Here is a 46921-nt window from a genome sequence, read left to right as displayed (position 1 = left end):
CGGAGTTCCTGGTGCAGCAGGCGCTCGGCCGGCTGACCGAGGGCCGCACCACGATCGTCATCGCGCACCGGCTCTCGACCGTGATGAGCGCCGACCGCATCGTCGTGATCAAGGACGGCCAGGTCGATGAGGAGGGCGCCCCGGACAGCCTCCTCGCCAGGGACGGCCTCTTCCGAACCCTCTACGACCACCAGTTCGGACACGCGGAAGCCCGCTGACGGCGCGCGTCAGTCCCGGCCGATCACCGCCTCCTCGCGCGCGATCGACCAGTCGATGAGCCGCCGCCAGAGCGCCTCGACCAACTCCGGGTCGAGCCCTTCGGCCATCGCCCGCGCCTTGACCTTCGCCACCACGTCCTCGACCCGGTCGTCGATCCGCGCCGGCAGGCCGAGCGCGGGCTTCAGCTCCGAGGCGCGGTCGATATAGCCCGCGCGTTCGGTCAGGAGCGCCACGAGCGCGCCGTCGATCCGGTCGATCTCGGCCCGCACATCGGCCATGGTCGCGCAGTCCGCCGGTTTCATCGCGTTTCTCCGTCCAGTCCTCGGGCCACCTCATAGCCGCAGAGCGCGGGCACGACAATGCGGCCCGACGTCAGGTCGCCGGAACCGCGCTCGACCAAGCGAACCAGAGCGCGATTCCGGCCAGCGTCAGCGACAGCGCGCGGCGCACCATGCGGCTGCGCGCGGGATCGTCGAGCACCCGCCGCGCGAGCCCGGCCGCCGTCACGATCGCGGCGTGGATCGCGGTCGCGACCGCAACATAGGCCATCGACAGGGTGAGCGTCTCGACCAGCACCACGCCGGCGGGGTCGGCGAAGCCGGGCAGCACCGCGATGTAGAACACCGCCGCCTTGGGATTGAGCAGGTTGGTGATCAGCCCGCGGCGGAAATAGCGGCCGAGCGGCGCGCGGTCCGGCAGATGCGCGATCCCGTCGCCGGCATCGCGCCAGCCATCCCAGGCGAGCCAGAGGAGATAGAGCACCCCGCCCCAGCGCAAGGCCTGATAGGCCAACGGCGAGGCCGCGACCATCGTGGCAAGCCCCAGCGCCGCGGCGATGCCGACAATCCCGAGCCCGAGCGCCACCCCGGCGACCGCGGCATAGCCCGGCCGCCGCCCCTCGCCGGCCGCGACGATCGCGAGCCAGGCCATGTTCGGACCCGGCGTGAGCTCGATCACCGCCGAGGTCACGAGGAAGGCCGCGAAGGAGCCGGGCGCGAGACCGTCGATCATCGCCGCCCGCCCGTCAGATCCATTTCGCCAAGGGCGGCAGGCTCATCAGCACCGCGTTGGCATCGTGCCCGGTCTCGAGCCCGAACTTGGTGCCGCGGTCGTAGACGAGGTTGTACTCGGCATAGAGCCCGCGGTGGACGAGCTGGATGTCGCGCTCGACCTCGCCCCACGCCGTGGCACGGCGGCGCTCGACGAGAGGCACGAAGGCGGGCAGGAACGCCTGGCCGACGGCCTTGGTGAAGGCGAAGTCGGCGTCCCAGTCCCCGGTGTTGAGATCGTCGAAGAAGACGCCGCCGACGCCGCGGGCGCGGCCCCGGTGGGGGACAAAGAAGTACTCGTCCGCCCAGTCCTTGAACCGGGTGTAATAGCCCGGGTCATGGGCGTCGCAGGCGGCCTTCAAGGCCGCGTGGAAATGCGCCGTGTCCTCGGCATATTCGATGCAGGGGTTGAGATCGGCGCCGCCGCCGAACCACCACGCGTGCGGAGTCCAGAACATCCGCGTGTTCATGTGAACCGCCGGCACATGCGGGTTCTGCATATGCGCGACAAGGCTGATGCCCGAGGCCCAGAACCGCGGATCTTCCGCCATGCCGGGCACGCCGCGCGCGGCCATCGCGGCTTGCGCCTTGGCCCCGAGTTGCCCGTGCACCGTCGAGACGTTGACGCCGACCTTTTCGAAGACCCGCCCGCAGCGCATCACGCTCATCAACCCGCCGCCGGCATCCTCTCCGGCCGCACCCGCGCGGCGGGTCTCGCTGACCTCGAACCGGCCCGCGGGCGCTTCGCCCGGCCCGGCATCCTCGAGTGCCTCGAAGGCCGCGACGATCGCGTCGCGCAAGCTGCGGAACCAGGTCGCGGCCTCGGCCTTTCTCGTGTCGAAATCGCTGGTCATGCCGTGCCCTCCAAGCCGCCCCCGGCCTAGCAGGTCCGGCCCCGCCCCGCCAGTCCGACAAAAGCGCGCGCCCCGTGTCGCCCGAAATTGCCCTCTCCGGCAAAGCCGCTATGCTGGCCCGGCATGCACTCCCGGAGTCGCCCGATGGCCGTATCCGCCCGCCCCTCTCTCGCCTTCGCGTTGATCCTCGCGGCTGCATCCTGCGCCGATCCTGGCCCGCGCTGCACCGCCTCCGAACGGCGCGAGCTTGCCACCATCGACGGGCTCATCGCCGAGACGCGCGACGGGTTGCAGCGTGGCTACCGCGACGTGGCCGCGACCGGCGGCGCCAGCATGAACTTCTGCCTCGGCGGCGCCGGGTCGAATGTCGGGATGAGCTTCTGCACCGCGCCCGGCCCGCGCACCCGGCCGGTCCCGATCGACCGCGCATCCGAGGAACGCAAGCTCGCCGCCCTTCAGGCCCGCCGCGACGCGCTCGCCGCGCAGGTCGAGGCCAAGGCCGCCACCTGCCCAGCAATCTGAAAGACCCCAGCATGCGCGCCCGCCCCCTTCTCTGCCTCGCCCTCCTCCTCGCCGCCTGCGGCACGCCGCAGGAACGCTGCATCCAGAGCGCCACGCGCGAGATGCGCACCCTCGACCGTCTGATCGCCGAGACCGAGGCGACCCTCGCGCGCGGCTATGGCTACGAGACGCGCGAGGTCGTGCGCCACGTCTGGACGCGCTGCGACGACTTCATCCCGGGCTACGGCCCGCATCCCTACCGCCGAATGTGCTTCGAGCCGGTGTTCCACACCGTGAAGGAGCCGGTGGCCATCGACCCCGCGGCCGAGGCGCGCAAGCTCGACGGGCTCAAGACCCGGCGCGCGGAGCTTGCGGCCCGGGCCGCACCCGCGATCGAAGCCTGCAAGGTCGAGCATCCCGAATGAACCGCCGCATCGTGGCGGGCCGCCTGCCCCGCGCCGTCCTCGCCGCCGCGGCCGCGGCCACGCTCGCCGGGTGCGGCGCGGGTCGCGACCAATGCCTGCGCGCCGTGACCGAGGACATCCGCACGCTCGACCGCCTGATCGCCGAGACCGAGGCGGGCCGCGCCCGCGGCTACGGGACCGCGCGGCAGGAGCTTCCCTATCTCGAGCATTACCGCTGCCCCGGCTATCCGCGCGGCACCGGCCACGAGGCGCCGACCTGCCTCACCACCGAGACGATGACCATCGAGACACCGGTCGCGTTCGACCCCGCTGCCGAGGACCGCAAGCTCGCCGCGTTGAAGGCCCGGCGCGAGGCGCTGGTGCCGCGGGCGCTCGACCAGATCGCCGAGTGCAAGGCGCGCTACGGCGGGGCTTAGTAGGCGGGCGCCGGAACCGCGTCGATCAGGCTGCGGCCGCCGTCGACGGTCAGGATCTGCCCGGTGACGAAGCCCGCCCCGTCCGAGGCGAGGAACTGCACCACCTCGGCCAGCTCGGTCGGCGGCGCGATCCGGCCCATCGGCGTGCCCCTGGTGATCAGGCTGCGCCAGTCGGGGTTCTCCTTCAGGCTCGCCTGCAGGCTCGCCGTCATCACGCTGGCGAGCGCAACCCCGTTCACCCGGATCCGCTCGGGCGCGAGCGCCACGGCGAGCGAGCGCGTCGCCTGATCGAGTGCTGCGCCCGCGATCGAATAGGCCAGAAGCTCGGGCTGGGCGCGGCAGGCCGCAAGCGTCGAGATGTTGATGATCGAGCCGACCGGCCCCTCGGTCTGCTCGTCCTTCTTGGCTTGGGCGATCATCCGCTTCGCCGCCATCTGGCTCAGCCGGAGCGAGGTCATCAGGTTCTGCTTCAGCATCGCCTCGATGCTCGGATCGTCCGGATTGAGCGGGTCCGAGGGGACGATGCCGCGGCTCGCGTTCACCACGATGTCGATCCGCTCGAACGCGTCGACCGTGGCCGACAGGAGGTTGGCGAGCGTCAGCTTCTGGCTGAGATCGCCGCCGAAACAGCGCACCGCGCCCTCGGCGGCGGCCTCGGTGCCGACCTCCTCGGCAAGCTTGGCCTCGTCGCAGTCGGCGAACATCACCTTGGCGCCGCGATCGACGAAGTGGCGGCCGATGGCAAGGCCGATGCCTCTCGCGGCTCCGGTGACGATGGCGGTTTTGCCGGCGATGGACAGGGTCATGGGGGTTCCGGGGTTGATTCTGTTGGGGCAGGCTAGCGGAAGTCAGCGCCGCGGGCGAGCGGGCTCGCCCGGCCGCGCGGCGCGGAAGAGCTTGAAGCCGGTGTCGCCGCCGATCTCGGCCAGTTCGCGGAAGTGGCGCGTCAGGACCGCCTCGTAGGGCAGGTGCCGGTTGGCGACCATGTAGAGCGACCCGGAGGGGGCGAGCATCGCCGCCGCCGCCTCAATGAAGCCCTGGCCGAGCGCGGGCTCGGCGGCGCGCCCGGCATGGAAGGGCGGGTTCATCACCACCGCGTCGAGCTTCGCGGGCGGGCGGAAGCGGGTCGCGTCGGCCCAGTGGAAGCGCGCGCGCGGATCGTCGATATTGACCTCGGCGCAGGCAAGTGCGGCATGATCGGCCTCGACGAGGTGCAGCTCGCTCACCCCCGGCCGCGCGAGGATCTGCGCGGCGAGCCAGCCCCAGCCGGCCCCGAGATCGGCGACGCGGCCCTTCAGGCCCTGCGGCAGGGCCTCGGCCAGAAGCGCCGAACCGCGGTCGATCTTGTCGGCCGAGAACACGCCGGGCCGGGTCACGAAGCCGGGCGCGGGATGGATATCCGCCGCCGCCCAGCCGGCGAAAGCCTCCGGCCCCGGCGCGTCGAAGCGGAAGACCTTGCCATGTGCCTTGGCGAACGGGGCCGAGACCGCGACGCGGGCGCGGACCTCCTTCAGGATCGAGTCGATGCCGTCGGTCTTGGCGCCGTCGACCCAGACCGGCCCGCCCGGCACGACCCGCGCCGCCGCCTCGGCGACGAGCGCATGGGCCGCCCCCCGCGACCGCGGCAGAAAGACGATGGCGGCGGCAAAGCCCGAACCCGCCTCGGCAACCGCAGGCACGGTCCGGTAGCCGCGCGCGGCAAAGGTGTCGTGGTCGGGACGGAAGCCCTGCACGACGGTTGTGCGCTCCTTCGGCAGCGGCAGGTCGCCCGCCGCCGCGACCGGCCCCAAAGCGAGGATCTGCCCGGAGAGCGGCAGCGCGTCGGCGCCGTCAAGCGCGAGGGAAAGCCGGGGATGCGTCATGGAGCGGGCCGCGCCCTATTCCTTTTCCATCGTGCATTGCAGCGGATGCTGGTGGCGGCGCGAGAAATCCATCACCTGGGCGACCTTGGTCTCCGCCACCTCGAAGGAGAAGACCCCGACCACCGCGAGCCCCTTCTTGTGCACCGTCAGCATGATCTCGAAGGCCTGGCTGTGGCTCATGCCGAAATAGCGTTCCAGCACATGGACGACGAACTCCATCGGCGTGTAGTCGTCGTTGAGCAAAAGCACCTTGTAGAGCGGCGGCCGCTGCGTCTTCGGCCGCATCTTGGTGGCGACCGACGTCTCGTGGTCGTCGCCGCTCTTGCGGTCCGACATGATTATGGGGCGCAGGGGCAATGCCACACTCCTGAAGGGCCGCGATCGGGATTCGGCTGCGGTCGGCTCTGTCTCCTACTATAAACCCTCAGGCGCGCCAGAAAAGGCCGCCAAGCGCGGCGATTGATCCGCAGCCCCGAATCCGGGAGAACTGGGAGCGGGGGATAGCCATGCCGGACCTGACCACGATCGCCTTCGACGCCGACGACACGCTCTGGCACAACGAGCGGTTCTTCCGCATGACCCAGGACCATGTCGCGGGGCTTCTGGCCGATTATGCCGATCGCGACCATCTCGACGACCGCCTGCTCGCGGCCGAGCGCCGAAACCTCGGCCGCTACGGCTTCGGCATCAAGGGGTTCATGCTCTCGATGATCGAGACCGCGATCGAGGTGACCGAGGACCGCGTGCCGGCGCGCGTGATCCGCGAGATCATCGCCGCCGGTCAGGAGATGCTCGCCCATCCGATCGAGCTTCTGCCCCATGCCCGCGCGGCGGTCGAGGGGCTCGCGGTGGACTACCGGATCCTGCTCATCACCAAGGGCGACCTGCTCGACCAGGAGCGCAAGCTCGCCCAGTCCGGGCTTGGCGACCTCTTCGACGGGGTTGAGATCGTCTCGGACAAGACCGCCCCGGTCTATGCCGATATTTTCGCCCGCCATGGCCTCGTGGCCGAGGCCGCGATGATGGTCGGAAACTCGCTGAAATCGGACGTCCTGCCGATGCTCCGGATCGGCGGCTGGGGCGTGCATGTGCCGCATGAACTGACCTGGGCGCTCGAACACGAGGCAGCGCCCGAGGACCACGCGCGGTTCCACACCTTGCCCGACCTTGGCGGGCTCGACGCGCTCGTCGCACAGATCCACGCCGGGACGGAGAGCGGATCTGGTATGCCCGACACCGCGAACCGCTAGATCCGCGAAGGGCCATCCCCTCACCGCACACACCGAAAATAGCTGCAACCTGCAGGATATCAGGTGTTTCCGGTGGCCCGAGCCTATGTTATCGTGAACGAACATAATTGAAGCCCCGGCGCGAATGACCGGGGCGCGAGGCAGGATAAAGGTGAGGCAGGTGTTCGCTTGTCCGGGGCAGTGGGTTCATAACACCCGCATATTCGTGGCGTTCGCGCTGGCATGTTTTCTCGCGCCGGTTCTGGCGCTGGCTGCGCCCTACGCCGATTTCGTCATCGACGCCCGCACCGGCGAGGTGCTGCATCAGGACAATGCCGACACGCGGCTGCATCCGGCCTCGCTCACCAAGATGATGACGCTCTACATTGCCTTCGAGGCGATCGAGCGCGGCGAGATCTCGCTCGACAGCAAGGTCACCGTCTCCAAGCACGCCGCCTCGCAGCCACCCTCGCGGCTCGGCCTGCGCGCGGGCCAATCAATCGCGCTGCGCTACCTGATCCGGGCCGCCGCGATCAAGTCGGCCAACGACGCCGCGACCGCGATCGGCGAGGCGATCGAGGGGTCCGAGCCCGCCTTCGCCAAGCGGATGAACCGCACCGCCAAGGCGATGGGCATGAGCCGCACCAGCTTCGTCAACGCCAACGGCCTGACCGCGAAGGGCCATCTTTCGACCGCGCGCGACATGACGACGCTCGGGCGGCACCTGTTCTACGATTTCCCGCAGTACTACAACATCTTCTCGCGCACGACGGCCGATGCCGGCATCGCCCAGGTCGCCCATACCAACCGCCGCTTCCTGGCCGCCTACAAGGGCGCGGACGGGATCAAGACCGGCTACACCTCGGCCGCCGGCTTCAACCTCACCGCCTCCGCGCAGCGCGGCGACAAGCGCATCATCACCACCGTCTTCGGCGGCAAGTCGACGGCCTCGCGCAATGCCCGCGTGGCCGAACTGATGGACCTCGGCTTCGGCAAGGCGCCGAACCGGGTCGCGGTGCAGAAACCCGCACGCCCGGCCTATGTCGCCAGCGCCGACGAGCCGGCCGACGACGTCGCCCGCGTCGTCGCCGACGCGATTTCCGGCAGCCGCACGCTGCCCGCAGGCAAGACCCTGCGCCTGAACGTGGCGGTCGCACAGAGCCCGCGCCCGCTGCCAAGGCCGGTGCCCGGAGACACGGCGCCGGCCGACGAACTCCTCGTGGCGATGCAGGACACGATCAACGCGGTCCTCGCCGAGGCCCAGGGCGCGCCCGCCGCCCCCGCCGCGACGGTCGTTGCCGAGGCGGAACCCGAAGCCGCACCTGCCGAAGCCGCAGAGCCCGTTGTCGCAGCCGCCGAGTCCGAGGCGTTGCCCGCGTCCTCCTTCGTCCAGGAGACCGCGCCGCAACCCGAGACCGTGCTCGCCGCTGCCGCACCGCCTGCCGAGGCGCCGGCGACGGAACCCGAGGGCGTCGACCTTGCCGCGGTGACCGTACCCGAAACCGCGCCCAAACCGCGCCCGGCCGATCTGGTGGCCGAGGCCGCCGCGCCGGATGCCGCGCCGGCCACCGAAGCCGCCGAGCCCGCCGAAGTGGCCGAAGCCGCGCCGGCCGCCGAGCCGGCGCCCGAGCCGGTCGAAACCGTGATCGTGGCCGCCCCGGCGGCAGCGAAGCCCGAGGCGCCCGAACAGATCGTGCTCGCCGCTGTGACGCAGCCCGCAGAAGGCGCCGAGGAGCTCGAGGTCGTCACCCGCGTCTCCACCTCCGGCGGGCGGCAATGGGCGATCAACGTCGGCCATTTCTCCTCGCGCTACAACGCCGAGCGCCAGCTTCTCCAGACCGCGCTCGTCGAGATGACGACGCTCGACGAGGCGCTGCGCAAGGTGGTGTCTCGCAATGGCGGCTATGATGCGAATTTCGTCGGCATGACCGAGGAGATGGCCCAGCTCGCCTGCCGCCGCCTGCAGGCGCGGCAGACCGACTGCACCGTGGTCGGTCCCTGATCAGGGTTTCGGACGGTCGTCCCAGTCCTTCTTGAGGATGCGGTGGCTGTCGCCCTCGGGATCCTCGTATTGCCGGTGTTTCAGCGCCCAGAGGAACGCGACGAGCCCGAGCCCTCCGAGGAGGAGCGAGACCGGGATCAGGATTGCCAGCATTTCCATCGGAGGGAGCCTTACTTCAGGCGTAGCGCGTTCAGCGACACGGTGACCGAGGATGTGGACATGGCGAGCGCCGCGATCAAGGGCGTGGCGAGGCCGACGAGCGCCACCGGCACCGCGACGAGGTTGTAGGCGAGCGACAGCGCGAAGTTCTGCTTGATGCGGATCCGCGCCTGCTTCGCGATGCGGATCGCGTCGGCCAGCGGCGCGAGGTCCTGCCCGAGGAGCACGATGTCCGAGGCCACCCGTGCCGCGTCGAGCGCCGAGGCGGGCGAGATCGAGACATGGGCCGAGGCGAGCGCGGCGGTATCGTTGAGCCCGTCGCCCACCATCAGAACGCGGGCGCCCTCCCCCGTCAGAGCCGAGATGCGCGCGGCCTTGTCCTCGGGACGCTGGCCCGCCTGCCAGTCCTCGATGCCGAGATCGGACGCCAGTCGCGCCACCGGCGCCTCGGTGTCGCCCGACAGGAGGATCACCCGCTTGCCCGCCGCCTTCAGCGCCGCCACCGCCGCGCCGGCGCCGGGGCGCGGCCGGTCGGTGAAGCCAAAGGCGCGGGCCGCGCCCTCGCCGGTCGAAAGGTAGGTCGCCGTGCCGTCAGCGGGCGTCGCCCCCACCCATTCGGCGCGGCCGAGCCGCACCATCCGGTCACCGTGCCGCCCCTCGACGCCGTAGCCCGGCACTTCGCGGATGTCCGCAACCCTGGCCGGGACGACCCCGGCTTCGGCCAGCGCCGTGCTGATTGCCCGCGACAGGGGATGCGCCGAGGCCCCGGCGAGCGCCGCCGCGATCTCCAGATCGGCGCGGGGATACGCGGCGAGGTCGACTGGCTCCGGCGCGCCAAGGGTCAGGGTCCCGGTCTTGTCGAAGACCACCGTATCGACCTCGGCCAGCCGTTCGAGCGCGGTGCCGTCCTTGATAAGGAATCCCTTGCGGAAAAGCTTGCCCGAAGCGGAAGTCACTACTGCCGGCACCGCGAGCGCCAACGCGCAAGGACAGGTGATGATGAGGACGGCCGCCGCGACGTTGACCGCAAGGCGCAGATCGCCGGTGAGGTAAAGCCAGGTCGAGAAGGAGGCGAGCGCCATCAGGTGCACGACCGGCGAGTAGGCCCGCGCCATGCGGTCGGCGAGCGAGGTGTAGCGGGTTCTGGCGCTTTCGGCGACCGCCACCAGATCGGCCATGCGGTGGAGCGAGGTGTCGCGCCCGGCCGCCGTGACCCGCAGCGTCAACGGCCCGGTAAGGTTGACCTCACCCGCGCTCACCGCACTCCCCTCGCCCGCCCAGACCGGCAGCGTCTCGCCGGTCAGGAGCGAGCGGTCGATCTCCGACGTGCCTTCCGTGACGACGCCATCCACCGGCATCCGCCCGCCGGGCCGGACCCGCACCAGATCGCCCACGGCAAGCTCGGCGATCGGCACCACGGTCTCGGCGCCGTCCCGCACCCTTGTCGCGCGCGGCACTTCGAGCGCGGTCAGCTCCTCGGCCGCCGAGCGCGCGGCGGCGCGGCTGCGGTAGTCGAGGTAGCGTCCCGCGAGCAGGAAGAAGCAGAGCGATACGGCGGCGTCGAAATAGGCGTTATGGCCGCCCGCGAAGGTCTCGTAGAGCGAGATCGACGAGGCGAGGATCAGCGCCAGCGAGATCGGCACGTCCATGCCAAGGCGCCGCGCCTTCAGCGAGGCGAAGGCCGAGGCGAAGAAGGGCTGGCCGGAAAACGCCAGCGTCGGCAGGGCGATCGCGGCCGAGATCCAGTGGAAGAGGTCGCGCGTCGCCGCCTCGGCCCCGGACCAGACCGCGACCGACAGGAGCATGATGTTCATCATCGCGAAACCCGCGACGCCGAGGCGCATCAGGAGGTCGCGCCCCGCCTTGTCGGTCTCGGTGACCGACAGAAGCCCCGGATCAAGCTCATGCGCCGGGTAACCGATCCCCTTCAGCGCGCCGATCAGGTCCTCGGCCGTGACCTCGGGCGCGGCGGCGACCGAGACCCGTTTCAGCGTGAGGTTCAGCCGCGCCGACCGGACTCCGGGCAGTGCCGACAAGGTCCGCTCAACGTCCGAGATGCAGACCGCGCAATGCGCCGTCGGCAGCGAGAGCACGAGGCCCGCGTCCTTCACCGCCCGCGCCTCGGCAATGCGTTCGGCGGCGGGGGCGGCGACGCAGGCCGGACAGGCCGAGGCGGAGGGTGCGAGCGAGGTCATCAGCCCCTCACGAAGAGGTCGATGCGCTGATGAAAGCGGGTGCCGTCCCCGGCGAAAGCCTCAAGAAGGATCATCCACTTGCCGGGCGCGAGATCAGCCTTCGCGACGTAGTCGCCGTTGACCCAGGCGAACTCGGGCGTGAGGTCGCTCGCGGATTCGGTCGTGCGCCCGACCGTGGCCGAAAGCCCCTCGACCCGCACCGGCAGCCCGTCCGCATCGCGGAAGGCGAGCCTGAGCTCGCCCGCGCCGTAGCTTTCGGTCAGCGTCCAGCCCAGCGCCTCCTGCGCCTTTCGCTCGGCATCGAACGACTGAGAGGCGACATAGGAGTTCTTGACCTCGAGACCGGGGAAGGTACGCACCGCCTGCACCGCCATCACGACGTTGACCGCGATGATCACGCCGAAGGCGGCGGCGGTGATCAGGAACACCTTGCGGCCGGTCAGCTCGCGCTTCATCTCACTCGCCCTTCCCGTTGAACACGGTGTCGACATTGACCCGGTCGGTGCTCTTGCCGTCGGCGATCCAGAGCCGGATGTCGGTCCGCTCGGTCTTCGCCGCCGAGGTCCCCGCCGGGGCGGTGACATAGAGCCGCTGGGTCAGGGTCGAATCCGCGGGCACCATCACCTCCAGGCTTTCACCGCCTTCCAGCGCGAGGCGGAAGCGGGCATCCGCGGTGACGGATATCCGAAACGGCCGGTCTTCGCCATGCTTGTTGCGCAGGCGCAGCTCGTAGCTGTTGCGGATCGCGCCGTCGGACATGGTGACGAAGAGCGGGTTGCGCTCCGGCGTGACGTTCACGTCGATCGGCGAACGGACGAAGAGCGCGACGACCATCGCGACGCCGATCAAGGACCAAAGCGAGGTGTAGAGGATCGTCCGCGGCCGCAGGATGTGCTTCCAGACGCTTTTCGGTTCGCGCCCCGCCCGTTCGGCGGTCTCGTCCTTCAGCGCCATGTAGCCGATGAGACCGCGCGGCTTGCCGATCCGGTCCATGACCTCGTCGCAGGCGTCGATGCAGAGCGCGCAGGTGATGCATTCGAGCTGCTGGCCCTCGCGGATGTCGATCCCCACCGGGCAGACGTTGACGCAGGCCATGCAGTCGATGCAGTCGCCTTGTCCGGGGTCCACCTCGCCCTTCTTCAGCTTGCCGCGCGGCTCGCCGCGCCACTCGCGATAGGCGACAACCAGCGTGTCCTCGTCCATCATCGCCGCCTGGATGCGTGGCCACGGGCAGGCGTAGATGCAGATCTGTTCGCGCGCGAAACCGCCGAAGAAGAAGGTGGTGAAGGTGAGGACGGCCATCGTCGTGTAGGCGATGGGATGCGCCTGCCCCGTCACGAGATCGCGGGCGAGCGTCGGCGCATCGGTGAAATAGAAGACCCAGGCCCCGCCGGTCGCGAGCCCGATCAGGAGCCAGAGCGTCCACTTGGTCATGCGAAGCCGGAACTTGCGGAAATCCCATTTCGCGTTCCAGAGCCGGACGCGGGCGTTGCGGTCGCCCTCGACCCAGCGTTCGACGAGGATGTAGAGGTCGGTCCAGACCGTCTGCGGACAGGCATAGCCGCACCAGACCCGGCCGGCCGCCGAGGTGAAGAGGAACAGCCCGAGCCCGGCCATGATCAGGAGTCCCGCGACGAAATAGAACTCGTCGGGCCAGATTTCGATCATGAAGAAGAAGAACCGCCGGTTGGCGAGGTCCACGAGCACCGCCTGGTCGGGCAGGTTCGGCCCCCGGTCCCAGCGCAGGAGCGGCGTGATGTAGTAGATCCCGAGCGTGACCGCCATGATCACCCATTTCAGGGTCCGGAATGTCCCGCTGACGCGGCGAGGGAACACGGGCTCGTGCGCGGCGTAAAGCGCCGGAGGGGTGTCGCTGGAACTCATATGCAAATTCCTAGATTTGTCTGTTCGCGCCGCTCTCTTAAGCCGTGATGCGGAGCCGCAGCCTTGATATAGGTCAAAAGCCGCCGCTGCGATGCGGCGAATCCGCCGGGGGCAGGCTACCACGAATCACTGCCGGGGGCCTTGGAGATCGCGCCGGGATCGGGTTCAATCCGGGGGAACGGGACCATGGGGGCGTGAATGGCAGACAAGCGCAGGGCGACCGAAACCTCGGAATTCACGGCCGCGGAGATCGGCGCGCTCGCCCATCTCTACCGCGCCGAGGTCTACCGCTCGACGATCTGGCGCACCAGGCTCGACACCACGACGAACTGGGCGGTGGTGACGCTCGGGGTGGCGCTCTCGATCTCCTTCTCCTCGCCCGGCGCCTCGCCGATCCCGCTTCTCATCGTCGGCGTCCTGATCCTGCTCTTCCTCGTGCTCGAGGCGCGGCGCTACCGCTACTTCAACGTCTGGCGCGGCCGCGCCCGCTGGCTCGAAAAGCACTTCTACGCGCCGATGCTGACCGATGACGGCGACCTGCACACCGAGCAGAACTGGCACAACGTGCTGGCCAACGACTACCTTCATCCGGTCTATCACATCGGCTTCATGACCGCCCTGGCCCGGCGGGTACGGCGCAACTACCTGTGGATCCTCGCGATCCAGTCGCTCGCCTATGTCGGCAAGCTGGTGATCCACCCGGTTCCGGTGCAGAGCTTCGCCGGCTTCGTCAACCGCGCCGATATCGGGCCGATTCCGGGCGAGCTGGTGCTGGCGGTCGGGGCGGCCTACTTCCTCGCTGGCGCCGGGCTCGCGAACTGGGTGGTGCGGGTCGACGCGAAACGCGCCCGCGAAAGAGGCGCAAAGGCTGAGGCGATGGGCTAGGCCGGAAAAAGTCAAGCACCGGAGCCCCCAGGAAACGCGCGAACAGGACGGGGCGCCGGTGCTTGGACTGGGGGGGTTATCTCCCAGTTCCCCGGCAATCTGCAGCGATTCTCGGACCGGCACATTGACATAAATCAAGCGCGGGGCGACCGAGGGGCCGCCCCGCTGCCGTTTGGCGTCATTTGACCGTAAGAACCGGGCATTTCGAGAGAAGCTCGACGCGGTGCGACACACCGCCGCGCAGGGTCGCCTCGATGTTGCCGAGCCCGCGCGACCCGAGGACAATCATGTCGACCTTCCGCCGCCGGGCGAGATCGACGATGGTGCGGGCGACCGGCCCGCTCTCGACCAGCTTGTCGATATCGGTCGCACCCTTGCCGCGCGCGACCTCTGCCGCATGGGCCAGAAGGTCGCTCGACAGAAGCTTCATCGCCTCGTAGTCGGTCCCCTCGATATGCTCGAGCTCGGCATACTTGCGCAAAGCGTCAGAGACTTTCGGAACCTGGCGCGGTTTCAGCACCGTCAGGACGAGGAGCTTCGCCTTGCAGGCCGCCGCGATCGTGGCGGCATATTCCACCGCCTTGATGGAATGGCCGGAGCCGTCGACGGCAACCAGAATCTTCTCGATCATCCTCTTACCTCCCTTGGCGCACATGAACTCTGCGGCGCGGTGTCTGACAGTCACAATTCTTCCCGACCGGGCCTTCCGCGTGACGAGCGCGGGCGACGTCCGGCGGCGTCGTGTGCCGACCTTAGCGCAGGTCCGGCGCGCCCGTAAACGCCGGCGCCGGAGCACGCGGCGTACCGAAATGAAATGGGGGCCGCGGCCCCCATTCCTTTGATTCCCTCGCTCGCGGCCTACTCGCCGCCGCCGCGGCTGTGGACCCAGGCCGCAACGGCGCGGATCTCGGCCTCGCTGAGACGGCCGGCCCAGGCCGGCATTACCCCGAAGCGCGCATTGCTGACCGACTCGGTCAACGCCTCGACGTCCCCGCCATAGAGCCAGATCGCATCCGTCAGGTTCGGCGCGCCCTGCGCCCGGTCACCGGTGCCGTCCTCGCCGTGGCATCCCGCGCAGTTGTCGGCGTAGACCGTGGCGCCCTCGGCCGCCAGAGCCTCGTCGGCTTCCTGTCCCGAGATCTTCAGGACGTGGTTCACGACCTGGTCGATCTGCTCGGGCTCAAGCAGTTCGTCGGCGCCGAAGCGCGGCATCTCCGAGTAGCGGGCATCGGCGTCCTCGGTGTTGCGGATGCCGTGGCTGATCGTGGTGTGGATATCCTCGATCGTGCCGCCCCATAGCCAGTCGTTGTCGAGCAGGTTGGGGTAGCCCACCGCGCCCGCCGCGCCCGAGCCGTGGCACTGCGCGCACCAGGTGCGGAAAACCGCGCCGCCGGCGTTCATCGTGTAGTTCTGAAGCTCCGGATCGCTGGCGATCGCGGTCAGGTCGGCCGCGACGAGCTTCGCCTCGACCGGCGCGTTGGCGTCTTCGTAACGCTGGATCTCCGCGGCGACCGCAGCGCGGTTCTTCTGGCCGAAGATCCCCTGCGTCGCCTGGGTGACGAGCGGCCAGGCCGGATAGGCGATGGTGTAGGCGATGCCCCAGATGATCGTGGCGTAGAAGGTCCAGAGCCACCAGCGCGGCATCGGGTTGTCCCATTCCTGGATGCCGTCCCACTCGTGGCCGGTCGTTTCCGGATCGGCCTTCTGCTTGATCGGTTTTCTGCTCATTTCAGGGCCTCCTGCGCGGCGCTGTCGCCGGCTGCGGGTCTGTCTTCATGCCGGAAGGGGATGTTGGCGATGTCGCGGTGCAGGCTGCGCGATCCGGGCCGGAAGGCCCAGACCACGACGCCGAGGAACACCGCGACGAGCGCGAGAAGCGCCCAGCTGTCGGCGAAGTGCCTCAGTAGCGAATAACTGTCCATGGCCCCCTCCTCAGCGGTTCGGGTCGGGCTGGAAGGTCGAGAAGTCGACCATCGTGCCCAGCACCTGCAGATAGGCGACGAGCGCGTCCATCTCGGTGATGCCCTTCTGGCCGTCGAAGTTCGACACCGTGGCGCCCGGATAGCGTTCCACGAGCCCCTCGGTATCGGCGTCCGGATCGGCCTGCGCGGCGAAATCTGCCTTGGCGAGCTCGATCATCTCCGAGGTGTAGGGCACGCCCACGAGCGCGTCGGTCTTCAGCCGGTCCTCGATGTACTTGGGCTCGATGAAGCGGTTCGACAGGAAGCCGTATTTCGGCATCACCGATTCCGGCACCACCGACTGCGGGTCTGTCAGGTGGTCGACATGCCACTCGTCCGAGTAGCGGCCGCCCACCCGCGCCAGATCCGGCCCGGTGCGCTTCGATCCCCACTGGAACGGGTGATCGTACATCGATTCCGCGGCGAGCGAGTAGTGCCCGTAGCGCTCGACCTCGTCACGCATCGGCCGGATCATCTGGCTGTGGCAGACGTAGCAACCCTCGCGGATGTAGATGTCGCGCCCCGTGAGCTCCAGCGGCGTGTAGGGCCGCACCCCTTCCACCTTCTCGATCGTGTTCTCGAGGTAGAAGAGCGGCGCGATCTCGACGATGCCGCCGATGGTGACGACCAGGAACGAGCCGACGAGCAGAAGCGACGCGTTCTTCTCGAGAGCCTTGTGCTTTTCCAGAATGGCCATGGTTCCGGCCTCCCTTATTCGGCCGGGACCGCGGCGCGGGCGCCGGCGGTGGCCGGCTGCTTCGCGACGGTGGCCCAGAGGTTGTAGACCATGATGACCGCACCCGCGAGGTACAGGACCCCGCCGAGGCCGCGCACCACGTACATCGGGAACTTGGCGGCCACGGTGTCGGCGAAGGCGTTCACGAGGAAGCCCTGCGCGTCGACTTCACGCCACATCAGGCCTTCCATGATGCCGGTGACCCACATCGAGGCGGCGTAGAGCACGATACCGATCGTGGCGAGCCAGAAGTGCCAGGAGACCAGCGTGAGCGAGTAGAGCCGCTCGCGGTTCCACAGGCGCGGCGTCAGGAAGTAGAGCGCGCCGAAGGTGATCATGCCGTTCCAGCCAAGCGCGCCGGAATGGACGTGACCGATGGTCCAGTCGGTGTAGTGCGACAGCGAGTTCACCGCCTTGATCGACATCATCGGGCCTTCGAAGGTCGACATGCCGTAGAAGCCGATCGAGACCACCATCATGCGGATGATCGGGTCGGTCCGGAGCTTGTCCCAGGCGCCCGAGAGCGTCATCAGGCCGTTGATCATGCCGCCCCAGGAGGGCATCCAGAGGATGATCGAGAACACCATGCCGAGGGTCGAGGCCCAGTCCGGCAGCGCGGTGTAGTGCAGATGGTGCGGACCGGCCCAGATGTAGAGGAAGATCAGCGCCCAGAAGTGGATGATCGAGAGCTTGTAGGAATAGACCGGGCGCTCGACCTGTTTCGGCACGAAGTAGTACATCATGCCGAGGAAGCCCGCGGTCAGGAAGAAGCCGACCGCGTTGTGGCCGTACCACCACTGGGTCATGGCATCCTGCACGCCGGAGAAGACCTGCACCGACTTCGAGCCGAAGAGCGAGACCGGGATCGACAGGTTGTTGACGAGGTGCAGCATCGCCACCGTGACGATGAACGACAGCAGGAACCAGTTCGCCACATAGATGTGGGGTTCCTTGCGCTTGATCACCGTGCCGAGGAACACCGCGAGGAAGGCGACCCAGACCACCGTCAGCCAGATGTCGACGTACCATTCCGGCTCGGCATATTCCTTCGACTGGGTGGCGCCGAGGATATAGCCGGTCGCGGCGAGCACGATCACAAGCTGGTAGCCCCAGAACACGAACCAGGCAAGGTTGCCACCCCAGAGGCGGGCGGCCGAGGTACGCTGGACGATGTAGAACGAGGACATGATCAGCGCGTTGCCCCCGAAGGCGAAGATCACCGCCGAGGTGTGCAACGGCCGGAGCTTGCCGAAGTTCAGGTAACCATGTGTCAGATCAGAGAAATTCAGCGCCGGGAAGGCGAGCTGGAACGCGATCGTCACGCCAACCAGAAACCCCACGACACCCCAGAACGAGGTGGCGATCACACCGGCGCGGATGACGCCGTCGTTGTATTCGTTGACCGGCGCGGGCCGGGGCTCGTCGATGCGGCGGAGCACCCAAATGAAGGTGATCGCGGCGGCGAGCATCACCGTCAGCGCGTTCACCATGTAGGCCAGGTCGTGCGCGTAATTGGCGGCGATCGCGGCCAATACCGCTATCGCGCCAAGCACGCCCAGTTTGATATAATCAATCATCTCTGCGTTCCCTCGCAATGTCTTGTTGTCCGATTCGGCAGTGCCGCGGACCTTTTCTGACGGCCGGGTTGTGGCCCGGGGGGTGTAAGCGCTGCTTTGATCTGGGTCAATTCGTCACTGCGGCACGCTTGATCCTTGTCAAGGCGCGACGCTGACCTAAGCGACAAGATTTCCACCGACACAGCCTGGCGCTGGGAGGAGGAGCAGCATGGCCTACAAGTCGATACTTACGATCATCACGGACGCGAAAAGCGCGACATCTCAGGTCGATGCGGCCGTGGCGCTCGCCCGGCGCGAGGACGCCCATCTCGATGTGCTCTGCATCGGCGTCGACCAGACCCAGACCGGGTATTACTACGCCGGTGCCACCGCGATCCTCACCCAGGAGGCCTATAACGAAGCCAAGAATGAGGCAACCCGCGCCGAACAGGCGATCCGCGACCGGCTCGATGCCGAAGACATCCGCTGGGGCGTCGACACCGCGGTCGCGCAGATCGGCGCGCTCGGCGGGCCGGTGGCGTTGCTCGCGCGCTTCTCCGATCTGGTCGTCCTGCAAAAGCCCTACGGCCCCAACGGCAGCACCGCCGCCGAGGCGATTCTCGAAGCCGCGCTCTTCGAGGGCAAGGCGCCGGTCCTTGTCCTTCCCGAAGGCATGTCGAACGTGGATTTCGGCGCCCGCATCGTGCTCGCCTGGAACCAGAGCGACGAGGCGCTGACGGCGACCCGCGCCGGCCTTCCGCTCCTCAAGGCTGCGACCGCCGTGGACATCACCATCATCGACCCGCCGAGCCACGGACCAGAGCGGTCCGATCCCGGCGGCATGCTCTCGCAGCTTCTCTCGCGCCACGGAATCCATGCCGAGGTCTCGGTGCTGGCCAAGACTCTGCCCAAGACCTCCGAAGTGCTGGCCCGGCATGTGCGCGACATCAACGCCGACATGGTGGTGATGGGCGCCTATGGCCATTCGCGCTTCCGCGAGGCGATCCTCGGCGGCACCACGCGCAACATGCTCGAACATGCCGTCGTGCCGGTGCTCATGGCGCACTGACCCCGCGCGGGGTCAGCCGAGCGCGGCGAGACGGGCGATGAACTCGTCACGGAAGGCGGGGGCGAGCGCCGCGCAGCCCGCCGCCCGGCGCAGCCCCGCAAGGTCGCTCCGGTCGAGGAAATAGAGCCGGTGCACCTCGGCGACGGTCGGGGCCGCCTCGTCCCAGTGCTCGGCGGCGATGCGGTCGCCGGCCTCGACCGCGCCCTCCTCCACGACGCGGAGGTAAAAGCCGGTGCGCGCGCTCTCGACGCAGGCCTTGATCGCCTCCCGCGATCCCATGCGCAGGCCGAACTTGAAGCAGGGCGAGCGCGGCTGCGAGACCTCGAGGAGCGCGCCGCCGACCCGGTAGCGGTCGCCGATCCGTACCTCGTCCTCGCTCAGCCCGCGGATGGTCAGGTTCTCGCCGAAATGGCCGAAGCCGAACGGTCCCGGCCCGAAGCGCTCCTGATAGAAGCCGTAATGCTCGACCGGGAAGGCATAGACCGCCTTGTGGACGCCGCCATGCACCGTCAGGTCGGCCTGGCGGTCGCCGTCGACATTCAGTCGCCGCACCCTTACCGGTCCCGCCACCGGCGCCTTCCAGATCCCGGTCGCGATCTCCTTGCCGTTATAGAGCGCCGGGCGCGGTTGCCCGACGCTGACCGCCAGCAGCTCCATACCGCTCTCCTTTCGCCGGGCCCTCCGGCTCAGATCACCTCGACCGCCCCGGCATAGGCCGCGACGATATGCTCGTCGGCATGGGCGGCGAGGGCCGCGATCTCCTTGCGCTGGTCCTCCGACAGCACGCCCTCCTCCGGCGCCGTCGCGATCGCCGCCAGCGCCGCCTCGCGCGCCGCGTCGAAGGCGGTGCGGCGGCCCGACTTCTCGTAGTCGTCCCGCCCCTGGCGCAGGAACACCTGGGGCTGGAGCTGGTCGCGGCAGGTCTCGATCGTATGCGCGCTGTCGAGGAAATGGCCGCCTTGGCGGATCCGCATCATCTCCTCCCAGTTCAGGCTCTCGGCATCGAGCGTGGGCTTGCGAAGGAAGCGCCGCATCATCGCCCCGACCTCGTTGTCGAGCACCGCCTGGACCGGGCTGAACACGGTGGCACATTCGAGCTGCCCGACCCCGCCGAGGATATCCGCGCCCGCCAGCGCCACCGTCTCGGTGATGAGCGCGCGCTCGGCCATCGACTGGTGATCGACGTCGGGCGTGTCCGAGCCCGATCCGTAGGTATGCGCCATCATGCCGAACCCCTGCTTCATCAGCTGGATCGACATGTTGGCGGCCTGCAGGGACTCGACGCAGGACTGCAGCGCCGAGCCGGTGCGCATGTCGAGCGTGAACATCAGCGGCGTCGCGATCACCGGCGTGCCGGGGGCGAGCACATGCGCCATCACCGTCATGCCGACAATCTCGGCTGCCGCCATCACCGCCATCGACGCGGTCGACAAGGGCGCCGTGCCCCCCGACGAGGGCAGCGAACAGGCATGGAGCGGCACGCCATACTTGCCCGCCTCGATGATCACATGGGTATCCATGTACTTGAATTCCAAGGGCGTGAACGAGCAGGTGATGACGCTGGTGATCGGATTGGCGCGCAGCTCCGCCTCGCCCCCCGCCGCGATCGCGGCGATCTTCATCAGGTAGTCTACGTTCTCCCACTGGTAGGGCTGCATCCAGACATGTTTGTCGGTGCGCGCGATGAGCCGCCCGTAGCTGTGGATGTCGGCGGTCTTCTCCGGCACGCCGTGGACGAAGGGATGGGCGATGAAGCCCACCTCGTCGAGCGTGTTGGCCACCGCCGCGATCTCGCTCACCGCGGTCAGGTCCATGTTGCGATACTTGGTGTCGCGCGGATCGACATAGCCATGCGCGCCGGTCCCGGTGCGCATCACGAAGCCGCCGTCCGGCCGCGGCAGCACCAGATCGAGGCCGCGCTTCTTGCCAGCGAGCCGCGCCGCCTTCGGCGTGGCGGCAAGCGCCTCGGCGATGAGTTCCCGTGGCAGCCGCAGCCGGTCGGCCCCCGTCCCCTCGCGCGCCCCGGCTTTGATCAGCCGCGCCCGCGCCTCGGGATGCAGGACGACGACGCCGTAGTCGGAGAGCAGCTCCACCACCCGCGCCTTGAGGATGTCGAGATCGCCGGCATCGAGAAAGCCGAACCGCGCCCGCGCCGCGCCCGTCTCGTCAAGCCGGAACGCGTTCGCCGCGCTGGTCTGCCGCACCGGCCGCTCGCGGCGGGCTGCACGGCGGGTTGTTCTGTGTTCCATAAGTACCTCCATCGGACAGAGATAGTTACGGCACACACCGATTAGGCTGACTGCCTGCCGACTTCAGCTGCCGCGACGGTAGCAGAGGTCATGGTATCCGGCAAAGGAATTAGAGATGCCCGGATCCAGTGTCAGTCCGGCCTTAGCCCAATGGGGACTTTCCGTTGGACTGATCAACGCTGGCCGCTACTCTCTTCACACAAACACTCACCGGAAGGTCATCGCCATGCATCCCACCGAAAAGGTCGTTCGGCAATTCCACGAATCGTGGGACATGCGCGATCCCGAACGCGGCGTTGCGGTCATTGCGGAGGACTGCCAGTTCGAGGACGTCGCCCGAGGCGAGAGCCAGATCGGGCCCGAGGGATATCGAATGGACTACGAGCGCTGGCGGCGAGCGTTTCCCGATGGAGAGGTCAAAGTCACAAACGTCGTCGTCGACGGAGACCGGGCAGTGGTCGAGTTCGTCAATCGCGGTACCCATACCGGACCGCTTGAATCGTCGCTCGGGACGTTTGAGCCGAGTGGTCGGCGGCAAGAGACGCGCTACTGCAGCGTGATGCGGGTCAAGGATGGAAAGGTGGTCGAAGGTCGAGACTACTACGATGCTGCAACGATTGCGCGTCAGCTCGGGCTGGTATCGTGAACCCGACTTCCAGATGCTCTGGGGCCGTTTCTCCTAAACGTGTCTGAACGCCCGCTTTGTCCGCAAGGTGGATGGAGATGACTTCGCGAGATCTGCCACGATCTCGCCGCCTCTCTCAGCCGACGAGTCCGCCGTCGGCGTCGTCCCCGGCCTCTTCCATCAAACGGTCGAAATCCGGGATCGTGATGTGGCGCTTGCCGGACAGCTCGATCACCCCGTCGCGTTTCAGGGCCGAGATCTGCCGGCTTACCGTTTCCAGCGTCAGGCCAAGGTAATCCGCCATCGCCTCGCGCGTCAGCGGCAGGTCGAAGACGATCCGGCCCTGCGGCGCACGGCGGTGCAGCGACGCCTCGCGCCGACCGACGATCGCCAGAAGGCTCGCGATCTTCTCGCGCGCGGTCTTACGGCCGAGGATCAGCATCCACTCCCGCGCCGCGTCGAGCTCGTCCAGCGTCATTTCCAGAAGCCGCTGGCCGATATGCGGGGTGCGGCCCATCAATTCCTCGAACGGCTTCTTGCGGAAGCAGCACATGAGAAGGTCGGTTGTGGCGATCACATTGTAGGGCGCGGTGTCGCGCCCCGGCCGGCCGACGAAATCCGACGGGAAGAGGAGCCCCACCGCCTGTGTGCGCCCGTCCTCCAGCACCTGGGTCAGCGTCGCGACCCCGGTGACCACCGAGGCCACGAAATCCATCCGGTCGCCCGACCAGATCAGCGTCTGGCCCGCCTCGAAGCTGCGGTAGTACTTGATCGCGTCGAGTGCCGCGAGCTCGTCCGCTTCGCAGCGCGCGCAGACCGCCCGGTGACGAATGGGGCAGTCGCCGCATTTCGGCGCCGAGAGGGGGACTTCATGAAGGGACATCTGCATTCTTTGATCTGGGTCAAGGTCCGGTGTGATGGCGGCTACTAACGCTAGGCCCATGACAGCTGAATCGCAACTCACGCGGCTCGGGCTTTTTGACGCGCGTGTACCGCGTTATACGAGCTATCCGACCGCTCCGCACTTCAATTCCTGCACCGGGCCCGAAGATTTTCGGAACTGGATCGGTTTGATTCCAGAGGGTTCGCGGATTTCGCTCTACCTGCACGTGCCGTTCTGCCGCAGGCTCTGCTGGTTTTGCGCCTGCCGGACTCAAGGAACGACCTCGGACGAGCCGGTGCGCGCCTATGTCGAGGTGCTGAAGGCCGAGCTCAGACTCCTGCAGGCCGAGCTGCCCGCCGGCGTCACGCTCTCGCGGCTCCACTGGGGCGGCGGCACGCCGACGCTGCTCGCGCCCGACCTGATGCGCGACCTCGCCCGGACCGTGTTCGACGTGGTGCCGATGGGCGAGGGCGCCGAGTTCTCGGTCGAGATCGACCCCAACGAGATCGACGACGCAAGGCTCGACGCGCTGGCCGAGGCGGGGATGAACCGCGCCTCGATCGGGGTCCAGGACTTCGACCCCGACATCCAGAAGTCGATCGGCCGCGACCAGAGCTTCGAGGTCACGAAGCTCGCCGCCGACAAGCTCCGCGCCCGCGGCATCCGCTCGCTCAACGCCGACATCCTCTTCGGCCTGCCGCACCAGACCCGCGCGCGCATAGCCGATTCGGTGCAGAAGCTCCTGTCGCTCGGCCCTGACCGGGTGGCGCTCTACGGCTATGCCCATGTGCCCTGGATGGCGCGGCGCCAGGTGATGATCCCCTCCGACAGCCTGCCCCGCCCCGAGGAAAGACTGAAGCTTTTCGAGACCGCGCGCGACCTCTTCGTCGCCGACGGCTACGACGAGATCGGCATCGACCATTTCGCGCTGCCCACCGACGGGCTGGCCGTCGCCGCGCGCGAGGGCCGGCTCCGGCGCAACTTCCAGGGCTATACCGACGACCTCGCCCCAGCGCTGATCGGTCTCGGCGCCTCGTCGATCTCGCGCTTCCCGCAAGGTTACGCCCAGAACGCGCCCTCGACCTCGGCCCATACCAAGGCGATCCGCGAGGGCCGGTTCTCGACCGCGAAGGGCCATGGCTTCGCCGGCCAGGACAAGCTCCGGGCGCGGATGATCGAGGCGCTGATGTGCGACTTCCGCATCGACAGCACCGAGCTGCGGTCGAGCTTTGGCATAAGCGACGCCGAGTTGCAGGAGATGTACGCGCTCGCCGCGCGCGAGTTCGGCGACATGGTCACGGTTGACGCCGCGGGCCTTGCGGTCCCCGAGAAGGGGCGGCCGCTCACCCGGATGATCGCCCGCGTCTTCGACGCCTACGACCTGTCGAAGGCCGGTCACAGCCCGGCGGTCTGAACCCCGCACCGCCGCGCCGCCGGGACTCCGATTTTTCGCCGAAAGATCGCGCCCCGTCAGCCCTGCGCCCGGCCCTCGACGAAGGCAATCAGCCGCGGCAGGCAGACCGATTTCAGGTCGTAGCCCTCGATGATCGTCTGCCGCGCCGCCGCCCTCAGGCCCGCGTCCCGCGCCGGATCGGCCAGCGCCGAAATGAGCGCCCGCGACCAGCCCGCGACGTCGAAGAACTCCACGAGCAGACCGTTCCCGCCATCGCGGATCACCTCCACGACCGGCGGCGTGCGCGAGCCCACGACCAGCGCCCCGGCGCTCATCGCCTCGAGCATCGACCATGACAACACGAAGGGATAGCTCAGATAGGCATGGACCCGCGTCACCTGCATTAGCGCGAGGAACTGCCGATAGGGCACCTGGCCGAGGAAATGCACCCGCGCGGGGTCGATTCGGGGCCCGAGCTCGTCGAGGAAACGGCGTTTCCAGCTCTGCCCCGGCCCCGGTGCGGGACCGTAGCTCTGGCCCTCACCGCCGACGATCACCACCTCCGCCTCGGGCCGCGCCTCCAGCACCGCCGGCAGCGCGCGCAGGAAGACATGGATGCCGCGATAGGGTTCGAGATTGCGGCTGACGAAGCTCACAACCTCGTCGCCCGGCTTGAGCACCCGCCCGCCCGGCAGCTCGAGCCGCGCCGCGGGATCGGGCCGCACCCGGTCGGTGTCGATCCCGTCATGGATCACCGTGGTCTTCGCCCGGACATGGTCCGGCAGCGTCGAGGCCTGCCAGGCGGTCGGCGCGAGCGCGGCATCTGCATCCTCGAGCGCCATCAGGAGATGCGCCTTCCGCGACGCCACGCCGAGCCGGGATCCGAGCCCGGTGCGCCGGAACTCGGGGTCGAAGTCGGTGTCGAGGCCGCGGCTCCGGTAGTAGAACTCGGCATAGGTCAGGTGCCGCGCCTCGGGCCAGACCTCGCGGAGATACATCGTCTCGCCCCAGCCGCCGTGGCCGAAGACCACGTCGGGCACGAAGCCGCGCGTCTCGGACAGCTGGGCGCAGGCGCGCGCCACCGTCGCACCGCGCTCGGCCGCCTCGGCATAGCTCCGGGCGATCCCCTGCACCGCAACCTCGGGCGGGGTCCGGTAGCGCATCACCGGCACCGGCGACGGGCGCTGGTTTGCCTCAGCCGTCAGCGCCAGCACTTCGTGCCCGCGCGCCGCGAGCGCCGGGGCAAGATGCAGGAACTGGCCGGGAAAGTTCTGGTGGACGAAGAGGATCTTCATGCGCTGGCGCTGGCCAGGGCATGACCAAACGCCGCCGCCATCAGCTCGCGGGTGTACTCCGTCTTCGGTGCCTCGAAGACCGCCTCGCCCGCCCCCGACTCGACGACATCGCCCGCCTTCATCACGATCACCTTGTGCGCGAGCGCCCTGACGACGCGCAGATCGTGGCTGATGAAGAGATAGGCGAGCCCGTAGCGGCGCTGGAGGTCGCGCAGAAGCTCCACGATCTGCACCTGCACCGTCATGTCCAGAGCCGAGGTCGGCTCGTCCAGCACCACGACCTTAGGGCGCAGGATCATCGCCCGGGCGATGGCGATCCGCTGGCGCTGGCCGCCCGAGAACTCGTGCGGATAGCGCTCCATCATCGCCGGGTCGAGCCCGACCTCGGCCATGATCTCTGCCACCATCTCGCGCCGGTTGCGGCCCTTCTCGACGCCGTGGACGGTCAGCCCCTCGGCGATGATCTGCTCGCAGGTCATCCGCGGCGAGAGTGAACCGTAGGGGTCCTGGAACACGATCTGCATGTCGCGGCGGAGTTTCCTGAGCTCGCGCGGCCGCCAGCCGGAAATGTCCTTGCCGAGATAGACGATCGGTCCCGTGCTCTCGATCAGCCGCATGATCCCGAGCGCGAGGGTGGTCTTGCCCGACCCGCTCTCGCCGACGATGCCGAGCGTCTCGCCGGCGCGGACCGAGATCGTCGCGGCATTGACCGCCTTCACATGGCCGACCGTCCGCCGCATGAGCCCGCGCTTGATCGGGAACCAGACGCGCAGGTCCTCGGTCCGCACGATCTCCTCGGCGCCCTCGGGCACCGGGTCGGGCCGGCCCTTCGGCTCGGCCGCCAGAAGCTTCTTCGTGTAGGGATGCTGCGGATTGGCGAAGATCTCCGCCACCGGCCCCTGCTCGACGATCTCGCCGCCCTGCATCACGCAGACCCGGTCGGCGATGCGCCGCACGATGCCGAGGTCGTGGGAGATGAAGAGAAGCGACAGCCCCTCGCGCTCCTTCAGCTCCGCCAGGAGATCGAGGATCTGCGCCTGGATCGTCACGTCCAAGGCGGTCGTCGGCTCGTCGGCGATCAGCAATTCCGGCCCGTTCGCCAACGCCATCGCGATCATCACCCGCTGGCGCTGGCCGCCCGAGAGCTGGTGCGGATAGTCCTGAAGCCGGTTCGCGGCGTCGCGGATGCCGACCTTGTCGAGCAGTTCCACCACCCGCGCCCGCGCCGCCGCCCCCGAGAGCCCCTGGTGCAGCGCGATGCTCTCGCCAAGCTGCCGCTCGATCGTGTGCAGCGGGTTGAGCGACGTCATCGGCTCCTGGAAGATGAAGCTGATGTCATTGCCGCGCACATCGCGCAGCACATCCTCCGAGGCGCCGATCATCTCGCGGCCGAGATAGGTGACCGAGCCCGCGACCTCGGCATTGCCGCCGAGAAGCGCCACGGAGGACAGCGCGGTCACCGACTTGCCCGAGCCGCTTTCGCCCACCAGCGCCACGGTCTCGCCCTTGGCCACGGAAAAGCTCACGCCCTTCACCGCGTGGATGATCCGCCCATCCTGGCGGAAATCGACCGTCAGGTCGCGGAAGTCGAGCACCGTCGTCATTTGAAAGTCTTCCGGGGATCGAAGGCATCGCGCACGCCTTCGAAGATGAAGACCAGAAGCGAGAGCATGATGGCGAAGGTGAAGAAGGCCGAGAAGCCGAGCCACGGCGCCTGCAGGTTCGACTTGCCCTGCAGCGCCAGCTCCCCGAGCGAGGGCAGCGACGAGGGCAGGCCGTAGCCGAGATAATCAAGGGCCGCGAGCCCGCCGATCGCGCCGGTGACGATGAACGGCAGGAGCGTCAGCGTCGCCACCATCGCGTTCGGCAGGATGTGGCGGAACATGATCACCCGGTCCGCGACGCCGAGCGCACGGGCGGCGCGGACATATTCGAAGTTCCGCGCCCGCAGGAACTCGGCCCTGACCACGCCGACGAGGGCGGGCCAGCCGAAGAGGATCGTCACGAAGACCAGGAGCCCGAAGCTGCGCCCGAGGATCGCGAAGAGGATGATGATGACGTAAAGGCCGGGCGTCGAGCCCCAGATCTCCAGCAGCCGCTGGAAGGTAAGGTCGACCCAGCCACCGAAATAGCCCTGCACCGCACCCGCCGCGATGCCGATGAGGCTGGAGATCGTCGTCACGATCAGCGTGAAGAGGATCGAGAGCCGGAAGCCGTAGATGATCCGCGCCAGCACGTCGCGCGAGGTGTCGTCGGTGCCGAGCCAGTGGTCGGCATCGGGCGCCGAGGGCGCGGTGCCAACGTTGTTGATCGTGTTGTAGCTGTAGGGGATCGGCGGCCAAAGGATCCAGCCCTTCTCGATCGCCTCGCCTGCCACGTCTCCGTCGGCGGCATCTTCGATCACCCCCTCTGGGTCGTCGAAACACTCCTCGCGCCCGCCGGTCTTGATCAGGCAGCGCACCTCCGGCTCGCGGTAGACCGCCTCGGTCTTGAAATCGCCGCCGAAGGCCGTCTCCGGGTAGAACTTGTAGATCGGGAAGTGAAGCTGGCCTCGATAGCTCACGAGGATCGGCTTGTCGTTGGCGATGACCTCGGCCACGAGCGAGAGCAGGAAGAGGGCGAGGAAGATCCAGAGCGACCAGAGCGCCCGGCGGTTGGCCTTGAAGTTGCGCCAGCGGCGCTGGTTGAGGGGGGACAGCCGCATCAGCCGGCCCGCTTCTCGAAGTCGATCCGGGGATCGACGAGGACATAGGTGAGGTCCGACAGAAGCCCGATCAGGAGGCCGAGGAGACCGAAGACATAGAGCGTGCCGAAGACCACCGGATAATCGCGCGCCACCGCCGCCTCGTAGCCAAGCCGCCCGAGCCCGTCGAGCGAGAAGATCGTCTCGATCAGGAGCCCGCCGCCGAAGAGGACCGCGATGAAGAGGCCGGGAAAGCCCGCGATCACGATCAGCATCGCGTTGCGGAAGACATGGCCGTACAGCACGCGCCCCTCGCTCAGGCCCTTGGCCTTGGCGGTGAGCACATACTGCTTGTTGATCTCGTCGAGGAAGCTGTTCTTGGTCAGGAGCGTCAGCGTCGCGAAGCTGGAGATCGTCGAGGCCACCACCGGCAGCGTGATGTGCCAGAAGTAATCGCCGATCTTGCCGATCAGGCTCAGGCTCTCCCAGTTGTCCGAGGTGAGACCGCGCAGCGGGAAGATGCGCCAGTAGCTGCCGCCCGCGAAGAGCACGATGAGAAGCACCGCGAAAAGGAAGCCCGGAATCGCATAGGCGACGATGATCGTGCCCGAGGTCCAGGTGTCGAACTTCGACCCGTCCCGGACCGCCTTGCGGATGCCGAGCGGGATCGAGATCAGATAGGCGAGGAGCGTCGACCAGAGCCCGAGCGTGATCGAGACCGGCATCTTCTCGACCACGAGGTCGATCACGGAGATCTTGCGGAAATAGCTCTCGCCGAAGTCGAAGACGAGATAGTCGCCGATCATCTTGAAGAACCGCTCATGCGCCGGCCGGTCGAGCCCGAACTGCTGCTCCAGCTCCTTGATGAACTCCGGTGGCAGGCCGCGCGCGCCGAGATAGCGCTCGTCGCCGCCGGACTGATCCTGCAGGGCGGTGTCGCCGCCTCCGGTGATGTTCTGGAACACGTCGCCCGAGCCTTCGAGCCGGGCGATGATCTGCTCGACCGGCCCGCCGGGCACGAATTGCGTCAGCGTGAAGTTGATCAGCATGATCCCGAACAGGGTCGGGATCATCAGAAGCAATCTTCGCAGGATATAGGCGCCCATCAGACGGTCTGCTCTTTCCTCGGCCGCCTCAGTTGAGGGCGCCCGCCGCTTTCAGTTCTGCGGCCTTGTCGGCGTCATACCACCAGAAGTCCAGCTCGCCCACCTGTAAGGGCGGCAGGTTCTCGGGATGGCCGTAGATGTCGTAATAGGCCACCCAGGTCACCGGGTTGTACCAGAGCGGGATGTCGAAGCCCACAGCCCGGAGCGCCCGGTCGAGCGCATGGACCGAGGTCTTCAGCTCGTCGAGCGTCTTGGCCGCGATGACATGGCCGATCAGCCGGTCGATCGCGGGGTTCTTCAGCCGCATCAGGTTGCGCGAACTGTCGTCGGCGGTCTTCGAGGCGAACCATTGCTCGAGCCCGATCGACGGTTCGAAATCCATGTCGAAGCCCTGGTTGGCGAGGTCGAAATCGCCCTTGCGGCGGCGCTCGACATATTGCGACGTGTCGACCCGCTCAAGTTTCCCCTCGACGCCGATGAGACGCAGGTTCTCGATGAAGGGGTTGATGAAACGGTCGTAGATCGGGCTGAACTGGATGATCGTCAGGCTCAGGGGCTGACCTTGGGCATTCCTGCGCATCCCGTCGGATCCTGTGGTCCAGCCCGCCGCATCCAGAAGCGCCGCCGCCTCGCGGATGATCCTCCGCGACGGCCGGTTCGCCGCCGCGTCGTGTTCCAGCGGAGCCCGCGCCGCATCGGTCAGGATCGCGGCGTCGAGAAGCCCCTCGTCGACCAGCGGCTTGAGAAGAGCGGCCTCGCCCTCCGACGGCGTGCCGGACGCGGCCAGATCGGTGTTCGACCAGAACGAGACCGGGCGCTCGTAGAGCCCGTACTGCAGCGTCTGCTTCGACCATTCGTAATTGAACATCATGCCGATCGCATCGCGCACGCGGGCGTCCTGCCAGTTCGGCCGGTCGAGGTTGAAGACCCAGGAGAGCCGCGTCCCGACATTGCCGTCGGGGATCTCCTCGCGCTTCACCCAGCCCTTGGTGACGGCCTGGAAATCGTAGCCCGTGGCCCAGTCCTGCGAGGAGTTCTCGTTGCGGAACGTGTAGTCGCCCGCCTTGAAGCCCTCGAAGGCGGCGTCGCTGTCGCCGAAATACTCGACCCGGATGCGGTCGAAATTGTTGCGCCCGACATTGAACGGCACGTCGCCGCCCCAGTAGTCGGGATTGCGCTTGTAGACGACCTGGCTGTTGAAGCGGAAGCTGTCGAGCACATAGGCGCCGGTCGACATGAACGGGGCCTGCGTCGCCTTGTCGAGCCGGGTTCCGGTCGTCTCGAACCAGGCCTTGGAAAAGACCGGGGTGCCGCCGGCGAAGCCGACGCGGTCGCGCAGCGAGGCGGTGTCGTTGAAATAGAAGGTGATCCGGTGCGGCGTCTCGACCTCGACCCGGTCGATGAAGCCCTCGACGATGCGGCGGTATTCGGCGATGCCCTGTTCGAGGAACAGGTTGAAGCTGAAGGCGACGTCCTCGGCCGTCATCGGCGTGCCGTCCGAGAAGGTCACGTCGTCACGCAGGTTGAAGGTGACGAACGAGAGGTCCTCGGGGAATTCGAGCGTGGTGCAGAGGAAGCAGTAGGCGGCATAGGGATCGTCGGCGGTCGTGGTCAGGATCGCCTCGCTGCCGATCGTGTTGAGCGCGGCCGGCACGCCGTCGCGGGCATACTGGTTGAAGCTGTCGAAACTGCCCTGCGACCAGATCGAGATCTCGCCGCCCTTGGGCGCGTCCGGGTTGACGTAGTCGAGATGGGCGAAATCGGCCGGGTATTTCAGCTCGCCGAAGTTGGAATAACCGTGCGAGATGGTGACGGCGCCCTGAGCGCCCGCGGCGCCGGGCAGCGCCAGACAGAGAAGCGCCGCGACGCCCGGAGCGGCCAGCGCCAGCCTGCGCCTCTGCGCCGAGGATCCGAGTCCGGCCTCGTGTCCGGGTCCCTGCCGATTCATCGCTACCTCCTTCGCGCGCCGTCCGCGGCACCCGTTTCTTCTGCCTAGGCAAGCTAGAACGTCGCGGGGCGCGGCATCAAGTTGCGAATTTGTGATATTACCCGCGGACATGAAAAGGGCCGCCCCTCAGGGCGGCCCGCATTCTTGCCGCAGCGTGTGCGGATCAGCCGCCGAGCGACTGCAGATAGGCGATCAGGTTGGCGCGGTCCTCGGGCTTCTTGAGGCCGGCGAAGGACATCTTTGTGCCGGCGACATTGCCCTTCGGATCCTCGAGGAAGGCCGAGAGCGTCTCGGGATCCCAGTTGCCGCCGTGACCGGCCATCGCGTCCGAATAGCCGAAGCCCGCGACAGCGCCCACCGCGCGGTTCACCACGCCGTCGAGATGCGGGCCGGTGCCGTTCGAGCCGTCTAGCTTGTGGCAGGCCTTGCACTTGCCGAAGACCTTCTCGCCCGCCGCGGCGTCGGCCGAAGCCAGCAGCGTCGCGAAGTCCGGGCCTTCCTCGGCCGCGGCTTCCCCGCCGCCCGCCTCGGCGCCGGTGTCGATCGTGTAGGCCTGCGCGACCTCCTCGCCGCCATGCGCGGCCGGGGCGGTATGGTAGAGCGACTCGGCCGCCCACTTGCCCAGAAGGAAGATCAGGAAAGCCCCGCACAGCGCGCCGCCGGCCTTCGTTACAGTCATCGTGTCGAACATGTCGCGCCTCTACCCTGGCATTCCGTCGCGGCGTATCTACCCGCTTCCCCTGCCCGGTTTCAAGGTATAGTTAGCGCCGCGAAGCGCCCGGAGCCGGGCTGTCGCCAAGGAGCCACCCCCATGACCGGTCGGATCGCCTTCCAGGGAGAGCCCGGAGCCTATTCGCATCAGGCCTGCCACCAGGCTTATCCGGACCTCGAGGCGTTGCCCTGCGCCACCTTCGAGGACACGATCGAGACGGTGCGCAGCGGCCGCGCCGAGCTCGCGATGCTGCCGGTCGAGAACTCGACCTACGGGCGCGTGGCCGACATCCACCACCTCCTGCCCGAATCCGGCCTCCACATCGTCGCCGAGACCTTCGTGCGCGTGCACATCAACCTCCTCGCCGTGCCCGGCACCCGGCTCGAGGAGATCGAGGGCACGATGAGCCATACCGTGCTCCTCGGCCAGTGCCGGAACTTCCTCACCAAGCACGGGCTGAAGCCGGTGACCGGCGCCGACACCGCCGGATCGGCGCGCCACGTCGCCGAGCTCGGCGATCCGAAGCTCGCCGCGCTCGCCTCCGAGCTTGCCGGCGAGATCTACGGGCTCGACCTCATCGCCCGCCATATCGAGGACCGGGCGCACAACACCACCCGCTTCCTCGTCATGGCGCGCGAGCCGAACCTCGCCCGGCGCGGCGACGGCAAGATGATGACCACCTTCGTGTTCCGCGTCCGCAACATCCCGGCCGCGCTCTACAAGGCGATGGGCGGCTTCGCGACCAACGGCGTCAACATGACCAAGCTCGAAAGCTACATGGTCGACGGCTCGTTCTCCGCGACCCAGTTCTACGCCGATATCGAAGGCCACCCGGACGACACCAACGTCCGCCTCGCGCTCGAGGAGCTCGACTACTTCACCTCGTCGATGTCGCTTCTCGGCGTCTACCCGGCCGACCCGTCGCGTCCCTGAGCCGGATCACCCGACGCGGCCGGGGCATGGCGCTGGTCCAGTTCCCCGGCTTGGCGTTTCACCCGGAGGACACCCATGTCTGCCACGCGCGAGGAACTCGCCCCGTTCACTTCGAAGTCGCTTCCCGGCGTCTGCCCGGCCGACCCGTCGCGTCCCTGCGCCGGATCACCCGACGCGGCCAGGGCATGGCGCTGGTCCAGTTCCCCGGCTTGGCGTCTCACCCGGAGGACACCAACGTCCGCCTCGCGCTCGCGGAGCTCGCCCCCCTCTCGTCGAAGTCGCTCCTCAGCGTCTGCCCGGTCGACCCGTCGCGTCCCTGCGCCGGGTCCCTCGACGCGGCCGGGTGCTTGGTGCTGCTTTAGTTCCCCGGCTTCGCGTTTCACCCGAAGGACACCCATGTCCGCCACGCGCGAGGAACTCGCCCCCTCTCGTCGAAGTCGCTTCTCGGCGTCTACCCGGCCAACCCGTCGCGTCCCTGAGTCCGATCACTCGACGCGGCCGGGGGCGTGGCGCTGCTCCAGTTCCCCGGCATAGCGTTTCACCCGGCCCTCGAACTCGCGCATGTAGCTCGCGCGTTTCAGCTTCAGCGTCTGCAGCATCAGCCGCGCGGTCATCGAGCGCGGCCTGATCTCGAGATCGAGGCCCAGCCGTGTCCGCGCCCGCGCCAGCGCCACGAGGCCGACGTTGAGCGTCATCTCGAAGCCGCCGCTTTCCGCGGCCACCAGCATCGCGTTCGGCGGTTCGAATCGCTGCACGTCGCAGACGAGGCGGCGCATCCGCCCGCGCAACGGGAACCGCAGGCTCCAGGTGGTGCCGAGGATGCCTTCCTCGGGCCGGTCGACCCGCGACACCTCCGCCCCGCGCCGCAACGCGGCACGCTCGAACGCGGCGAAGTCCGACACCGCGTCGAAGACCAGATCAGCCGGGGCCGCAATGTCCTGCACCGTGGAAAACTTCACGCGCTCATCTCCCTCATCCGCATGCCCGGTCTAATGGCGTCAATCCAGCCGGTCCGCAACCCAATGGGTCAGCAGGAACCCCGCGATCGCCCCCCGCCGCGGCCGGCGGATCGTCGGATGGTCCCCGGCCAGCACCCGCGCCGCCTCCTCGCGGCCGATCCAGACCGCCGCCTCCAGCTCGACCGGGTCGAGCGTGATCGCCTCGCTCTCGGCCTCGGCGAGGCAGCCGATCATCAGTGACGAGGGATAGGGCCAGGGCTGGCTCGCGAGATAGCTTACCCGCCCGATCCGCACCCCGGTCTCCTCGGCGACCTCGCGGCGCACCGCGGCCTCGATCGTCTCGCCCGGCTCCATGAAGCCCGCGAGACACGAATACATGCCCTCGGGCCAGCCCGGCGAGCGGCCGAGCAGTGTCCGCTCGCCGCGCGTGACGAGCATGATCACCACCGGATCGGTGCGCGGGAAATGCCGTGTCCCGCAGTCCGGGCAGCGGCGCTGCCAGCCCGCCTCGATCACCGCGCTCGGGCGGCCGCAGGCCGAACAGAACCGGTGGCTCCGGTGCCAGCCGAGAAGCGCCTTCGCGGTCGCCACAAGCTCCGCGTCCCCGGCCGCAAGCTCCGCCATGAGCCCGCGCAGCTCGGCGAAGCGGTGATCGCCCGGCAGGGCCGGATGACGCTGCTCGGTCGGATCGAAGAAGACCCCCTCCGCCGGTGCCTCGCCCGCAGGGGGCTCCCAGCCCGAGACATCGACCGCGAACCGCGCCGCACCACCCTCGAGCCCGAGCAGCACCGGCGCCTCCGCGGCCTCGGCGAGCACCGCATGGCCGGGCGGCAACCAGCCCGCGGCATTCCCCGCGAACAGCGGCTTGCCGCGCCAGACCGGCAGGATTCGCGTCTCCCCGGCGCAGAGGTGCGCCGCGACCGCCTCCGGATCGCCGCGCAGCCCGGCCGCCCGGTCGAGCCCCGCGCCTCCGAATGTCACCGTCTCCGCCAGCCGCATCGCCCGCTCCGCACCGTCGCCACCCAGATGTGGCACGGCACATCACCGGTTGCAAACCCGCCATCTGACGCCTCCGGCACACTCAACTCTTACGATACTAACGATGATGAATTACGCGCAAATGGTATGGAAACCGTTTACGCCAGCGATTAGTGTCGGCCACATGTCATGATACCCTGCGACAGTGACCATCCGCGCGCAGGGAGGCGACCATGACAAGTGTACCGCTCAACCCATTGACCCGGAGGGATTTTCTCTCCGGAACCGCCGCCGGAGCCTCCTTGATCGCACTGCATCCCTATTCCGCCTTCGCCGCCGCCGGACAGGCGCATCTGAGGATCATGGAGACCACGGACCTCCACGTCCACGTCTTCCCCTACGACTATTACTCCGACAAGCCGGTCGACACCGTGGGCCTCGCCCGCACCGCCGCGATCATCGAGGCGATCCGCGCCGAGGCCACCAACGCGATGCTCGTCGACAACGGCGACTTCCTGCAGGGCAACCCGATGGGCGACTACATCGCCTACGAGCGCGGCATGAAGGAGGGCGACCTTCACCCGATCATCGCCGCGATGAACACGCTCGGCTTCGAAGCCTCGACGCTCGGCAACCACGAGTTCAACTACGGGCTCGACTTCCTCATGAAATCGGTCGCCGGCGCCAATTTTCCGATCGTCTCGGCCAATGTGGCGACAAGGCTCGGCGCCTCCCCACGCGCGGACGAGACGCTCCTGAAACCCTATGTCATCCTCGACCGCGAGGTGACCGACGGCGCCGGCCAGGCCCATCCGATCCGGGTCGGCCTCATCGGCTTCGTACCGCCGCAGATCATGACCTGGGACCGCCGCCACCTCGAAGGCAAGGCGCAGGCCCGCGACATCGTCGAGACGGCGCGGGCCTGGGTGCCGCAGATGCGCGAGGAGGGCTGCGACATCATCGTGGCGCTTTCCCATTCCGGCATCGCAGACGCAGACCATGCCGACGGGATGGAGAACGCCTCGGTGCCCCTGGCCCGCGTCGAGGGGATCGACGCCGTGATGACCGGCCACAGCCACCTCGTCTTCCCCTCGCCGACCTTCGACGGCTATGCCGAGGTCGATGCCGCGACCGGCACGATCTCCGGCAAGCCCGCGGTGATGGCCGGGTTCTGGGGCTCCCACATGGGACTCATCGACCTCCTCCTCGAACGCGACGGCAACGCATGGCGGGTGATCAGCTTCACGACCGAGGCCCGGCCGATCTCGCAACGGAACGAGGACCGCTCGGTGACGCCCCTCGTCGAGAGCGTGCCGACAGTGCTCGACGCGGTCCGGAAGGAGCACGACGAAACGCTCGGCTACATCCGCCGCGCGGTCGGCAAGACCTCGGCGCCGCTGCACAGCTACTTCGCGCTCGTCGCCGACGATCCCTCGGTCCAGATCGTCTCGATCGCCCAGAAATGGTACATCGCCGATATGATGAAGGGCACCGATTACGAGGCCCTGCCGATCCTCTCGGCGTCCGCGCCCTTCAAGGCCGGGGGCCGGGGCGGGCCGGACTATTACACCGACGTGCCGCCGGGCGACGTCGCGATCAAGAATGTCGCCGACCTCTATCTCTACCCCAACACGATCCGCGCGGTGAAGGTGACCGGGGCCGAGTTGAAGGACTGGCTCGAACGCTCCGCCGGCATCTTCAACCAAGTCACGCCGGGCGAAGCCGACCAGCCGCTCATCAATCCCGACTTCCCCTCCTACAACTTCGACGTCATCGACGGCGTGACCTACGAGATCGACCTCTCGCAGCCTTCGAAATACGGACCCAAGGGCGAGGATCTGAACCCCGGCGCGAGCCGCATCGGCAGCCTGATGCACGAGGGCCAGCCCGTGGACCTCGCGGCCGAGTTCGTGATCGCGACGAACAACTACCGCGCCTCCGGTGGTGGCGCGTTCCCCGGCGCCAAGGGCGACACCATCATCTTCGAAGGGCCCGACACCAACCGCGACATCATTGTGCGCTACATCATCGAACAGGGCACGATCAACCCGGCTGCCGATTCCAACTGGAAATTCAAGGCCTTGCCGGGGACGAGCGTCGTGTTCGACACCGGCCCGCGGGCCGCCGGCCACCTCGGCGGCCTGACATCGCTGGCGATCGAACCGGCCGGCGACGGGCCGGACGGCTTCGCCCGGTTCCGCATCGCGCTCTGACGGCCGGGCCTCGACGACGGCCGCCCGGCAGGGCATAAGCGGCGGGCAATCAGGAGGTCCCGCCGTGCGTCTGATCCTTTGGCTTCCGGTTCTCGCCGGCATCGCCGCCGGCGCGGCCTGGCTCACCCGGCCCGGTTCGGAGGCGTTCGACGCCCATCTGCGCGCCGGGATCGAACGCCGCATCGCCACGACCGACGTCGGCAGCGAGGGCGACCCGGTCGCGACCATCGCCCTCGTCGGCTGCAAGCTGCGGCCCTCAGACTGCTTCACCCTCCTGCGCCAGAGCCTCGACGTCACCATCGAGGACCGCGCGTTCTACACCCGCTTCCACGTCAAGGGGCTCAACCACACGGCCAGCTGCACCGGCGCCTTCACCCGGATCTGGTGCCGCGAGGACCCGCTCGGGACCTGACCCGGCCCCCGCCGCGTCGGGGCAGGAACACCTCGCGGACAGACATCGGGATTGCCATCGCCGCGACCACCTTCTCGCTGCCGCCGAAGAGCCCGCCCAGCCCCTCCACGCTCGACCCGAGCGACTTGTCCCCGTCGAGCACCATGCCCAAGGGCCCGCTCATGGCGACATCGACGAGCTGCTCGTAGCGGTCGATGCGGTGGACGTCGGGAGCGGTGCTGGAACAGGGCATGCCCTCGCTCGATGACCAGGGCGGCGTGCCGGACTGGTATCGGAGCGTGAAGGCCAGCTCGCCGCCGCTCTCGGGCTCGACGCTCCATTCTTCGGTCCTATTCGGCGCCGTGCGATCGGCGCTTTCGAGCGTCGCCGACCGCCGGATCTCCGCCGCCGCGCCATTGCCATAGGGGTCATAGCGCTCAGCCGTGGCATAGGTCCGCTCCTCCTCCGATCCCTCCCCTTTCGCGAGGCAGACAAGCGCCGTCGTGCGAAAGCTCGCCGGATCGGAGGGATTGCCCTCGGCGTCGCGGGCAAGGTAGCGGTCGACGAGGACCAGAAGCATGTTGGCACCGTCGAGCGCCCCGCCCGGAAACGGCACCGACTGCCAGCCCACGGACAGCATCGCCTGCACCGCCGCCTCGTCGGCCTGAAACGCGATAAGGATGCGAGCGTCATTGGTGGAACCGGCGAAGCTCTCGGCATTCGCGGACCGGCCGGATCCGAGGGCGGCCATCGCCACCGAGGCGGCAATGAGCAGCGCGCGGGTCAGTGATGTCTCTCTCGCTCCCGCTTCCGGACGCGCGTGGCGCCGTCGGTGGCGAAACCCGCGCGTCGACTCTTCTGAGTGAGCATACAGCATCGCACCGGACCGCCCCGGTCTTCCGCGCGACCCGCCCGCGCGGCGGCGCTACCGCGCCGCCCAGAGCCGCTGCGCCTCGGTCTCGACCGCGCAGGGCCGGACCACGCGGAGCCGCGCCAGCGCCGCCTCCGGCGCCTCGCCCGCCTCGACCATGAGCCGCAGCACCGCCATGCCCGAGCGGCCGCAGCCGCCCATGCAATGCGCCAGCACCCCCCGCCCCGCCGCAAGCTCCGCCCGCGCCGCCTGCGACGCGGCCCCCCAGCCCTCGCGCAGCGCCGCGCTGTCGGCGCCGAAATCCGCGACCGGCAGGTGGTGCCAGCCGATCCCCCGCGCCGCGAGATCGCCCGAGAGCCCGAGCGCCCCCATCGCCGCAAGCTCCGGCCCCGTCGCCATCGTCAGGACGAGCGAAGGTCCCCAGCCGAGAATCGCCGCGAGATCGCCGGCATAATCTCCGCCCCGCCCCGGCATCGGGCAGAGCGCGAGCCGCCCGCCGCCCGCCGCCAGTTCCGAAATGGTGAACCCTGTCATATGGATCCGATGCCACGCCGCCGGCCCGCGATCAAGTTGGGCGTTGCGCGACCGCACCAAAGCATGTGAGCATCGCCGCGAAGAACCGGCCCGCGCTCGCCTCGGCCGCTGGTCACCCGTTGCCCGATGGGCCGGGCGATCCAACGGTCCGAAACCTCCGGGCCGGGATCATGTTGTGCATGGAGACTGGGTGATGGCCGAGCAGAAATCTCCGATACCGGGGCGCCGCGTGTCCGGACGTACGGCGCTGCCGCTCAGCCGCCTCGCGATCGCCTGCACGGCGCTGTGGCTCGCCTCCTGCGGGAAGCCGCCCGAACTCATCGGCATCGACAACCCCGAGGTCCCCGTCGCCTCCGTGGCCGCGGCCCACCAGCACAAGATCTTCATCGCGACGACGCGCGCGGCTTCCGAGGTCGTCGGCGCGCTATACTCGGGCGAGCGCGCCCCGGAGCTGGGCCTCGCCTCTGTCGATGTGTCGGTTCCCCCGACCCATGTCACCGGCGAGTTGGAGCGCCCGGAAAAGCTCCCGCCCGATCCGCGCACCGAATTCGCGATCGTCGAGCCGTCGGTCTACGCCAGCGACCGCGCCTTCATCGCCGCCATCGAGGCGGAACTGCGCAAGCGCCCGCCCGGCGACAGAGACATCCTCCTCTTCGTTCACGGCTTCAACAACACGGCGAGCGACGCGCTTCTGCGGGTCGGCCAGTTCGTCGAGGACACCGGTTTCACCGGCGTGCCGGTGCTCTTCACCTGGGCCTCGGCGGGCAAGGCGACGCGCTATGTCTACGACCTGAACAGCGCCCTCGTGGCGCGCCCCAAGCTTATCGAAACGGCCGATATTCTCGGACGAACCCATGCCGAGGGCTTCGACCTCTTCGCCCATTCCATGGGCACCTTCCTGACCATGGAGGCGATCGTCGACCGGGCCCAGAAAGGCCAGTTCAACCGCACCGGCCGCCTGCAATACGTCATCCTCGCCTCGCCCGACATCGACCTCGATCTCTTCCGGACCCAGATGCGGCAACTCGGCCCCGATCCGGGCAACTTCTTCGTCCTGCTGTCCAAGGACGACGTGGCCCTCAAGGCCTCACGCCGGCTGGCCGGCGGCGTTCCGCGTGTCGGCGCCGCCGATGCCGAGGCGCTGTCCGAGCTCGGCGTGACGGCCATCGACCTCTCGGCGATCGAGGATTCCGCATCCGGCAGCCATTCCAAGTACGCCGGCTCGCCGGAGGTGGTTCAGCTGATCGGCCAGGGGCTGAACAACAATCCGCGATACGGACATGCTCCCCAGACGCGGCTGGGCGAGATCCTGGGGCAGACGCCGATCCGCATCGTCTTCGAATGACCCCAGGGGCGCGGTTCGGCTCCCGCTCCTTCGCCGCGCGGCCCTCTGCCCCTACGGGGAGCCGTCACCAGAAATCCTTGTGGTCCTTCACGATCTCGTCTTCGAGGTCAGGGAACGGGCCACGCACCGCCACGTGGCGACGTCCGGCGGCGAACACCTGATGGCAGCTAAGATCGAGGGTCAGGTTCTCCGGATTGTCCCCGGTCAGTTCGGCCAGCCGCTTTTCGCTGAGCCCATAGACCACGGTGCCGATGCCGGCCCAGTAACAGGCCCCGGCACACATGCAGCACGGCTCGACCGAGGTCACCAGCGTGCAGCGCTCGAGGAATGCCGGGTCGTATTGCTGCGCGGCCGCGCGGGCCACGTTCGCCTCGGCATGCCCGACGCCGCGATCCTGCGCATAGGTGTTCCCCGACGACAGGAGCACGTCGCCCTCTGGCCCGACCAGGAGCGCCCCGAACGGATGATTGCCGCTCGCACGGCTCGCGGCGGCGACCTTCACGGCGTGACGCAGATGATCGGTATCGCTCTTCATCGCGGCCTCCCGGGGTGCCCCTTCGCAACCGTGCGGCTGTTGGCGTTGTGCCGCTCTCCATATTCTTGCAGCGATCGCGGGCCGTCCAGCCGCAAACCGGCTTCCCAATCCGTGCGGGCGATAATCAGCCGGCGGGCTCGATCGCCGGGAACGTCCAGCTGCCGTCGAGGATCTCGGCGCGCGGCTTGTAGAGGCGGACGGTGTAATTCCAGCCAGGGGTTACCGGGATGCAGTTGATCCGCCCGTCATCGCAGCCGCCGAAGTTAAGCGTGTAGGAACCGTCGTCGTTCGGCTTGGCCGAGCTGTTGTTGTAGCTGTTGCGGCCGAGGTCGTTGGGCTCCAGATAGCCGTCGGCATTGTAGACCGTCACCGACCAGAAGGCGTCGACGGGCACGTCCTTCACCGTGACCCTATGCGGAGTCTTGCCGTCATTCGCCTCGACGCTGCCGATGACGGCGCTGGCCGTCGTGGCCGGCTGCCCGGCCCATCCCGCCATCGCGCCGACCATGTGGTCGATGGGGTCGACCTCGTCCTTGCGGCCGAAGGCACGGGAAGCGTCGAAGCCCGTCGCGGCCGCCAGATCGTTCAGCGCCTTGCGCGCCCCGGCGAGGCTCTCGAGGTCCCAGTCCGGCGCCTCGAACGGTCCGGCGCCGCCGCCGCTCATCTGGATCCCGTCCTGCGCGGCGTGCGCCCCGGCAAGATCGGACGGGTCGGACGCATCGACGAAGGTGCGGAACAGGACGAAGGCAAACCGCGTGCCGACCTCATCCTCGGTCAACTCATAGGCGCCCGGCGTCGCCTCCACGAAATTGTAGTGGTCCTGGCTGATCACCAGCATGGACTGGAAACGGCCGCCAGCCTCCGGCAGCGTGACCGTCGCCGGCTCGGACAGATCCAGCACAATGGCGGAGTAGAGCGTGTCCTGGTTGGCGCGGATGATCGGCTGCGCGCCCTCGGCCGACACCGGCTCGCGCTCGTGGACGATCTCGCCCAGTCCGACACCGTAGCTCGCCAGGTTGGCCCGGATCATCGTATCGGATTCCGCGCGGACAAGGTTCTCGAGCGTGACCTGCTCGGCAAGGGCGAGGGTCGGGGCGCAGAGCACCAGCGTCAGAATCGTCATTCGCATCTTCATACCTCCGGTTTGCGGTCAGCGGTTCAGAGTGCAGGTGGACCTCTTAGCGCGTGGTCCCCGAACCGGCCTTGACCCTGATCAATCGCGCCGTGGCTCTCCCTGACCGCGATCGGGATCGCCCCCGCCCGCTGCATCCCGGCATCCGATCGCACCGGGTCTGGCCTCCGGGGATCGCCTTTCACGGCAGGGCGCCGCGTCCTCCCGTCCCGTCACATCCCCGTCACCCCGAGGGCCGCGTCGAGCACCGCCCGCGCCTCGGCATCGAAGATGTCACTGTCCTCGCGCATCGCGAGGTAGCGCTGCCGCGCCTCCTCGGACTGGATGACGCCGTATTCCGCCATCACCGCCCGAAGCGCGCGCGCCCGCCTTTCGATCTCGCCCATCCGCATCTGCGCATAGGTGGCCAGCACATGGTTGATCCGCGCCTGGTAGCCCTTGCCCATCGCCCGGAAGAGCTTCGCGACGCTCGCGTCGAGCCTCAACGTGACCTTCACCTTCTCCTCCTCGCAGTCGAGATCCTCCTCGACCGTCGCCCAGGCCTCGGGAACCCGCTCCTGCACCCGGAGCCACAGCCCCTCGTCGTCGCCGAGGCCCTGCAGGTGGCGGGCGAGGCGGGCGCGGGCGAGCCGCGCGGTGCGGGTCTGGGCGAAACGCTTCGGCGGGACGGGACGGTCGGTCATCGTTGCTCCTTGCGGCTCGCCCCAGCCTCGCAGAACCGGGTTAACGCGGCCCCTGCCCGGCGCGCGGTCGTGCCATACGCAACGCCGACGGGATGCCGACATCCAGCCGCCTTGCGAATCCGCCGGCCCTCGCCTATATCGGGCCCCGAGAGGTTGGCGCGGGCGAGCGCCTCGCCAACCCGGTCAGGTCCGGAAGGAAGCAGCCGTAACGAGCCCCGCTTGGGTCGTTGTCCAGCCTCTCACCCTCGACACCCGCTTCAGGAGAAGGACATGGCAGAGCTTCATTCCCTCCGGGCCGGGGCCGTCTGAGACCTTGATCCGCCCCGCCCGTCCCGACATCACCCGCCCGCGCCGTCAACCGCCGGGCAAGGATTTCGGTCTATGACGAGGGCAGAGACTTGACCCTGAATTCCCACACGCTCGCCGATCTCGGATGGTCGGCAAATTTCCAGCGCCAGCTCGACACCGATGAGTTCGGCGCCTTTTCCCCCGCCCGCGTGACGGGCGTCCACCGCGACCGGCTGACCGCGCTTTCCGAAGCGGGGCCGCTCCTCCTGACGCTGCCGCCGGATCTTTCCGCCGGCGATGTCGCTGTCGGCGACTGGGTGCTCGCCGATCCCGCGACCGACCGCGTGGCCCGGCTCCTCGACCGCCACAGCCGGATCTTCCGGCGCGCGGCGGGCGAGGCCTCGCGCGAACAGCTCATCGTGGCCAATGTCGACACGGTCTTCATCACCACCTCGGCGACCGAGGAGTTCAACGAGGCGCGGCTCGAACGCTACCTGGCGCTCGCCCACGCGGGCGGCATCCCGCCGGTCCTCGTCGTGACCAAGGCCGACAAGGCCGACGATCCGGAAACCTACCTCGACCGGCTCCGCGCCATCGCGCCCGCGGTCCCGGCGATCCTGCTGAACGCCAAGGCCGAAGCCGCGGCCGAGGCGCTCAGGCCCTGGTGCGGGCCGGGCCGCACCGTCGCCTTCCTCGGCATGTCCGGGGTCGGCAAGTCGACGCTCGCCTCGGCACTCACCGGCATCGACCTCGAGACCGCTACGGTGCGCGAGGACGACATGAAGGGTCGCCACACCACGACCGCGCGCGAGATGCATCCGATCCCGGGCGGCGGCTGGCTGATCGACACGCCGGGGATGCGGGAACTGAGGCTCACCGACATGGCCGAGGGGATCGACGAGGCCTTCGCCGAGATCACCGGGCTGACCGGCGAATGCCGCTTCCGCGACTGCACCCACGGGCCGGAGCCCGGCTGCGCCGTGCAGGCGGCGATCGCCGCCGGCCAGGTCGACGCCGCGCGCCTCGACCGCTGGAAGAAGCTTCGAGCCGAGGACGCCGCCCATGCCGCCTCGGCCGCCGAGAAGCGCCGCCGCGGCAAGGCCTTCGCGAAGGTCGTCAAGCAGGCGAAGAAGGCGAAACGCCCGAACTGACGCCGTAGACGGACGCGGCCGGGGCGCCCCCCACCCCCATCCCCTCCCCACGAGGGGGAGGGGAGGCGCGAAGCCCCGGCCTCGCTCCGGGTGGACGGCGGCGCGGCGCCTGCCTAGTGTAGCGGCTGATCCGAATCCCGCCCGAGGCCCAATGACCGAAGAGACAGCGACCCGCTACCAGGTCCTCGCCCGCAAGTACCGCCCGGAGACCTTCGCCGACCTCGTCGGGCAGGAGGCGATGGTCCGCACCCTGAAGAACGCCTTCGCGGCCGACCGGATCGCGCAGGCCTTCATCATGACCGGCATCCGCGGGACCGGGAAGACGACAACCGCCCGGATCATCGCCAAGGGCATGAACTGCGTCGGCCCCGACGGCGCCGGTGGCCCCACCACCGATCCCTGCGGCAAGTGCGAGCATTGCGTGGCGATCATGGAAGGCCGCCATGTCGACGTGATGGAGATGGACGCGGCCTCCCGCACCGGCGTCAACGACATCCGCGAGATCATCGAGAGCGTCCACTACCGGGCCGCCTCGGCGCGCTACAAGATCTACATCATCGACGAGGTCCACATGCTCTCGACGAGCGCGTTCAACGCGCTCCTCAAGACGCTGGAGGAACCCCCCGCCCATGTGAAGTTCATCTTCGCCACGACCGAGATCCGCAAGGTCCCGGTCACGGTGCTTTCCCGCTGTCAGCGGTTCGACCTCCGCCGCATCGAACCCGAAGTGATGATCGCGCTCCTGAGGAAGATCGCCAGCGCCGAGAAGGCCCAGATCACCGACGACGCGCTCGCCCTCATCACCCGCGCCGCCGAGGGCTCGGCCCGCGACGCCACCTCGCTCCTCGACCAGGCGATCAGCCACGGCGCGGGCGAGACCACCGCCGACCAGGTCCGCGCCATGTTGGGGCTCGCCGACCGCGGCCGCGTCCTCGACCTCTTCGACCTGATCCTCAAGGGCGACGCCGCAGGAGCCCTGAACGAGATCGGCGCGCAGTATTCCGACGGCGCCGACCCTATGGCGGTGCTGCGCGACCTTGCCGAGATCACCCACTGGATCTCGGTCATCAAGATCACCCCCGAGGCCGCCGACGATCCGACCGTGCCGCCCGAGGAACGCTCCCGCGGCATCGCCATGGCCGGCGCGCTGCCGATGCGGGTGCTGACGCGGATGTGGCAGATGCTCCTCAAGGCGCTCGAGGAGGTGGCCGCCGCCCCGAACGCGATGATGGCCGCCGAGATGGCGGTGATCCGCATGACCCATGTCGCCGACCTGCCCGATCCCGAGCAGCTGATGCGGCGCCTCGCCGAGGGCCCCAGCCCTTCCGCCACCGCTGGCCGCGGCCCCGCACCGGGCGCGGCGCCGACCCATGCCGCGCCCCGCGCGAGCGTCTCGGCCGCCCCCACCGCCAGCGGCGCCGCCACCGCCCGCGCGCTCGACACCGACGTCGCGCTCGCCCGCTACGCGAGCTTTCCCGCCGTGGTGGAGCTGATCCGCGCCAACCGCGACGTGAAGCTCCTGATCGAGGTCGAGAACCACCTCCGCCTCGTCCGCTACACCCCCGGCCGGATCGAGTTCGAGCCGACGCAAGAGGCCCCGCGCGATCTCGCCGCGACGCTCTCGGCCCGGCTCCAGAGCTGGACCGGCGTCCGCTGGGGCGTCTCGGTCGTCTCCGAGGGCGGCGCGCCGACGATCGCCGAGACCCGCGACGCGAAGGAAACCGCCGCCAAGGAGAAGGCGCGCGAGAATCCGCTGGTGCAGGCGGTGTTCGCGGCCTTCCCGAAGGCCCATATCACCGCTATCAGGACCCCCGACGAGGTTCAGGCCGAGGTGCAGGCAGAGGCCCTGCCCGAGGTCGAGGACGAATGGGATCCGTTCGAGGAAGGCTGAGGAGAAAGACATGCTGAAAGGTTTGGGCGGGCTCGGCGGGCTCGGCGACATGGCCAAGATGATGAAGGCCGCGCAGGAGATGCAGGCCAAGATGGCCGCGCTGACCGAGGAGATGGACCGCATCACCGTCACCGGTGAAAGCGGCGCGGGGCTGGTGAAGGCGACCTGCAGCGCCAAGGGCGACTTGAAGTCGCTCGACATCGACCCCTCGATCTTCCAGCCCTCGGAGAAGGAAGTGGTCGAGGACCTGATCCTCGCCGCGATCAAGGACGCGCAGAAGCGCGCGCAGGAACGCACCCGGACCGAGCAGCAGAAGATGATGCAGGACATGGGCCTGCCCGCCGACATGAAGCTGCCGTTCTGAGGCGGCCTTGTCAGAAGCCACCCGCGACATCGAGGCGCTGATCGAGCTGATGGCGCGCCTGCCGGGCCTCGGGCCCCGCTCGGCGCGCCGCGCGGTCTTGCACCTGATAAAGAAGCGCGGCGCGGTGATGGCGCCCCTTGCGAAGGCGATGGCCGAGGTCGCGACCTCGGCGCGCGAATGCGCCGCCTGCGGCAATATCGGCACCGCGGACATCTGCGACATCTGCCGCGACGAGCGCCGCGCCACGGGCGAGATCTGCGTCGTCGAGGATGTCGCCGACCTCTGGGCAATGGAGCGCGGCCAGGCCTTCAAGGGCCGTTACCACGTCCTCGGCGGCACGCTTTCGGCGCTCGACGCGGTCGGGCCCGAGGAACTGCGGATCCCGAAGCTCCTCGCCCGCGTCCGCGACGAGGAGATCCGCGAGGTGATCCTCGCGCTTAACGCCACCGTCGACGGCCAAACCACGGCGCATTACATCGCCGAGGCGCTCGACGGCAGCGGCGTCGCCGTCACCTCGCTCGCCCAGGGTGTGCCGATCGGCGGCGAGCTCGACTATCTCGACGACGGCACGATCCAGGCCGCTCTCAGGGCCCGCAAGCGCCTCTGACCCCCGGAAGGCCGCCTTAGGCGACCTTGTCTTGGGGTGTTTTTCCTTGGAAGTATTCGGTGAGGTTTTGGAGCACTCGGAACCCCATTCCTTCGCGGGTTTGGCGTGTTGCGGATCCGAGGTGGGGGAGCATGACGAGGTTGTCGGCGC

At 68.5% G+C, this 46921-nt stretch carries 48 protein-coding genes, 1 other RNA gene and 2 pseudogenes; 19 read left to right on the top strand and 32 right to left on the bottom strand.

Annotation, left to right across the window (positions count from 1 at the left end):
- A pseudogene (locus tag OEZ60_RS19715) lies at positions 1–218 on the top strand (ABC transporter ATP-binding protein); the annotation flags it as partial.
- 9 nt (positions 219–227) lie between these two features.
- On the opposite strand, the gene OEZ60_RS19710 reads toward OEZ60_RS19715, so the two are convergent.
- The 3 genes from OEZ60_RS19710 to hemF form a co-directional block, all read right to left on the bottom strand.
- Positions 228–521 carry a chorismate mutase gene (locus tag OEZ60_RS19710; RefSeq protein ID WP_263340027.1) on the bottom strand — a complete coding sequence of 98 codons (294 nt, stop codon included), beginning with the start codon at positions 519–521 and terminating at the stop codon, positions 228–230.
- A gap of 70 nt (positions 522–591) precedes the next feature.
- The gene (locus tag OEZ60_RS19705; protein WP_263340024.1) at positions 592–1230 is read right to left on the bottom strand and encodes a LysE family translocator; all 639 of its coding nucleotides are present in this window, start codon (positions 1228–1230) and stop codon (positions 592–594) included.
- Positions 1231–1243: 13 nt separating this feature from the next.
- Complete coding sequence (gene hemF, locus OEZ60_RS19700) at positions 1244–2122, bottom strand: oxygen-dependent coproporphyrinogen oxidase (protein WP_263340021.1); 879 nt, start codon at positions 2120–2122, stop codon at positions 1244–1246.
- 144 nt (positions 2123–2266) lie between these two features.
- Here hemF and OEZ60_RS19695 point away from each other — a divergent pair, with 144 nt between their 5' ends.
- The 3 genes from OEZ60_RS19695 to OEZ60_RS19685 are packed head-to-tail and all read left to right on the top strand — an operon-like array spanning position 2267 to position 3464.
- Complete coding sequence (locus tag OEZ60_RS19695) at positions 2267–2644, top strand: hypothetical protein (protein WP_263340020.1); 378 nt, start codon at positions 2267–2269, stop codon at positions 2642–2644.
- Between the two features lie 11 nt (positions 2645–2655).
- Positions 2656–3048 carry a hypothetical protein gene (locus tag OEZ60_RS19690; RefSeq protein ID WP_263340018.1) on the top strand — a complete coding sequence of 131 codons (393 nt, stop codon included), beginning with the start codon at positions 2656–2658 and terminating at the stop codon, positions 3046–3048.
- Complete coding sequence (locus OEZ60_RS19685; protein ID WP_263340016.1) at positions 3045–3464, top strand: hypothetical protein; 420 nt, start codon at positions 3045–3047, stop codon at positions 3462–3464. The genes OEZ60_RS19690 and OEZ60_RS19685 overlap by 4 nt, the downstream gene beginning before the upstream one ends.
- On the opposite strand, the gene OEZ60_RS19680 is transcribed toward OEZ60_RS19685, so the two are convergent.
- Genes OEZ60_RS19680 through clpS form a run of 3 tightly spaced genes read right to left on the bottom strand, consistent with a single transcriptional unit; the run spans position 3461 to position 5662 of the window.
- Positions 3461–4270 (bottom strand): SDR family NAD(P)-dependent oxidoreductase, encoded by an 810-nt coding sequence (locus tag OEZ60_RS19680; protein WP_263340015.1) that lies wholly within the window; start codon positions 4268–4270, stop codon positions 3461–3463. The genes OEZ60_RS19685 and OEZ60_RS19680 overlap by 4 nt on opposite strands.
- 42 nt (positions 4271–4312) lie before the next feature.
- Positions 4313–5326: a class I SAM-dependent methyltransferase gene (locus tag OEZ60_RS19675; RefSeq protein ID WP_263340013.1), complete on the bottom strand. Its 1014-nt coding sequence runs from the start codon at positions 5324–5326 to the stop codon at positions 4313–4315.
- A gap of 15 nt (positions 5327–5341) precedes the next feature.
- On the bottom strand, positions 5342–5662 hold the full coding sequence (gene clpS / locus OEZ60_RS19670) for an ATP-dependent Clp protease adapter ClpS (RefSeq protein ID WP_263340011.1): 321 nt from the start codon (positions 5660–5662) through the stop codon (positions 5342–5344).
- A 170-nt stretch (positions 5663–5832) separates the two neighbouring features.
- On the opposite strand from clpS, the gene OEZ60_RS19665 reads away from it, so the two are divergent.
- Both OEZ60_RS19665 and OEZ60_RS19660 read left to right on the top strand, forming a co-directional pair.
- On the top strand, positions 5833–6576 hold the full coding sequence (locus OEZ60_RS19665; protein WP_263340009.1) for an HAD family hydrolase: 744 nt from the start codon (positions 5833–5835) through the stop codon (positions 6574–6576).
- 124 nt (positions 6577–6700) lie between these two features.
- The gene (locus tag OEZ60_RS19660) at positions 6701–8557 is read left to right on the top strand and encodes a D-alanyl-D-alanine carboxypeptidase family protein (RefSeq protein ID WP_411709821.1); all 1857 of its coding nucleotides are present in this window, start codon (positions 6701–6703) and stop codon (positions 8555–8557) included.
- Here the strand turns inward: OEZ60_RS19660 and ccoS are convergent, their stop codons facing one another.
- From ccoS to ccoG, 4 genes are read right to left on the bottom strand one after another with little or no spacing between them, the layout of a single operon-like run.
- The gene (gene ccoS, locus OEZ60_RS19655; protein WP_263340005.1) at positions 8558–8716 is read right to left on the bottom strand and encodes a cbb3-type cytochrome oxidase assembly protein CcoS; all 159 of its coding nucleotides are present in this window, start codon (positions 8714–8716) and stop codon (positions 8558–8560) included.
- 11 nt (positions 8717–8727) lie between these two features.
- Positions 8728–10911 (bottom strand): heavy metal translocating P-type ATPase, encoded by a 2184-nt coding sequence (locus tag OEZ60_RS19650; protein WP_263340003.1) that lies wholly within the window; start codon positions 10909–10911, stop codon positions 8728–8730.
- Entirely contained in the window at positions 10911–11366 is a 456-nt protein-coding gene (locus OEZ60_RS19645) for a FixH family protein (protein ID WP_263340000.1), read from the bottom strand. Before OEZ60_RS19645 ends, OEZ60_RS19650 begins: the two co-directional genes overlap by 1 nt.
- A gap of 1 nt (position 11367) precedes the next feature.
- The gene (gene ccoG / locus OEZ60_RS19640; RefSeq protein ID WP_263339998.1) at positions 11368–12795 is read right to left on the bottom strand and encodes a cytochrome c oxidase accessory protein CcoG; all 1428 of its coding nucleotides are present in this window, start codon (positions 12793–12795) and stop codon (positions 11368–11370) included.
- Between the two features lie 198 nt (positions 12796–12993).
- Here ccoG and OEZ60_RS19635 point away from each other — a divergent pair, with 198 nt between their 5' ends.
- Positions 12994–13680: a DUF2270 domain-containing protein gene (locus OEZ60_RS19635; RefSeq protein WP_263339996.1), complete on the top strand. Its 687-nt coding sequence runs from the start codon at positions 12994–12996 to the stop codon at positions 13678–13680.
- 178 nt (positions 13681–13858) lie between these two features.
- Here OEZ60_RS19635 and OEZ60_RS19630 read toward each other — a convergent pair whose 3' ends face one another.
- The 5 genes from OEZ60_RS19630 to ccoN all read right to left on the bottom strand — a co-directional run bounded on the left by OEZ60_RS19630 (position 13859) and on the right by ccoN (position 17954).
- Positions 13859–14311: a universal stress protein gene (locus OEZ60_RS19630; RefSeq protein WP_263339994.1), complete on the bottom strand. Its 453-nt coding sequence runs from the start codon at positions 14309–14311 to the stop codon at positions 13859–13861.
- 227 nt (positions 14312–14538) lie between these two features.
- On the bottom strand, positions 14539–15408 hold the full coding sequence (gene ccoP / locus OEZ60_RS19625; protein WP_263339992.1) for a cytochrome-c oxidase, cbb3-type subunit III: 870 nt from the start codon (positions 15406–15408) through the stop codon (positions 14539–14541).
- Entirely contained in the window at positions 15405–15602 is a 198-nt protein-coding gene (locus tag OEZ60_RS19620) for a cbb3-type cytochrome oxidase subunit 3 (protein ID WP_263339988.1), read from the bottom strand. Before OEZ60_RS19620 ends, ccoP begins: the two co-directional genes overlap by 4 nt.
- A gap of 10 nt (positions 15603–15612) precedes the next feature.
- Positions 15613–16338, bottom strand: coding sequence for a cytochrome-c oxidase, cbb3-type subunit II (ccoO, locus tag OEZ60_RS19615; RefSeq protein WP_263339985.1), 726 nt, complete (start codon positions 16336–16338; stop codon positions 15613–15615).
- A 14-nt stretch (positions 16339–16352) separates the two neighbouring features.
- Entirely contained in the window at positions 16353–17954 is a 1602-nt protein-coding gene (ccoN, locus tag OEZ60_RS19610; RefSeq protein ID WP_263339984.1) for a cytochrome-c oxidase, cbb3-type subunit I, read from the bottom strand.
- A gap of 208 nt (positions 17955–18162) precedes the next feature.
- On the opposite strand from ccoN, the gene OEZ60_RS19605 reads away from it, so the two are divergent.
- Positions 18163–19002, top strand: coding sequence for a universal stress protein (locus tag OEZ60_RS19605; RefSeq protein ID WP_263339981.1), 840 nt, complete (start codon positions 18163–18165; stop codon positions 19000–19002).
- Between the two features lie 12 nt (positions 19003–19014).
- Here the strand turns inward: OEZ60_RS19605 and OEZ60_RS19600 are convergent, their stop codons facing one another.
- On the bottom strand, positions 19015–19659 hold the full coding sequence (locus tag OEZ60_RS19600; protein ID WP_263339979.1) for an MOSC domain-containing protein: 645 nt from the start codon (positions 19657–19659) through the stop codon (positions 19015–19017).
- Between the two features lie 29 nt (positions 19660–19688).
- The gene (locus OEZ60_RS19595) at positions 19689–21251 is read right to left on the bottom strand and encodes a trimethylamine methyltransferase family protein (RefSeq protein WP_263339977.1); all 1563 of its coding nucleotides are present in this window, start codon (positions 21249–21251) and stop codon (positions 19689–19691) included.
- 115 nt (positions 21252–21366) lie between these two features.
- Between OEZ60_RS19595 and OEZ60_RS19590 the strand changes: the two genes are divergently transcribed.
- Positions 21367–21897 (top strand): ester cyclase, encoded by a 531-nt coding sequence (locus tag OEZ60_RS19590; protein ID WP_263339974.1) that lies wholly within the window; start codon positions 21367–21369, stop codon positions 21895–21897.
- Positions 21898–22012: 115 nt separating this feature from the next.
- Here OEZ60_RS19590 and fnrL read toward each other — a convergent pair whose 3' ends face one another.
- Positions 22013–22759 carry a transcriptional regulator FnrL gene (fnrL, locus tag OEZ60_RS19585; protein ID WP_263339972.1) on the bottom strand — a complete coding sequence of 249 codons (747 nt, stop codon included), beginning with the start codon at positions 22757–22759 and terminating at the stop codon, positions 22013–22015.
- A gap of 58 nt (positions 22760–22817) precedes the next feature.
- Between fnrL and hemN the strand changes: the two genes are divergently transcribed.
- On the top strand, positions 22818–24173 hold the full coding sequence (hemN, locus tag OEZ60_RS19580; protein WP_263339970.1) for an oxygen-independent coproporphyrinogen III oxidase: 1356 nt from the start codon (positions 22818–22820) through the stop codon (positions 24171–24173).
- A gap of 56 nt (positions 24174–24229) precedes the next feature.
- Here the strand turns inward: hemN and OEZ60_RS19575 are convergent, their stop codons facing one another.
- The 6 genes from OEZ60_RS19575 to OEZ60_RS19550 all read right to left on the bottom strand — a co-directional run bounded on the left by OEZ60_RS19575 (position 24230) and on the right by OEZ60_RS19550 (position 31875).
- A complete protein-coding gene (locus OEZ60_RS19575; protein ID WP_263339967.1) occupies positions 24230–25447 on the bottom strand; it encodes a glycosyltransferase in 1218 nt (405 codons plus the stop codon).
- Positions 25444–27051: an ABC transporter ATP-binding protein gene (locus tag OEZ60_RS19570; protein ID WP_263339922.1), complete on the bottom strand. Its 1608-nt coding sequence runs from the start codon at positions 27049–27051 to the stop codon at positions 25444–25446. The genes OEZ60_RS19575 and OEZ60_RS19570 overlap by 4 nt, the downstream gene beginning before the upstream one ends.
- On the bottom strand, positions 27048–28151 hold the full coding sequence (locus OEZ60_RS19565; protein WP_263339920.1) for an ABC transporter permease: 1104 nt from the start codon (positions 28149–28151) through the stop codon (positions 27048–27050). Before OEZ60_RS19565 ends, OEZ60_RS19570 begins: the two co-directional genes overlap by 4 nt.
- On the bottom strand, positions 28151–29236 hold the full coding sequence (locus OEZ60_RS19560; RefSeq protein ID WP_263339918.1) for a microcin C ABC transporter permease YejB: 1086 nt from the start codon (positions 29234–29236) through the stop codon (positions 28151–28153). Before OEZ60_RS19560 ends, OEZ60_RS19565 begins: the two co-directional genes overlap by 1 nt.
- Before the next feature lie 28 nt (positions 29237–29264).
- Positions 29265–31184: an extracellular solute-binding protein gene (locus OEZ60_RS19555; protein ID WP_263339916.1), complete on the bottom strand. Its 1920-nt coding sequence runs from the start codon at positions 31182–31184 to the stop codon at positions 29265–29267.
- Between the two features lie 163 nt (positions 31185–31347).
- Positions 31348–31875 (bottom strand): c-type cytochrome, encoded by a 528-nt coding sequence (locus OEZ60_RS19550; protein ID WP_263339914.1) that lies wholly within the window; start codon positions 31873–31875, stop codon positions 31348–31350.
- 120 nt (positions 31876–31995) lie between these two features.
- Between OEZ60_RS19550 and OEZ60_RS19545 the strand changes: the two genes are divergently transcribed.
- The gene (locus tag OEZ60_RS19545; protein ID WP_263339912.1) at positions 31996–32829 is read left to right on the top strand and encodes a prephenate dehydratase; all 834 of its coding nucleotides are present in this window, start codon (positions 31996–31998) and stop codon (positions 32827–32829) included.
- Positions 32830–33314: 485 nt separating this feature from the next.
- Here the strand turns inward: OEZ60_RS19545 and OEZ60_RS19540 are convergent, their stop codons facing one another.
- Complete coding sequence (locus OEZ60_RS19540; RefSeq protein ID WP_263339910.1) at positions 33315–33788, bottom strand: SRPBCC family protein; 474 nt, start codon at positions 33786–33788, stop codon at positions 33315–33317.
- Positions 33789–33827: 39 nt separating this feature from the next.
- Positions 33828–34787: an NAD(+) diphosphatase gene (gene nudC, locus OEZ60_RS19535; RefSeq protein ID WP_263340033.1), complete on the bottom strand. Its 960-nt coding sequence runs from the start codon at positions 34785–34787 to the stop codon at positions 33828–33830.
- Positions 34788–34999: 212 nt separating this feature from the next.
- Here nudC and OEZ60_RS19530 point away from each other — a divergent pair, with 212 nt between their 5' ends.
- Both OEZ60_RS19530 and OEZ60_RS19525 read left to right on the top strand, forming a co-directional pair.
- Positions 35000–36979, top strand: coding sequence for a bifunctional 2',3'-cyclic-nucleotide 2'-phosphodiesterase/3'-nucleotidase (locus tag OEZ60_RS19530; RefSeq protein WP_263339908.1), 1980 nt, complete (start codon positions 35000–35002; stop codon positions 36977–36979).
- Between the two features lie 64 nt (positions 36980–37043).
- On the top strand, positions 37044–37391 hold the full coding sequence (locus OEZ60_RS19525; protein ID WP_263339906.1) for a hypothetical protein: 348 nt from the start codon (positions 37044–37046) through the stop codon (positions 37389–37391).
- On the opposite strand, the gene OEZ60_RS19520 is transcribed toward OEZ60_RS19525, so the two are convergent.
- Positions 37351–38121 (bottom strand): hypothetical protein, encoded by a 771-nt coding sequence (locus OEZ60_RS19520; protein ID WP_263339904.1) that lies wholly within the window; start codon positions 38119–38121, stop codon positions 37351–37353. The two genes, OEZ60_RS19525 and OEZ60_RS19520, sit on opposite strands and share 41 nt — an antisense overlap.
- Before the next feature lie 174 nt (positions 38122–38295).
- Positions 38296–38775 (bottom strand): protein-tyrosine phosphatase family protein, encoded by a 480-nt coding sequence (locus OEZ60_RS19515; protein ID WP_263339901.1) that lies wholly within the window; start codon positions 38773–38775, stop codon positions 38296–38298.
- Positions 38776–39004: 229 nt separating this feature from the next.
- Between OEZ60_RS19515 and OEZ60_RS19510 the strand changes: the two genes are divergently transcribed.
- On the top strand, positions 39005–40120 hold the full coding sequence (locus tag OEZ60_RS19510; RefSeq protein WP_263339899.1) for an alpha/beta hydrolase: 1116 nt from the start codon (positions 39005–39007) through the stop codon (positions 40118–40120).
- Positions 40121–40184: 64 nt separating this feature from the next.
- Here the strand turns inward: OEZ60_RS19510 and OEZ60_RS19505 are convergent, their stop codons facing one another.
- The 3 genes from OEZ60_RS19505 to OEZ60_RS19495 all read right to left on the bottom strand — a co-directional run bounded on the left by OEZ60_RS19505 (position 40185) and on the right by OEZ60_RS19495 (position 42470).
- A complete protein-coding gene (locus OEZ60_RS19505; RefSeq protein ID WP_263339897.1) occupies positions 40185–40655 on the bottom strand; it encodes a nucleoside deaminase in 471 nt (156 codons plus the stop codon).
- A 124-nt stretch (positions 40656–40779) separates the two neighbouring features.
- A complete protein-coding gene (locus tag OEZ60_RS19500; RefSeq protein ID WP_263339895.1) occupies positions 40780–41784 on the bottom strand; it encodes a DUF1214 domain-containing protein in 1005 nt (334 codons plus the stop codon).
- A 215-nt stretch (positions 41785–41999) separates the two neighbouring features.
- Positions 42000–42470, bottom strand: a complete 471-nt coding sequence (locus tag OEZ60_RS19495) for a BrnA antitoxin family protein (protein WP_263339894.1) — start codon at positions 42468–42470, stop codon at positions 42000–42002.
- Positions 42471–42617: 147 nt separating this feature from the next.
- On the opposite strand from OEZ60_RS19495, the gene ffs reads away from it, so the two are divergent.
- The 5 genes from ffs to recR all read left to right on the top strand — a co-directional run bounded on the left by ffs (position 42618) and on the right by recR (position 46771).
- An RNA gene (ffs, locus tag OEZ60_RS19490) (signal recognition particle sRNA small type) lies at positions 42618–42714 on the top strand.
- Between the two features lie 154 nt (positions 42715–42868).
- Positions 42869–43909, top strand: a complete 1041-nt coding sequence (gene rsgA / locus OEZ60_RS19485; RefSeq protein WP_263339891.1) for a ribosome small subunit-dependent GTPase A — start codon at positions 42869–42871, stop codon at positions 43907–43909.
- Positions 43910–44060: 151 nt separating this feature from the next.
- Positions 44061–45800: a DNA polymerase III subunit gamma/tau gene (locus tag OEZ60_RS19480; protein WP_411709819.1), complete on the top strand. Its 1740-nt coding sequence runs from the start codon at positions 44061–44063 to the stop codon at positions 45798–45800.
- Between the two features lie 10 nt (positions 45801–45810).
- Positions 45811–46164, top strand: coding sequence for a YbaB/EbfC family nucleoid-associated protein (locus tag OEZ60_RS19475; protein ID WP_263339888.1), 354 nt, complete (start codon positions 45811–45813; stop codon positions 46162–46164).
- A 7-nt stretch (positions 46165–46171) separates the two neighbouring features.
- Positions 46172–46771, top strand: a complete 600-nt coding sequence (gene recR / locus OEZ60_RS19470; RefSeq protein ID WP_263339885.1) for a recombination mediator RecR — start codon at positions 46172–46174, stop codon at positions 46769–46771.
- Between the two features lie 16 nt (positions 46772–46787).
- On the opposite strand, the pseudogene OEZ60_RS19465 reads toward recR, so the two are convergent.
- A pseudogene (locus OEZ60_RS19465) lies at positions 46788–46921 on the bottom strand (D-glycerate dehydrogenase); the annotation flags it as partial.

Source organism: Albidovulum salinarum (genome assembly GCF_025673475.1).
Lineage (GTDB): Bacteria > Pseudomonadota > Alphaproteobacteria > Rhodobacterales > Rhodobacteraceae > Albidovulum > Albidovulum salinarum.
The sequence above is the reverse complement of the archived record's forward strand: the minus strand, read 5'-3'. Positions and strand labels throughout refer to the sequence as shown.

Coding starts and splice junctions, on each gene's coding strand:
- OEZ60_RS19505 (WP_263339897.1), bottom strand. CDS start 40,655: ATGAAGAGCGATACCGATCATCTGCGTCACGCCGTGAAGGTCGCCGCC.
- OEZ60_RS19495 (WP_263339894.1), bottom strand. CDS start 42,470: ATGACCGACCGTCCCGTCCCGCCGAAGCGTTTCGCCCAGACCCGCACC.
- ccoS (WP_263340005.1), bottom strand. CDS start 8,716: ATGGAAATGCTGGCAATCCTGATCCCGGTCTCGCTCCTCCTCGGAGGG.
- OEZ60_RS19600 (WP_263339979.1), bottom strand. CDS start 19,659: ATGGAGCTGCTGGCGGTCAGCGTCGGGCAACCGCGCCCGGCGCTCTAT.
- hemN (WP_263339970.1), top strand. CDS start 22,818: ATGACAGCTGAATCGCAACTCACGCGGCTCGGGCTTTTTGACGCGCGT.
- OEZ60_RS19630 (WP_263339994.1), bottom strand. CDS start 14,311: ATGATCGAGAAGATTCTGGTTGCCGTCGACGGCTCCGGCCATTCCATC.
- ccoP (WP_263339992.1), bottom strand. CDS start 15,408: ATGAGCAGAAAACCGATCAAGCAGAAGGCCGATCCGGAAACGACCGGC.
- OEZ60_RS19530 (WP_263339908.1), top strand. CDS start 35,000: ATGACAAGTGTACCGCTCAACCCATTGACCCGGAGGGATTTTCTCTCC.
- OEZ60_RS19595 (WP_263339977.1), bottom strand. CDS start 21,251: ATGGAACACAGAACAACCCGCCGTGCAGCCCGCCGCGAGCGGCCGGTG.
- OEZ60_RS19520 (WP_263339904.1), bottom strand. CDS start 38,121: ATGGCCGCCCTCGGATCCGGCCGGTCCGCGAATGCCGAGAGCTTCGCC.
- OEZ60_RS19560 (WP_263339918.1), bottom strand. CDS start 29,236: ATGGGCGCCTATATCCTGCGAAGATTGCTTCTGATGATCCCGACCCTG.
- OEZ60_RS19710 (WP_263340027.1), bottom strand. CDS start 521: ATGAAACCGGCGGACTGCGCGACCATGGCCGATGTGCGGGCCGAGATC.
- hemF (WP_263340021.1), bottom strand. CDS start 2,122: ATGACCAGCGATTTCGACACGAGAAAGGCCGAGGCCGCGACCTGGTTC.
- nudC (WP_263340033.1), bottom strand. CDS start 34,787: ATGCGGCTGGCGGAGACGGTGACATTCGGAGGCGCGGGGCTCGACCGG.
- OEZ60_RS19570 (WP_263339922.1), bottom strand. CDS start 27,051: ATGACGACGGTGCTCGACTTCCGCGACCTGACGGTCGATTTCCGCCAG.
- OEZ60_RS19645 (WP_263340000.1), bottom strand. CDS start 11,366: ATGAAGCGCGAGCTGACCGGCCGCAAGGTGTTCCTGATCACCGCCGCC.
- OEZ60_RS19620 (WP_263339988.1), bottom strand. CDS start 15,602: ATGGACAGTTATTCGCTACTGAGGCACTTCGCCGACAGCTGGGCGCTT.
- OEZ60_RS19690 (WP_263340018.1), top strand. CDS start 2,656: ATGCGCGCCCGCCCCCTTCTCTGCCTCGCCCTCCTCCTCGCCGCCTGC.
- OEZ60_RS19695 (WP_263340020.1), top strand. CDS start 2,267: ATGGCCGTATCCGCCCGCCCCTCTCTCGCCTTCGCGTTGATCCTCGCG.
- OEZ60_RS19675 (WP_263340013.1), bottom strand. CDS start 5,326: ATGACGCATCCCCGGCTTTCCCTCGCGCTTGACGGCGCCGACGCGCTG.
- OEZ60_RS19480 (WP_411709819.1), top strand. CDS start 44,061: ATGACCGAAGAGACAGCGACCCGCTACCAGGTCCTCGCCCGCAAGTAC.
- OEZ60_RS19660 (WP_411709821.1), top strand. CDS start 6,701: ATGACCGGGGCGCGAGGCAGGATAAAGGTGAGGCAGGTGTTCGCTTGT.
- OEZ60_RS19565 (WP_263339920.1), bottom strand. CDS start 28,151: ATGCGGCTGTCCCCCCTCAACCAGCGCCGCTGGCGCAACTTCAAGGCC.
- OEZ60_RS19680 (WP_263340015.1), bottom strand. CDS start 4,270: ATGACCCTGTCCATCGCCGGCAAAACCGCCATCGTCACCGGAGCCGCG.
- ccoO (WP_263339985.1), bottom strand. CDS start 16,338: ATGGCCATTCTGGAAAAGCACAAGGCTCTCGAGAAGAACGCGTCGCTT.
- OEZ60_RS19515 (WP_263339901.1), bottom strand. CDS start 38,775: ATGACAGGGTTCACCATTTCGGAACTGGCGGCGGGCGGCGGGCGGCTC.
- OEZ60_RS19555 (WP_263339916.1), bottom strand. CDS start 31,184: ATGAATCGGCAGGGACCCGGACACGAGGCCGGACTCGGATCCTCGGCG.
- OEZ60_RS19575 (WP_263339967.1), bottom strand. CDS start 25,447: ATGAAGATCCTCTTCGTCCACCAGAACTTTCCCGGCCAGTTCCTGCAT.
- OEZ60_RS19705 (WP_263340024.1), bottom strand. CDS start 1,230: ATGATCGACGGTCTCGCGCCCGGCTCCTTCGCGGCCTTCCTCGTGACC.
- OEZ60_RS19550 (WP_263339914.1), bottom strand. CDS start 31,875: ATGTTCGACACGATGACTGTAACGAAGGCCGGCGGCGCGCTGTGCGGG.
- OEZ60_RS19605 (WP_263339981.1), top strand. CDS start 18,163: ATGGCCTACAAGTCGATACTTACGATCATCACGGACGCGAAAAGCGCG.
- ccoG (WP_263339998.1), bottom strand. CDS start 12,795: ATGAGTTCCAGCGACACCCCTCCGGCGCTTTACGCCGCGCACGAGCCC.
- OEZ60_RS19685 (WP_263340016.1), top strand. CDS start 3,045: ATGAACCGCCGCATCGTGGCGGGCCGCCTGCCCCGCGCCGTCCTCGCC.
- OEZ60_RS19545 (WP_263339912.1), top strand. CDS start 31,996: ATGACCGGTCGGATCGCCTTCCAGGGAGAGCCCGGAGCCTATTCGCAT.
- OEZ60_RS19665 (WP_263340009.1), top strand. CDS start 5,833: ATGCCGGACCTGACCACGATCGCCTTCGACGCCGACGACACGCTCTGG.
- OEZ60_RS19475 (WP_263339888.1), top strand. CDS start 45,811: ATGCTGAAAGGTTTGGGCGGGCTCGGCGGGCTCGGCGACATGGCCAAG.
- fnrL (WP_263339972.1), bottom strand. CDS start 22,759: ATGTCCCTTCATGAAGTCCCCCTCTCGGCGCCGAAATGCGGCGACTGC.
- clpS (WP_263340011.1), bottom strand. CDS start 5,662: ATGTCGGACCGCAAGAGCGGCGACGACCACGAGACGTCGGTCGCCACC.
- OEZ60_RS19650 (WP_263340003.1), bottom strand. CDS start 10,911: ATGACCTCGCTCGCACCCTCCGCCTCGGCCTGTCCGGCCTGCGTCGCC.
- OEZ60_RS19500 (WP_263339895.1), bottom strand. CDS start 41,784: ATGCGAATGACGATTCTGACGCTGGTGCTCTGCGCCCCGACCCTCGCC.
- OEZ60_RS19590 (WP_263339974.1), top strand. CDS start 21,367: ATGCCCGGATCCAGTGTCAGTCCGGCCTTAGCCCAATGGGGACTTTCC.
- OEZ60_RS19635 (WP_263339996.1), top strand. CDS start 12,994: ATGGCAGACAAGCGCAGGGCGACCGAAACCTCGGAATTCACGGCCGCG.
- ccoN (WP_263339984.1), bottom strand. CDS start 17,954: ATGATTGATTATATCAAACTGGGCGTGCTTGGCGCGATAGCGGTATTG.